Origin of the sequence: Ruegeria sp. HKCCA4008, from assembly GCF_013033125.1 — a bacterium.
In the GTDB taxonomy this organism is placed as follows: Bacteria; Pseudomonadota; Alphaproteobacteria; order Rhodobacterales; family Rhodobacteraceae; genus Ruegeria.
Genome location: NZ_WQDM01000003.1, coordinates 391,180 through 445,972 on the forward strand (window position 1 = coordinate 391,180; position 54,793 = coordinate 445,972).

Sequence of the window (54,793 nt, forward strand, 5' to 3'; positions counted from 1 at the left end):
AGCGGGCCGCCTGACGGGCCTGACGCGCAAGCTGGGCCAGTTGTCCGCCCAACTGCTCCAGCACGTCATCGACGCGGGTCAGGTTGGCTTCGGTGCCTTTCAGCTTGAGCTCGGCCTCATGGCGACGCTGATACAGGCCCGAGATCCCGGCGGCCTCTTCCAGAATGCGGCGACGGGCACGCGGCTTGGCGTTGATCAGTTCGGCAATGCGGTTCTGCCCGACCAACGCGGGCGAATGCGCACCGGTCGAAGCATCGGCAAACAACATCTGCACATCACGCGCACGAACGTCTTTGCCGTTCGCCTTGTAGGCGCTGCCCACATCGCGGGTGATGCGGCGAACGATTTCCAGTTGATCGCTGTCGTTGAACCCCGACGGCGCCAGACGTTCCGAGTTGTCCATGGTCAGGACAACTTCGGCAAAGTTGCGCGCGGGCCGCGTGGCGGCCCCGGCAAAGATCACGTCTTCCATCGCGCCACCGCGCATGGATTTGGGGCGGTTTTCGCCCATCACCCAACGCAAAGCTTCCAGAAGGTTGGACTTGCCGCAACCATTCGGGCCCACCACACCGGTCAACCCGTCCGCGATGATCAAATCGGTCGGATCAACAAAGCTTTTGAAGCCGGTCAGTTTGAGTTTGCTGAAACGCAATGGCTGCGTGTCCCATGATTCCTGTGCATTGGAAGTCTGCGCAAGGGATGGGGTCTGAGTCAACGGAGTTGCGCAGGATATGGGATATCAGCCCGAGTTATCCACAACATCTTGCCGAAATACGCAAGAACGCGCGCATCTCAATACGGCGTGCATTCAAAGACCTGATACCCGTTTTCCCCACCGACGTTTTCATAAAGACCAAAGTCGATGCATTCGTAATTGGGGGTCGAGACGGCCGTCAGCAAAAGCCGCTCACCCACATCACGGTCACACCCCAAAACCCCAACGGTCACGGCTGCGTCCCCCAGCACGTCCAGAATCGGACATCCCGAAACCTGCGCCATCGCCAAAGCGGCGCGATCCCGGACCGGGCCCAGCCGAGGGGCGTATTGCGCGTTGATCCGCACAGCCTCGGCCAGGTCGCCGCGCACACGTACATCGAAGACACTGCCATTCACAGCCACGCGCGTGGCGGGAACGTCACGGAAATGCGGAGTACCGGCGGCGCAGGCGGCCAGCAACAGAGGTGCGAGAAACCGGATCATGCCGCAGAGTTGCAGCATTTTGGTTAACAGAACCTTTCCGGACGTCAGGCCCGCAGCACCTCTCCCAGTCGGCGAATGCCTTCGCGTATTGTCGCCTCGTCAGAATTTGAAAAACTGAGACGAATGGTATTTGCCCCGCTGCCATCCGGGAAGAACGCCTGCCCCGGAACAAATGCTACTTTGACGGTGTCCAGCGCACGCGCCAGCAGGTCAGAGCCAACCATCCCCTCGGGCAACGTGACCCAGATGAACATTCCCCCCTCGGGACGTGTCCATTCCACCCCGTCAGGCATATGCTGTTCCATCGCGTTCAGCATCACATCACGGCGGTCGCGATAGACGTTTCGCACTTTCGGAATATGGGTGTCGAAACAGGCCTGCGCCACCTGATGCACGGCCATCTGGTTGATGGTCGCGGAATGAAGGTCGGCTGCCTGTTTCAGCAGCACCATCTGGGAAATGACTGGCTTGGACGCAACGACCCATCCCATGCGCAAACCCGGCGACAGCGTTTTCGAGAAACTGCCGCAATAGATCGTCCGACAGTCCTCGATTGACCCTTTGCGGGCCTGCTCCAATGACAGGATGGGGGGGATCGGATCCCCGTCATAGCGCAGAGCCTGATAGGCTCCGTCCTCTATCAACGCGCAATCCAGTTCCTCCGCCAGATCCAGCAAAGCCTCTCTGCCCTGGAAGTCCACGGTTTCTCCTGTCGGGTTCGCAAAATCCGCCGACAGATAGGCAAATTTCACTGCGCCTTCGCCCGCTGCGGCCTTGTACTCCGTGGCCCCCTGATTGCCATTGAGCCGGTCAAAGCGTGGCTCGTAGGCGTTGAATGCCGCCAGCGCGCCCAGATAAGTGGGCCACCCGACCAGGGCCGTGTCACTGGGGGACAGGAACAGCTTGCCCAGATAGTCCAGCGCCTGCTGTGACCCCGAGGTGATCAGGATGTTGTCGATGTCACAGGACACCCCGATTTCGCGCATGTGCTGCGCCAGCCATTGCCGCAATGGGACATAGCCTTCGCTCACCGAATATTGCAGCGCCTGCGCCTGCAAATCCGGCCCCAGGGCCTGCTGAAACGCCTGTGCAAACGCATCGGCTGGAAATAGGGCGGGATCAGGAATCCCACCGGCAAAGGAAATGATGCCGGGTTGGTCGAGCAGCTTCAGCAATTCGCGAATCTCTGACGCTTTCATCCGCGAGGCCCGGGTGGCAAACAAAGGGTGTAGGGACATGAGGCTCCTCCGATCTCAATTCGGCGCAGCCTAAGCTCTCCACTATTAAAGTCAATATTACTGACCTAATTATTCAATGGATGCGACCGGGGATTCTTGAACAGCACCGGCGTCCATGGTCAAATGAATTGACCAATTTCGGAAGATGAGATGCCATTTCACAAAGTTCAGACGGAAAAGCTGTCGCTCGCAGTCGTTCGCCAGATCGAGCTTTTGATCCTGCGAGGCATCCTGCGCCCCGGCGAACGCCTGCCATCCGAGCGGGAGTTGGCAGAGCGCATGGGCGTTTCGCGCCCGTCCCTGCGAGATGCAATTTCCGACCTTCAGGAACAGGGGCTTTTGACCGCGAAGGCCGGATCCGGGATCTATGTGGCCGAGGTTCTGGGCTCGGCCTTTTCCCCGGCACTGATCCGTCTGTTCGGCAGCCATGAAGAAGCCGTATTCGATTACCTGTCCTTTCGCCGTGACATGGAAGGGTTGGCGGCGGAACGGGCCGCGCGCCTGGGGTCAGACAGCGACCTGAAGGTCGTTCAGGCGATCTTTGACAAGATGCAGGCGGCCCACAACCGAAACGCTGCGAATGACGAGGCGCAGCTGGACGCCGAGTTCCACATGGCCATCATCGAAGCCAGCCACAATGTGGTGATGCTGCACATGATGCGGTCGATGTATGACCTTCTGGTGCAGGGGGTATTCTACAACCGTCAGACCATGTTCCGTCAGCGCGCCACCCGCGAGGCCATCCTGGATCAGCACCGCGCCATCAATGCGGCGCTGCAAGAGCGTGATCCTCTGGCCGCCCGAAATGCAATCGAACGCCATTTGGATTTTGTGGAACGCTGCATGGCGGACCAGCAAAAGGCCGATCGGAACGAAGCTATTGCGCAACAAAGGCTGCAACACGAAACCGGGCGGGGCTGAGCGCGGTTCGGATTTTGCAGACTTGGCAGGGCAAGGCCGGGGCTAGGCAGCGCCTGACGCGGCTGGAAGCAGATGTCGGGGGAACGGCGCGCCGCTGCCTTCTCCCAGACGGTCCTCCGCGGCCAGTGTCGTCAGCGCCGGGTCGATGAACAGCCTTGCGCCGCGATCTCTCAGACGTTTGTGCAGCATTACATGTTCGCACACCTGTTGGCCTTTTTCGTCCCTACAAGAATAGCGCAACCCTCGCAGCGCGCGGGATTTGTACAACCCGGCACCGCCGAATGCGCTGTCGACCGGGATCAGGGGCGTATCGGCAGGAATGTGAAACTGGCGGTCAAAAACAGCGGACTTCATGACAGACCTGCGCCACTTGCGACGCCCGAACAGCGGCCGGCGCGTGCTTTGAATGCGTTGCCATACGTCCTCATCACACCAACCCGAACAACGCAAAGCGTAGATATCGTCATATGCGGGTTTGGGGTTGGCGAAAACGCCCTCCCACAACGGGGCGACCCGCTGCGCTGCCGTCAGAACCGCCTGAGCATCCAGGCAGGTGTTCGGCCCATCCAGATCCAACACCAGCGTCAACTCCAGGTCCGTGTCCTGATCCTCGAGTTTTTTGAGAACTGTATTTCTGGCCGCCGTGATACGCTCGACCCGGTTTGGCAATTCTGACGCAAGACCATCCAGTCGCAGGATATCAACATACCGACTTTGACCCGCATAGTCGGACAACACCTGATCCGTACCGTCCGTGTTGTCGTTCGTGGCAATGGTGACGGTGAACCGGTGCAACTGCGCAGACAGGTTTTCGATTCTGTTGATCGTGTCGATCAGCGCCGACCCGCCATTTCGGACGACGCCGACAATATTCATCGAAACTGCGTTGCCTGACACCGCCTGTCTTTCCCTGTTGTTTTCACGCCCCCATCAGGGCGCTCCTATCAACCTGATCCCCGGCAGGTCGTAGGATTCGGAGTGTTTGAAACAACAGAAGCAGAAGCACGACAAAAACAAAAGACCCGACAGCCTAAAGCTCTCGGGTCGTCTGTATCACGTGTCTGTCGGGGTCACCCGTCAGTGCAGCTTGGCATCCACGTCTGCAATCGATGCATCGATCAGCTTGTTGGCCTGCGCTGCGGTCATTTGCTTTGCCAGAACCGAGCTGGCCGCCGAAACCGCAACCGATACGGCCTGATCACGCACTTCCTTCAGTGCAGACGCTTCGGCCGAAGCGATCTGGTCCTGAGCTGCGGCCAGACGACGCTCGATCGACTTTTCCAAGTCAGCTTTCGCCTGTTCTGCCGCCAAGGCCGCGTCTTCCTTCGCTGCCGCGACGATCGCATCGGCCTGCCCCTGAACTTCACGCTGCTTGCGCTCGTACGAGGCCAGCAAACTGCGGGCTTCTTCATGCAGAGCACGGGCTTCGTCAAGTTCGGATTTGATGCCTTCGGCACGTTTGTCCAGGGCACCGCCGATCATACCGGGGACCTTGAAGTAGAAAAGGACCGCGATGAAGACGATGAAGCCCAGAAGGACGACAAAGTCGGTATTGCCAAGCGAAAAGAACGGGCCGCTTGCAGCCAGCGCGGGGCTGGCGGCACCAACGGTCAGGATAAGGGCAAGAGTGTTCCGCATGTCACTTATCCTTTCGTCTGTGCGTCTACTGCACTGTCGATGGCTTTGGCATCTGCCTCGCCGCCCAGTGCGGTGACCAGTTCAGCCGCCGTATCCTTGGCAACCACTTGAATGCTTTCCAGCGCACCGGCACGGATTTCGGCGATTGCCTTTTCCGATTCAGCCGCCTTGGCAGCGATTTCCGCATCCGCCTTGGCAATCGCGTCATCCAGTCCAGCCTGAATTTCAGCGCGTGCTTCGGCAGCGATACGCTGCGCTTCGGCACGGGCATCGGCCAGCGCCTTGTTATAGGCCTCTTCGGCCTCGACCGCCTTGGCCTTCAGATCTTCGGCCGCAGCCAGGTCATTTGTAATGGTCCCCTGACGTTCAGCCAGGATTGCCGCGATGCGCGGCAGGGCCACGCGGGACAGGACCAGAAAGATGACGACCAGCGTAATGACCAGCCAGAAAATCTGGTTGGGGAACCAATCGAAGCAGAGCTGTGGCATCCCGATGGCAGAGCCATAGGAGTCGACGCACGAGCCGGCTACCTCTTTTGTAAGGGGTTCAGTCGCCATGATATCCTCCGTCGGAAACTTGTCTTTACAACAGGTGGGCCGCTATGGCTTGGACCCACCTGCGCGTAAGGATCAGGTTCCGCAGATTATACGGCGAACATCAGCAGCAGCGAGACCAGGAATGCGAAGATCCCCAGGGCTTCTGCGAACGCGATACCGATGAAGAGGGTTGCGGTCTGCGAAGCAGCCGCCGAAGGGTTGCGAAGGGCGCCGGCCAGGAAGTTGCCTGCTACGTTGCCCACCCCGATTGCGGCTGCGCCGGAACCGATTGCTGCCAGGCCTGCGCCGATGTGTGCGAGATCGCCTTCCATGATGTATCTCCTTACGAATTGGAAGTTTCGATGTTGGGGTATCGGACCTTAGTGCGAAGGATGCAGCGCATCTTTCAGATAAACACAGGTCAGAATGGTGAATACGTAGGCCTGAATGAAGGCCACCAGGACCTCAAGACCATACATAGCGGTGATCGCCAGAACCGACACGGGCGAGATCACGGCAATCGCGGCGAAGCCCGCGAAAACCTTGATAACCGCGTGGCCAGCCATGACGTTGCCGGCAAGACGAATGGAGTGGCTGACCGGGCGCACGAAGTACGAGATCAGCTCGATGATCGCCAGGATCGGGCGCAGCGCCAGAGGCGCGCTGGAGACCCAGAACAGACCCAGGAATGCGGCGCCGTTTTTCACGAAACCCAGCACGGTCACGGTCAGGAACACGGCCAGCGCCAGCGGGATGGTCACGGCAAAATGCGACGTGGTGGTGAACGAGGTCGGGATCAGCCCCAGGAAGTTCGCGCAGACGATGAACATGAACAGGGTCATGACATAGGGGAAGTATTTCACGCCTTCCTTGCCGCAGATGTCTTCCAGCATCTTGTAGATGAAGCCATAGGCCAGCTCGGCCACCGACTGCATACGGGTCGGAACGATGGCGCGTTTCGAGGTGGGCAGTACCAGCAGAGCGATTATGGCCAGCACTGCAAAGAACAACCACAGGGTCACGTTGGTGACCGTGAACATGCCTACTGCACCGTCGCCGAACAGCGGCTTGACAATGAACTGATCCATCGGGTGGAATACCAGGCTGCTGCCTTCTGCTGCGGTGGTCTCGGTTGCCACGTTCAGTCCCTCTCGTCCTTCTCGGCAGCCGTTGCCGCCGTTTGTTTCTCTTGAACCTCTTTCGCGCTGCGGAGCATAACCTTCACGCCCGCGACAAGGCCCAGCAATGTAAACAGCACCAGAAAGATCGGGATCGTCCCGAGCAGGCTGTCCAGCCCGTATCCGATGCCAAATCCGATCCCCAGACCGGATACCATTTCGATGACCATCCGCCAGGCAAGCTCACCACCGGACACGTCAGCATCCGCACGAGGCTTTGGCGCTTTGGCCTTTTTCGCCGCTTCGATCTTGGCCTCAAGCTGCGCCATACGCTGCTTTTGGTCATCATCGGTCACGGGCGTTTCCCTCGTACAATCTTGGGCATGGTGCTAAGGCGCGAAGCGCGCAGAGTCAACGACCTTGAATGCCCTCATTGACGCAGCCTAAAGCATTGAAAATTTTATGATTTTCAGAAGTCACAGGGCGTGTCATTAGTTTCGAAGGCCACCGTTGTGCCGCCAAAGCCCAGAATCCGCATATTCAACCAAATGGTTGACCAATCCCGGCGGCTATGGTTGAGCGGACTCATGTCCAACGATCTCGACACCGTCTTTGCAGCCCTCGCCGACCCCACCCGCCGCGCCATTCTGGCGATGCTGCTGGAGGATGACATGGCGGTGACGGATGTGGCCGAACCGTTCGAGATGTCGTTGGCGGCGATCTCCAAACACCTGGTCATACTGACCAAGGCCGGTCTGATCAGTCAGGAAAAACGCGGGCGGGTAAAATGGTGCAAGCTGGAACCCGACGCCTTGCGCGCCGCTTCGGTCTGGATGCAGGGATTCGGACAATTCGAGCCCGTCAATCTGGACGCGTTCGAACGGTTTCTGGAAACTGAACTGCCAAAGTCGGGCGAGGCCTAGCGCACCACAAAGACTGACATGCTGGCGTGTTTCGCCAGATAACCGGCGTGGCTGGAAAAAATATAGTCGGTGATCCGGGGCGCGTGGGTGCCGACAATGACCAGATCTGCGCCGATCTCCTCGGCCGCGCGGGTCAGATCGCTGTCCACCTCAGCGGCAACGTCGACCGAGTGGATTTTGCGCATCGAAACGTCTGATCCACTTTCTGCGGCCAACTGTTCGGTGAACCCCGCCAATTCCTTGTCGATCTCGGCCTCGGTTTCCGAGGATTCACCCATATGGGCCCCGGTGACGCTGACCAGAGTGATTTTGGCGCCCTGCCACTTTGCAATCTGCCCGGCAACATCGGCTGCTTTGCGAACTTCGGGCGGTAGATGCCGGTCAACCGGCAACATGATATGTTTGAACATGATCTCCTCCATTTGCCTGCCAAAGAGGTTATGGAAGGGCCCACAGGGGTGCCTTGATCTGGCTCAACAAATTCCACCGCTGGAATACATCTTGGATCTGCCGGGTTTTTCCAGCGAAGATGTGGCTTATTCCATGGCGCGGCGCACTGGCACCGAGGGCGGAACTTCCTCTTTCAACAACATCAGCAGGGCGATGATTGTCAGCGCCACACCACCCAGGATCAAACCGGTTGGCACGCCTTTGCCCAGCGCAATCTCCCACAGAATGACCCAGCTGGGAACCAGGTAGGTATAGGCCATGACCTTGGCCGACGGCAGCCGCAAGGAAGAAAACTGCACCAGCACGAAGCTGGCTGCCGTTGCAAAGAACGAAATATAGAACAGACCGATCCAGACAATAGCCGGAAGCCCGGCCCAATCGGTTGCCATCAGGTCTGACCAGCCGAACACGACCAACAACAGACACCCGGCGACCAGCGTACCGAAGGTGAATACCACGGCGGGTTCTCCTCGGTTCAGCTTGCGTATCATGGGCGTATAGATCGCATGGGCGACGCAGCCCCAGAAATAGATGATTTCGCCGCCACCGATTTCAAAGGCGCGGAACATTTGCCAATCGGCCCGGAAAATCACCCAAAGCGCCCCCACAGCGCCAATGGTCAGGGCCAGCGCCATGCGCGGCGTCGTGATTTGGCGCAACAAGACCCACCCCGCCATGGCAGAGACAACTGGTGTCAGGGTGAACACCGCTGCCGCACTGACAGGTGGGGCGGTTTGCAACCCATAGAACATCAGGACGAAATAGGTGGCGAACAAAGCCCCGAGCACCAGATAGCGCCAAGGGGCCTGCGCGGCGCTGCGCGGCAGGCCGGTTGTCGCCAGTGCGGCCAAACCAATCACGGCAGCCGCAATCGCAAAGCGAACCGCATTCAGGGCGGCTGGCGCGATTTCGTTGGCGATCATGGACCCCAGCGAAAAGCTGCCTGCCACAAGGGCTGAAAAGGCAAGCATGGCCAGATGGCCACGCATCTGCGGGCTCATGGCTGCCAGCCTTTGGCTTCTTCTTTCAGAAAGCTCAGAAAGGCCTGTACCTTGGTGGTGCGGTGCAAGTCCACGTGGGTCACCAGCCACAGATTGCCGAACCATTCCGGCAGCGGATCAATCACCTCGACCAGATTGTCGTGGCGGGCAGCCTCCCAACGGGCCATGAAGCCGATGCCGGCACCGGCCAGAACCGCCTCGCGCATGCAGAAGTTGTTGGTACAGCGGAAGGTGATGCGATCGGCGGGTACCGTCGCGCGCAGCCAGCGTGTGAACGGCGCGCGGCTGGTTTCATCATCGGAACTGACGAAGTGATGGCGTGCAAAATCTTCGATTCCGGATGGCTTGCCGAACCGTTCGATGTACGAGGCGCTGGCATAAAGACCAACTTCCTCTTGTCGGAAAGGCTGGACGACATTGTCGGGTTGATCGGGGGCCGATCCGGCGCGGATCGCCACATGCGCCTCACCGTATTCCAAACGGAACAGCCGATCGCCTGTCAGGTATCGCACGATCAGGTCCGGATGCATTTTTTGAAACGCGGTGAGCGTCGGCACCACCAACGGGGCAAGCGACCCCAGGGATGTCACGACCAATTCACCCGAGACATCGTCTCCACGTCCCTTCATCCGGCCCACAAGCTGGTTGAACTGATCTTCGGTCGCCTGTGCCACGCGCAACAGATCGTCGCCTGCTTCGGTCGGCGTATACCCACGGGCATGGCGCTGGAATAGTTTGACACCCAATCGCGCCTCGATCGCATCTATGTGGCGGATCACGGTGGCGTGGTGAACACCCAGAACCTCTGCTGCGCCGCTGACCGTCCCCATGCGTGCCACCTGATAGGCGGTTCTCACTTCATCCCAGTTATCCATGGCAATGTCGTCACTGTGCAATTTCCAACAATAACTGTTGATGTATCCGAGTTTTGTTCACCAACGCAATAATCATATTGGGCGCAGGACAAGATTCCCCTGACCGAAAGGACCAAAACAATGACCAAAACGATCCTTCACATCGACTCATCCGCCCGCCGCGTGAACTCGACCACGCGCGATCTGTCTGACCGTGTGGTCAAGCAACTGGGCGCAGACCGTATCATCCGCCGCGATCTGGCCACCCCCCTGCCCCTGCTGACAGAAGACTGGATCGCCGCCAATTTCACCCCCGCCGACCAGCGCGACGATCTACAGCGCGACCGGCTGGCCCTGTCGGACGAACTGGTCTCCGAACTGCAAGAGGCCGACACCATCGTCATCGGCCTGCCGATCTACAACTTTTCAGTGCCTGCCGCATTCAAGGCCTGGGTCGACCTCGTGGCGCGCGCGGGCCTGACCTTTTCCTACACGGAAAACGGACCCAAAGGTCTGCTGGAAGGGAAACGTGCCATTCTGGCCATCGCATCGGGCGGTGTTCCTGTCGGATCCGAAGCTGATTTCGCCACCAATTACGCGCGCCACGTTCTGGGTTTCATCGGCATTCATGACGTTGACGTCATCGCCGCGGATCAGATGGCCGTGAACCCGGATGCGGCGCTGGAAAGTGCCCACAAGGCGGTCGCGGAGCTTGCTGCCTGATCGCCTCTGGCCAACGAGCGTGGAAACGTCCAGTCTGCATGCGAGCAAACAGGCAGACTGGATGGGCCACATGAAGAAAATCGGCATTCTGGGCGGTGTGGGCTGGGCCTCGACCGTCGATTATTACCGGGCGATTGCCGAAGGGGCCGGGCGTTATCACGCGGAACGCGGCCATGGTTCGCCTTTGCCGATCCCACCAATGACCATCGAATCCGTTACGCAGGCCAGAACGCGCGCCCTGCGCGGTGTCGCCGGTGATGAGGCAAGCTGGGCGGATTTTGACGCGGTGTTCCGCGACGCCCTGCTGACTCTCGAACGCGCCGGGTGCGATTTTGGCATTATCGCGTCCAACACCCCCCATGCGCGGCTTCACGCGATACGGCAGGGTGTCTCGATGCCGATCCTCAGCATCTTTGACGCAACCGCCGAGGCGACGGCAGGTTCCGGCGCATCACGGGCTCTGGTCCTGGGAACAACCGTGACGATGCAGGCCACCAACTATGCGAACCGACTGGCCGCCGAAGGCATTACCGCGAATGAACGGTTGCCCGAACCCGAGATTTCCCAGATGCAGGCCATGATCGACAGCGATTTCTACGGTGGTGCGTCTGACGCGGCCCGCGCCCGTCTGCTGGCGTTTTGCGACAAGCACGCCTGCCCCGGAACCGCCATCCTGCTGGCCTGTACCGAGCTTCCACTGGCTTTCCCCAACCACCTGGACGATCCGGTGTTCGAAGCTGACGGGCATCTGTTCGTCAACCCGTCAGCCGCGCATGTTGCCGCCGCATTGAAAGAAGCGCTGACGTAATCAGGGCAACCACGTGACCGCGCAGCCGGTGCGATCGAAAAAGGCCATCATGTCGGCCCGCGTCAGGGCTACGGTGCGGTCGTTGACAAGGGGGTGCATGTAAATCACCTCGGCCTGCTGTGCCGCCGCATCCATGAAGAACCTGACATCATTCTGAACACCGTTGATCATCGCCAGCGGGCTGACCGCGCCGGGGCGTATGCCGAGATTCTGAAACAGCCGGTCCGCCGAGCCGAAGGACAGGTTGCCTATGCCCAACTCGGCCCCCAAAGCCTTGAGATCAATCTCGCGACTTTGTTCCAAGGTCACCAGATAATTGCGCTTTTTCTTGTCGCGCAGATACAGGTTCTTGACCCTCAGCGCGTTCTCTCCGGGTGTCATGAACTGGTCTTCGACCGCCTTTGCATCCTCGACCGTACGCAATGGCACATGGGTATGAAGGCGATAAGTCAGCCCCCAATCTTCCATCTGCGCAAGCAATGCGTCCGAACTCAGCGGCAAAGTGTCCTGATAGGTGGATGAAGCGTCCATGAAGCCCTCGCTTTTTTGGGATTGCTCATCGCGCAACAAAACTTGGAATTCAAGCGCGAGACATACAATTGCGCGGGTGATACCCGCCCGAATGAAGATCGCGCGCATCACAGGCGCAGTCTGTGTCTGGCATGCCGAACCTGGCCTTGACCCCGCCAACCACACTGCCCGAGATCAAGGACGGCGCTGCCCTGGCCCTGCGCGTTTCAGCCTGATTTCACGCAAGACGGTGATGAAACAAACTGGAACAGGGTGTTGGAACGGTGCTAGCGTACCGCCATGAAAGTGACCCGAAACACCCCGAACCAACTGATCATCGCCAATACGCCCTGGTTCATCGGTATCACGCTGGTCATTTTCATTCTGGCCTTTGTCGGCCCCGGTATTTTTCTGATGAGCACGGGCGGCGAAGGCATCTGGTTCGGCCTGATCTTCGCCCTCGGCGGAGGCGGTCTTGGGTTTGGTGCGTTTTGCGCTTTCGTAAGACGGGTTCAGATCATTCTGGATCGGCACAAAGACAGTATCCTGATCCGCCGCCAATCGGTTTTTGGGTATGAAGCGGTCGAACACAAACTGTCCAACCTGTCCCACGCAGAAATCGAAAGCACGACATCCCGTGGCAAAAACGGCACCTCGACGCTGTATCGCCCGGTCCTTGTTCTTGAGAAAGGCATGAGCGCGGGTCGCCATCCCATTGTCGAAGCGTTTTCCAGCGGCTCCGGCTCTCACCGGTTGGCCGAGGCGGTGAATGACTGGCTTCCATCTAAGACCGGCCAAAACCGTCGTGAAGTCGGGACGAATTAAGAGGCCAGGCCGCGTTCCAGCCACAAGCGTTCTTCGGCTGAGACCAGCCGGGACATGCAGGCGTCATATCGCGCCATGTCCTGCTCGGTCAGCTTGCCTTCCCACTTGTTGCTTGTGCCCGAAGAGAAGAACTGCGCAAAGTCGTGAAACCCACTGGTGAATCCGGGGGTTTGCTCCAGACGTATGGCATTGTTTTTCATCGATCCGAAACTGCCGGCCTCGGCGATGTCCTTGACCAGGTCCGGGTCAATTTCGATGTCCATGATCCGTGCAAGCCGCGCGACCTGTCCCGGAAGATCCCGGCTGAGCTCGGCATAGTGCAGAAAATGGATGTTGGGCAGGTCGCGATACATCCAAAAGGAATGGAAGTGATGAATGATCGATCTGAGGGTCAGGTCATCTGTGCCCTTGGATGACGCGGGCCGGTTCAAAAACATGTCGAAAGCTTCCGACAGATCGTTCGGGAACAGGTAATCAAGCCAGTTATGCTTCATATTCTCGACATGGCGGCGCATCGAAAAATGAACGTCAACCGGATGACGGTGAACAACCAGATATTGCGCATTTGGCGAGAATGCGATTCCATCAAGCGGGGTATGTGTTTTGATACAGCGCCGATGGCTTTGCGCGCTCAGTTCATCCGCCTGCGCGACCCGATCGCGAAAACTGCAATCAAGCCACGGTGAGACCCTGTTGTCGTACACGCCGGGGTCGGCCGTTTCGGTGATGAGCATGCGCACCAGTGTTTGCGTCCAAGTGGTGCCGCATTTGGGCGGTGTGCACACAAAGACGTCGCTGGGCCGGATCTCGAATCCGGACCATATATCGGTGTTGGTGACCTCGCCGACATAGTCGGTCGTCTTTCGCGGCAGACCATTCTTCATCGCCCCCTCCCTCAGCTTCAATCACGCAGAATTGCCCGCATTGTGACACTCACATAGCTTATCTTGACTCACACGGCCCAGAGGCGTAGATGACGCCCCAACATCCGGAAGCCTTTCGATCTTCCGGTCCCTTGAGTCGTTCAGGGATCGCCCCCCACCAGCGAGTTTCGCCCGTGGGGGCGTTTGTGCATTGACCCGTCTGCCCTTATCTAAGGGGCGCCAAATCAGAACCGGCTAAGGAGGCCGCAGGCATGTTTGAAAATCTATCCGAACGCCTCTCTGGCGTCTTCGACCGGTTGACCAAACAGGGTGCCCTGTCTGAAGAAGACGTCAAAACCGCCCTGCGTGAGGTCCGCGTTGCCCTGCTTGAGGCCGACGTCTCGCTGCCGGTTGCAAGGGAATTCGTCAAGAAAGTTCAAAGCCAGGCCACCGGTCAGGCAGTCACCAAGTCGATCACCCCCGGCCAGCAGGTCGTCAAGATCGTGCATGACGCTTTGGTTGACACCCTGCGTGGCGAGGAAGACCCCGGTGCGCTGAAGATCGACAACCCGCCCGCGCCGATCCTGATGGTCGGCTTGCAGGGTTCGGGTAAGACGACGACCACCGGCAAGCTGGCGAAACGTCTGAAAGAGAAAGAGGGCAAGAAGGTCCTGATGGCCTCGCTGGACGTCTACCGTCCGGCGGCGATGGATCAGCTTGCGGTTCTGGGCACCCAGATCGGGGTGGACACCCTGCCGATCGTTCCCGGCCAGAAACCTGTCGATATTGCCAAGCGCGCCAAACAGCAGGCGACGCTGGGTGGTTACGACGTGTACATGCTCGACACCGCGGGTCGTCTGCACATCGACGAAGTCCTGATGGATGAGGTCGAACAGGTCCGCAACGCCGTTGACCCGCGCGAGACGCTGCTGGTGGTCGACGGCCTGACCGGGCAGGTCGCCGTCGAGGTGGCTGAAGAGTTCGACGCCAAGGTCGGTATCTCGGGCGTGGTCCTGACACGGATGGACGGCGACGGGCGCGGCGGTGCGGCCCTGTCGATGCGCGCCGTGACCGGCAAGCCGATCCGCTTTGTCGGTCTGGGCGAGAAGATGGACGCGCTCGAAACATTCGAGCCGGACCGGATCGCCGGTCGAATTCTGGGCATGGGTGACATCGTTGCCCTGGTCGAAAAGGCCCAGGAAACGATGGAGATGGAACAGACCGAGCGCATGATGAAGCGCATGGTCAAGGGTCAGTTCAACATGAACGACCTGAAGATGCAGCTGGAACAGATGATCCAGATGGGCGGCATGCAGGGCATGATGGGCATGATGCCGGGCATGGGCAAGATGGCCAAGCAGATGGATCAGGCAGGACTGGACGACAGGATCCTTCGCCAGCAGATCGCCATGATCCAGTCGATGACCAAGCGCGAACGCGCCAACCCGCAGATCCTTCAGGCCGGCCGCAAGAAACGCATCGCGGCGGGGTCCGGGATGGAGGTCAGCGACCTCAACAAGCTGCTCAAGATGCACCGGCAAATGTCGGACATGATGAAGAAGATGGGCAAGATGGGCAAAGGCAAGATGTTGAAACAGGCCATGAAAGGCATGTTCGGCAAAGGCGGCCCCAGCCCCGAGGAGATGGCCGCAGGCATGGATCCCAAGGCGCTGGAACAGGCGGCCAAGGCCATGGGCGGCAAAATGCCCGGTCTGGGTGGCGGGATGGGTCTGCCACCGGGCCTGAGCGGGTTCGGAAAGAAAAAGTGACCCCCGCACGCTGTACCCAGCCCCCGTCCGGAAAGGCGGCGATGGCAGCAGCGCAATATCGCGCAGCCCTGCCGGTCATTCAGACCCGGCGGCTGGTACTGCGCGTGCCCACTCTGGAAGACCTGCCGGTGTGGACGTCGATCTGCGAGGACAGCTTTGGCGACGCCCCGCAAGCCGCGTGGACCGAGTTTTCCTATTATACCGCGGGCTGGCTTCTGCATGGTCACGGCCTGTTCACGGTCACGCACAAGGGTGATGATCGGGCAATTGGCTTCGTCGTTCTGGGCTTGGAATGGGACGATCACGAACCGGAACTTGGCTATATGTTCGGCGCTGAACACCGGATGCAGGGCTATGCCACCGAAGCTTGCGCCGCCGTGCGTGATTTCGGATTTGACCTGCTGGGATCGGGGCAGTTCGTAAGCTATGTTTCGCAATCCAACACCCGTTCGAACGCGCTTGCCCAACGACTGGGCGCAGCGCGTGATGCCGATGCAGAAAGCGCCTTTGGGCCAACCCAGCATGTCTGGCGCTACCGCGAGGTGCAGGCATGACATTCGCGATGCCGATCCCGACGCTGGAAACCGAACGCCTGATCCTGCGCGCGCCGTCCGAGGCCGATATCGATGCGGACACCGCCTTCTTTGCAAGCGATGCGGCCAAGTTCGTCGGCGGCCCTCTGCGCAGGGACGAGGTTTGGCGGGTGGTCGCCTCGCTGCTGGGGCACTGGGCCTTGCGCGGCTATGGGTATTGGAGCGTCGATGAAAAAGACACTGGCACCTATGTCGGGCGGATCGGGCTTTGGTTTCCCGAAGGCTGGCCGGAACCCGAAGTTGGCTGGACCCTGTTGAACCACGCCACCGGCAAGGGCTATGCGACCGAGGCCGCGCTGACTGCACGCGCCTACGCCTATGATATATTGGGCTGGGAAACCGCGATCTCACTGATCGACCTGGACAATCACGCCAGCAAGGCCGTGGCCAAGCGTCTGGGCGCGCAGTTCGAGTATCACTATGACCACCCCAAGTTCGGAAAATCCGAAATCTGGCGGCACCCGGCGCCCTCGGATCTGGTGAATGGCGGAATGGAGGCATACGCATGACCTCTTTCACCATTCCCACAATTGAAACCGAACGCCTGATCCTGCGCGCGCCGCATCTGGATGACCTGCCCGCGATGACCGCATTCTTCGCGACCCAGCGCAGCCATATGGTGGGCGGCCCCAGGGATGCGCGCGAATGCTGGAGCTCATTGTCGAACCGGCTGGGTCATTGGGCGTTGCGGGGTTATGGCCTGTGGCACCTGACCGAAAAGGCCGGCGGCACATTCGTCGGCTGGGCAGGCATGATCTACGTACCCGGCTGGGCCGAACCGGAACTGGGTTGGAGCCTGATGGAAGAAGCCGAAGGCAAGGGGCTGGCCTTTGAAGCCGCATCGGCTGCGCGTGACCATGCCGCCCGTCATCAGGGCCTGAACGGCGTGATTTCCTACATCGCTCATGCAAATGATCGTTCGCGCGCTTTGGCTGAACGGCTTGGTGCAACGCTGGAGCTTGAGAATGCCGAACTTCTGGGCAAGCACGCTCAGATCTGGCGCCATCCGCAGATTGACTTGACCACCGAAAGGACCGGCCAATGACCAACCCCGTGACACAGGCTGCCACGCTGTTGAAAGAGCATCGCGAAAGCATCGACAGGCTGGACGCGATCCTTGTCTACACGCTGGGCGAGCGGTTCAAGCACACGCAGGCCGTTGGCAAGCTCAAGGCCGAACACGACCTTCCCCCGTCCGATCCTTCGCGCGAAGCTGCGCAGATCGCACGGTTAGAAGACCTGGCGAATGAGGCCGACCTGGATCCCGATTTCGCCAAGGCTTTCCTGAATTTCATCATTCAGGAAGTCATCCGTCACCACAAGAAACACCAGAATTGACTGGGAAATCCCAGTAACGCCATTCAAAGGAGATACCACCATGGCAATGAAAATTCGTCTCGCCCGCGGCGGCTCGAAAAAACGTCCTTTCTATCGCATCGTTGCGGCTGACAGCCGTATGCCGCGCGATGGCCGTTTCATCGAGAAACTGGGCACCTACAACCCGCTGCTGCCGAAAGACAGCGAAGAGCGCGTGAAAATGAACATGGAGCGCATCCAGTACTGGCTGGGTCAGGGCGCACAGCCCACCGACCGTATCGCTCGTATGCTGGAAGCGGCCGGTGCCAAAGAGAAGACCGAGCGCAACAACCCCAACAAGGGAACTCCGGGCAAGAAAGCCCAGGAGCGCGCCGAAGAGAAAGCCGCCAAGGCCGCTGAAGCAGCCGAAGCAGCTGCTGCTCCGGCAGAAGAAGCCGCAGCAGAAGAATAAGCAGGCGCACGCGTGCGGGATCACCCCTTTACAGACGATTTTCGCACGCAGTTCGACCTGTTGTTGCGGCTCCGGCGGGATGTGCGCCGGTTCCGCACCGATGCGATTGACGAGGCAGTGCTAGCGCGCTGCCTCGACGCATTTCGACTGGCCCCTTCGGTGGGGCTCAGCGAACCCTGGCGCGTGATCCGCGTCGAAAGCGAAGCGGCAAGGGCCGCAGCGCTGAAGAATTTTCGCACCGCCAACGACCACGCTTTGGCGGGCTACTCGGGGGACAAGGCGCAGCTATACAGCAGGCTGAAGCTTTCCGGGATGCAGGAAGCGCCCGTGCAACTGGCCGTCTTTTGCGACGACAGCACCGAAAAAGGGCTGGGGCTGGGCGCCGGCACGATGCCCGAGATGCGGCGCTACTCTGTCGTGTCAGCGATCACTTTGTTCTGGCTTGCACTTCGGGTCGAAGGGCTGGGGCTGGGCTGGGTTTCCATTCTGGATCCCGACCAGATGAAGCGCGATCTGAATGTTCCTGAAACCTGGCGCCTGATCGGCTATTTCTGTGTCGGCCGGCCGGAACAGATGTCGGATACACCTGAACTGGAACAGGTCGGCTGGGAAACCCGGGCGCAGGGCCTGACGATCGAAACACGGTAAGGCCTCATGTTCGGATTGATACGACTTCCCATTCTGCTGTTGATCGCCTTTATTGTGGGCGTGTTCTTCGAACGCAACAACCAGCGCGAAGCCTGCAACGGGCTTGGCGAATGGAGAAACGGGATATGTTTGACGACTGGGGCAGCCAATGAGTGATCTGATCTGCGTCGGCAGCATCGCGGGGGCTTACGGTGTGCGAGGCGAGGTGAGGCTGAAAAGCTTTTGCGCCGTTCCCGAAGATATCGAGACCTATTCGCCGCTGACCGATGAAGCGGGCAACGAGCGTTATCCTGTGGTATTGACGCGCACCATCAAGAACGGATTCGCGGCCCGTCTTGGTGGCGTTGAAACCAAGGAACAGGCGGATGCCCTGAATGGTTTGCGCCTTTATGCAAGGCGCGATCAGCTGCCTTCGCTGCCCGATGATGAGTTCTACCACAACGATCTGATCGGGCTGGATGTCTATGACACCGGAGGCACCCTGCTGGGCAAGGTCAAATCGGTGCAGAACCACGGGGCCGCGGACTTGTTGGAATTGCACGGGCCGGGATTGAAAAACACTGTTTTGCTACCCTTCACGATGCAAGTTGTACCCACGGTAGATCTGGAACAAGGCCGTATCGTGGCCGACCCGCCCGAAGGCCTGATATAATGCGTCGGGTCCTGCTGCATCTGGGCCTGCACAAGACAGGCATGACCGCAGCACAGTCCTTCCTCCATGAAAACCGGAAACTGATCTGGCCACGCTTCGCGTTGGTTCTGCCCTACAAGACGCGCAACAGCGGCTTGAGCGAGAGCGCCACGCGTCACTCGCTTTACCGGCTGGATTCCACATTGGCGGGTTTTGGAAGCCACCTGCACGCGTTTCTGGACGATCTGGATTTCGGCGCACGCCGGGGGTTGATCCTGAGCGAAGAGAATTTCGCAGGCTTGCGCCCCAGCAGAAACAAGCGTGAAGGTTACGGTGCCGCACCGGAACTGGCGGAAACTCTGGTCAGCGTCGTGCGGCGTCGGTTTCTGGGTCATGAAACCGACATCACGATCTACATATCCTTGCGCGCCCGCGATCAATGGCTGCGGAGCCTGTGGGCACACGACTTGCAGAAATCACGCATGGTGCAGGACTTGGACGCCTTTTCCTCCGACCTCGCCCATTTGCCATCGCTTCAGGAAACCGCTGATGCCGTCCGGAAGCGGTTGCCATCCGTCACGGTCATAACGGAGTGGATGGAGGCGTTGCAGAACCACCGCCTTGGTGCAGGTGCGCCCTTGGCCGAATTTCTGAACCTGCCACCCGAGCTTTCGTCACAACTTGTCGGGCCTGCACATGGCACGCCAACATTTTCAGACGATGTGCTACAGGAAATCCTGGCGCTGAACCGATCCTCGCTGGACGACGCCGCCATGATCACCCAGAAGAAAGCACTGATTCAATCCGCACAGAACGAACTGGCCCGCCAGACATGACAGAGAAACCCAGCAGATCCCATGGCCGCAAGGCGATCCGTCCTTCCCTGAAACCACGCGAGCTGATGACTCCGAGCCCTGATCTGCACGGGGTCTGGAAAGCCAAGATCATCACTTTGTTCCCGTCCGCCTTCCCCGGTGTTCTTGGCGAAAGCCTGACAGGTAAGGCCTTGCAGGAAGGGCTTTGGCAACTGGAAACAGTGGATCTGCGACAGTTCGGTATAGGCAAACATCGCAACGTTGATGACACCCCGGCCGGGGGTGGCGCGGGCATGGTTCTGCGGGCCGATGTTCTGGGTGACGCGATCGAACATGCGATGGCAGGCATTCAAGGGAACTGGCCGCTGATCTACCTCAGCCCGCGCGGGCGTCGCATGGACCAGCGCATGATGCAGAATCTTGCCCGTTGTGACGGCATGACCCTTCTGTGCGGTCGTTTTGAAGGCGTGGACGAGCGCGTTTTGGAACATTATGGCGTGCAAGAGGTGTCGTTGGGTGATTTCGTCATGACCGGCGGCGAAATCGCGGCACAAGCCCTGATCGATGCCACGGTACGGCTGATTCCCGGAGTGCTTGGAAATCAGGCTTCGACCGAAGAAGAAAGTTTTGCCTCGGGTTTGCTGGAGCACCCCCAGTATACCCGCCCCGCAGATTGGAAAGGGCGCCCGATCCCCGAGATTCTGATGTCGGGCCATCATGGCCGAATCGCGGAATGGCGGCAAAAAATGGCACAAGACATCACGCGCGAACGGCGTCCTGATATCTGGGCAGAATACGGCAAAGCCAGATCAGAATCCGAAGACTAGACCCGCTCGTTGTGGCCGGGATGCCTCAGTTTCGATGTTTGTCAGAATGCCATTTGAAGTTGAACGCACCTGAACTTATTCACTTCCATGCCCCATTAGTTTTTGGGTAATAAGAAGTGAAATAGAAGGCATTATGAAAAAGTTATTGCTTGGCACGTTACTGGTTGCCTCCGCCTGTACCACCAAACCGCTTGGGATGTCGGTTCCGACGCAAGCCGGTCACAATCTGCACTCTGCGAAGGTTGCCGTTGACTCCTGCTCTCAGGAAGCTGACGAGGGCGGCAACAGCGCCGTAATCGGCGGTTATGCAACAAATATCCTGCTTTGGGGCATCATCATCGGGCCTGCGGTCACCGCGCCATTTCAGGACGAACTGCGCCAACAGGGCGAAATCGATCAGGTTGATCGCTGCCTGCGCGCACGCGGTTTCGAGCGGCGCGAACTGACCGCGGGTGAATCGTTCTGGGTGCGCAACGCCTTTGGTGATGAACGCGAACGGCGGCTGGACCACCTGGTCGGGGGCGGCACTATCGAAACCTACGGAACAGCCAAAAACTAGCGGCGCGCTTTCCAGCTGGCCCAAGTTTCTGGGGTGCCGTTGAACGTGTTGATGTCCACCCTGCCCTGAACCCCCGGCACCAGCCCGGTGCCGGTGTATTGCCAAAACCGCCAGACCGTGCGGGGATAGACCTGACGCGGATGGCCTGCGACGGATCGCAACCAGAACTCGGTTTTGGGCAAACGCCCGATATCCGTATCCGCAAAGAAATCCACCGTCGTATAGACGATGGGGCGCCGGCCATAATGCCGTTCGAGAATGTCCAGAAAGCGCTGCGCTTCGGCGCGGACGGTTCTGCCATCGGGCCGCAACGTGCAGGTCTTGGAATGCGGCGTCCACTCCATGTCAAGCACATGTGGCAGATCTGCCCCTTTCGGGACGTTCTGAATGAACCAACGCGCCTGTTCCCGGGCCGATCGGCAGAAATAATAGTAATGATAAGCCCCCCACGGCACGCCCGCCGCCTGAGCACCGCGCCTGTGGTCGTCGAATAATGGATCCGCCACATCGCCGCCTTCGGTTGCTTTCAGAAACGCAAAGCTTACGCCCGAAGCTTTGGCTGTGCGCCAGTCTATCGGTCCCTGCCAGCGCGAGACGTCAAGCCCGTGGATCGGATACAATCCGGGGTGACGGCCTTCCCACTCATGCGGATCGGCGTCCCCAAAATCAGGATAGATTACGGAGGGCGCTGTCCTGTCCACACCCGGCGTGGGTTCCACGACCTGCGGTTTCGGGCCGCCGCGCCCGCACGACATAAGCAAAGCGGCTGCAATCGTCAGCATAAGTGCAATTCGCATCATGGGGTCCTGTCTGAAATTTCTGCTCTTTCAATTTCCTTCAGAATGCCTGATCTGACCGCTGTGGCAACGGTGGGATTTCCGAAAGGCGGATTCTCACTGCTTCGCCATACGATTTGTTCTTGATCCCGGCACTCAATACCCTTAAACGACCGCAATCCGGTGCCGCATTCAGCGACTCCGGTGTTTTGGTTTGATTATCGGCTTCAAGCCCGGCTTTCTTCGGCGGGGATGTGCCAGATCAAACCGGACCAAAGGAACATTCGATCTGACCTCTGGCGGGCTGCATGCAGGACCCGGTGAAGACCAAGAGCTCTCAGGCCGTGCCCAAACTTCGTGGGCCAACCACGAGCATATAGGAGTACCTGCGATGGATCTTATCGCACAGCTTGAGGCGGAACAGATTGCCGCCCTGGGGAAAGACATCCCCGACTTCAAGGCCGGTGACACCATTCGTGTCGGCTATAAGGTGACCGAAGGGTCGCGCACCCGTGTGCAGAACTACGAAGGCGTCTGCATCGCGCGCAACAACGGCAATGGCATTGCCGGTTCGTTCACCGTTCGCAAGATTTCGTTCGGCGAAGGCGTGGAGCGTGTGTTCCCGCTGTATTCGACCAACATCGACAGCATCACCGTTGTCCGCCGTGGCCGCGTTCGTCGCGCCAAACTGTACTATCTGCGCACCCGCCGCGGTAAATCCGCGCGTATCGCAGAGGTCACGAACTACAAGCCCAAGGCTGGCGCCGAAGCGTAAGGAACGGAAAGATGAAAAAAGACATCCATCCCGATTATCACGTCATCGACGTCAAAATGACCGATGGCACCGTGGTTCAGATGAAATCCACCTGGGGCGCCGAAGGCGACCAGCTGGCTCTGGAAATCGACCCCTCCGTGCACCCTGCATGGACTGGTGGTTCGTCGCGCCTGATGGACGCCGGCGGTCGCGTGTCGAAGTTCAAAAAGAAATACGAAGGTCTGGGCTTCTAAGTCTGACTTGTTTCGATTTCGAAAGGCCGTCCTTTGGGGGCGGCCTTTTTTCTGGAAGCTTCCATGTGTCTTATGGACGCGAAACCGGACAAGATGCGTTTTTGCAAAGACCCAGTGATGTTACACTCCGTGTGAACAACCCTCAGCTTCCACGGAGACCCGGACATGCCCCAGTACAATGACATGATCGAGCTTTCAGTCGATGATATGGATCTGATTGAAACGGCGTTGCGCGACTCGATCGCTTCGTTGTCACATGCTGCTTCGGATGAACCAGAGGACAGCAGGACCGACCGGGAAGACACGTTGCGGCGTATTCACGAACTTCTGGGCAAGCTACACGATCAGAAGGTCTTTTTTCGCCCTCAGAAAGGGGTTTACCTCGGCGGTTAGGAGCTTGGTTGTCGCGGATTGCGGGTCAATTCCGCCGCACTGTGTACAGGGGGAACCGGTCCGCGCAGCAACATCAGCGCCAGCGTCATTCCGGCCAGCGCCGCAATCGCGGCAACCAACATGGCATTGTCAAAGGCGTTGTCCTGCACATCCCGCAGGGCCTTCGCCAATGTATCTCCCGCAGACGGATCCATCCCCGAGATCAATTGCTGTATCTGGTTCGGCGTTCCATGTGCCAGCGCATGGGCCAGATCCTCGCGCTGGATTGACCCGGCAGGCAGCGCGTCGATCACCTCGGACAGACCTCGGCGTTTGGTGATCGCTTCGGCCAGACCGCCCACCACGGCACCAAGAGTTGCTCCGAAATAGAGACAGGCGTTGATGACCCCCGAACCCTGCCCCACATGCTGCTCGGGCAGCAGGCGCAGGCCCAGACGTGGCAACAGCGAAAAGCAGATGCCCAACCCGACACCGACGATCAGCAGCTTCCACCAGATTTCGGAAAACTGCGTTGTGTTCGTTGTTGTCATCAGCAGCAGGAACCCGCAGGCCATCGCCCCCAGGCCAATGGCGATCGGCCATTGAAAGCTGTAGGGGGCAAGAAAGCGGGGTGCGGTGACCGAGATCACAAACATGCTGAGGCTGAGCGGCATGATCGCCAGACCCGCATCGATGGACGAATACCCAAAGGCATCGGGCGATTGGACGAATGTATTGAAATAGACGAAGAAGCAGAACAGCGTGAAGCCAGTAAAGAACATCCCCGCCGCGGCCATCAGATAACGCGGATGGCGAAAGTACCGAAGCTCGATCAAAGGGTCGTCGCTGCGGCGGGATACGATGACAAGGGCAATTGTCGACACGGCCGCCACGACCAGCGGCACCAGTGTCAAAGGCGAAGTCCACCCGCCGTTTTCCCCGTTGCTGAGCGCAAAGGACAATGGCCCGAGGAAAAACAGAATGGCAACGGCCCCCGCATAATCGAACTTTGCCCCGGCAAGACGGGTATCGGGAACGTATTTCCGTTTGCTGACATGCAGCCCGATGGCGAAGGCCACCGCCAGCAGAATCAGGTCGGCTGCAAAGACGGCGCGCCAGCTGACATAATGGCCGAAAGCGCCACCGACGATGGGCCCAACACCGATCGCCAGACCGACAATCGCCCCCCAGATGCCGGTAACGCTGGCGCGCTGCTCTTCGGGCGTGGCCGCCGTCAACAATGACAGGGACGTGCCGAACAAAGCAGCCGCGCCCGCGCCTTGCGCGCCGCGCCCGATGAGCAGCATCGCCCCGTCCTGCGCCAACAGGGCAAAGGCAGACCCGATTGCAAAGACGATCATGCCAAAAAAGAACACACCCATCTTGCCGGTAATGTCACCCAGCCGGCTGACGATGCAGACAAGCGTGGCGCTGGTCACGGAATACGTGGCCATCACCCATTGCAAACCTGACGGGGTCAAATCGAACTCGGCCCTGAGATTGGGCAATATGGTGGTCACAGCAGTTGTGTTGAACCCCACGACCATCATGCAGATGGCCGTCATGGCCAGCACCACACGGGCGCGGGACTGCGGAGATACATTGGCCGAGCTCTCATCGCCCATAAAACACCCACTGACCAAGAATTTTGAATACAAACATCATCAGTTTAACGATTTCTGGTCCTGCGCATAGGGTTGCGTCAAATCCAGTAAGACAGCGCAACGGGCAGCACCAGTACAGTGCTGAGCGTCGAAACAAGAATGAACCCCGCCACATCCGGCCCGTATTCCGGAACATGCTGGTCGATAAACAGATAGGTCGCCACGGAAGAAGGCATCAGGCAACACAGGATCAGCGCACCCCGCTCGGTTCCCGTGAACCCAAACAACCAGATCAGAACACTGGCAATTGCAACCGCCATCGCCAGATGCAGGGCCGTCAGCAGAACCGCGCGACCCAGGCTTTTCACACGCAGCGTCGCGAGCGTATGCCCCAGGGTCAGCAGCATGAGCGGGATCGACAATCCACCCAAGATGTCAAAGGACTTTGCGACCGGTTGCGGCAGGCTTTGCCCCGTTGCCATCAGGATCAGGGCGAGGCCCACGGCGTAGATAATCGGGGACGTCGCCAGTTTCCTGGGCGAGAATTCTCCGGCCGGGATCCACATGCCGACGGTAAAGATGCTGATCAGCACAACCACCACGAACGCCATGGTATAGGCCATACCTGCATCGCCCAGCGCCAGCAAAGTGATTGGCAGGCCGATGTTGCCGACATTGCCGTGCATCAACGGCGTCAGAAATGCCCTCACCGGCAAGCGAAGAACCTTTAGCACGACATACCCCAACACCCCGAAACCGGCCACCGCAAGGGCAGCGGCCGTCATCATGTCAAGAAACGTGCCCACGGCCAGTTTGGTGTTCGACAGATGAGAAATGATCAATGTCGGATAGCCGACTTTTGAGACGATCCCACCAATGACCTTGTTGTCGAAAGGCGCCTGAATCACGGCAAGAACATAGCCAATTCCAGCGCAGATCAGGACGGGCAGAACCACGTTCAAAACGTTCAGGAACAGGTGCTCCAAGCAAAAATCTCCTTGCCGAAACCGTTTGTCGACAGTGAATCAGTGCCATTGCAATGGCAAGCGCTCTGCGTAACTCGTGCGCAGCGTTAGGTTTTCCCGAATAGAGTCTGATATTGCCCGAAAGCGCCGCTTGAGGTTCTTTCCTTCGCCGCCGACACAACATATAGTGGCTGACAACAACGTGTAGTGAAGCACGGCGGGACTTGGGAATACAAGCATGGCACATATCATTGTGGTCGGGAACGAAAAGGGTGGCGCAGGCAAATCGACCGTGTCGATGCATGTGGCGACCGCGCTGGCCCGATTGGGACACAAGGTCAGCACGTTGGATCTGGACCTGCGTCAGCGCAGTCTGGGACGATACTTCGAGAACCGCAACAATTTCCTCAAAAGCTCGGACCTGACCCTGCCCAGCCCGCGCCATCACGACCTGCCCGAGATCGATGCCGCAACGTTGAAACCGGGCGAGAACATCTATGACCATCGCCTGTCTGCTGCCGTATCCCAGCTGGAAAGCGACAGCGACTTTATTCTGATCGACTGCCCGGGGTCTCACACCCGTCTGAGTCAGGTGGCGCATTCGCTGGCCGACACGCTGATCACCCCGTTGAACGACAGTTTCATTGACTTTGACCTTTTGGCGCGGATCGACTCGAAGGGCGAAAAAATCCTTGGCCCGTCCGTCTATTCCGAAATGGTCTGGAACGCTCGTCAACTGCGGGCACAGGCGGGGCTGAAGCCGATCGACTGGGTCGTTGTCCGCAACCGGGTCGGTACGCAGCGCATGGTCAACAAGGAAAAGATGCAGCGCGCGATCGAAATGCTGTCCCAGCGCATCGGCTTCCGCGTCGCCTCGGGCTTTTCCGAGCGGGTTATCTTCCGCGAGCTGTTCCCACGCGGACTGACCCTGCTGGACCTGAAGGATATCGGCGTCAAACAGCTAAACATCTCGAACATCGCCGCCCGGCAGGAACTGCGTGACATGATGAAAGAGCTGAACCTGCCGGGTGTGGAGATTGATTTCTGAGCAGCTGTCCCGGCGTCCGCTGTGCTGACTTTTTTAGGCAGTAGGAATGTTTTTTGGTTCTGGACTTGCATTCAGAAACAGCTGCAAAGACTTCCCGCATGGAAGCTTGAGATCAAAGAAAGAAGAGCCTGCAACGTTTCGGATCGTTTTGGCTGTGCCGCCCGTTTCAAGCACCGAGACCACCTTTAGTCGGATGTCCCGGTCGATGCAGCCATTGGACATATAGCCGACCATCCTCCCGCTTGAAGAGACAACGGCGAGCGAACCTACTTCGCGCGCCGTTCAGCCCTTGATACTGATCGATGTGATCAGAACAAACAGCTTACCAACGTTTAGCTGGTCAACTGCATAGCCAAGGACATCAACCCGGTGTTCAGGATGTGTGGATCAAGAAACGGGTTCTTCCGACATGACGTCTGCAAAGGACTTGAAGAATTTGGCGGCGAGTTTCTTTGCTGTACTCTGGATAAGACGGCTCCCAAGTTGCGCCGGCTTGCCGCCGATCACGGCCTTGGCTTCGTAGCGCAGAATGGTCTGAGACCCATTTTCAGTCAGTGTGACGTCGGCTCCGCCTTTTGCATGTCCAGCCGGGCCACCATTGCCTTGGCCATCCAGCGAAAACGTCTCTGGCGCCCCATCGGTTTTGAGCACCACATCTCCGCTGAATTTGGCTTTCACGGGGCCAACTTTGAGTACAACTTTGGCTTCAAGTTCGGTGTCGGATTTCTTGATCAGTTCTTCGCACCCGGGAATACAACGTTTAAGTATCTCGGGGTCGTTCAACGCTGCGTAAACCACATCCCTAGGGGCATCGATGATAATTTCGTCGGCCAGTTCCATGGCGGTTCCTTTCTTTGTTCAGCAACAGGGGTATTTAATCGTGGCAAGCACCTCAGCCTGCTCTGTAGATGGCTTGAAACCACGAGTTAAGATTTTGAAAAGTTTACGCATTTGGGTTCCTTTCTACGGAATTCCTGCGCACGGTGATCAGTTCCGCCAGGATGGAAAGCGCGATTTCTTCAGGTGTGACAGCACCAATGTCCAAACCAGCTGGGGCTGAAACCATCGCGAGTGTGACCTCGGGCACACCAGCTTCGGAGAGCTTTTCAGACAGGGCAGCGAATTTCTTCTTACTTCCCACAAAGGCGACATAGTTTGCGTCACAAGCAAGCGCGTCGCGCAAGGCATCAAGATCACCCTGCCCTTGCGTCGCCACGACGATCGCACTCATCTTTCCAAGTGCATTCTCCTCATCCACGGCACGTGAGATAGACCAGTGAAAATGTGGTGCGATTTGTGCCAAAGCCTCTGCGACCGGCGAGTTTCCGAGTATTGTCAACTCTGGCATCGGAAGACAGGGCTCAATAAAGATGTCGATGGTGCCACGAGAGGGACAACCGTTGCGCGCATAGAATACGCCCTCCACCATAGCTCCGGCACTGACGCCGATATCGTTCAAAAAGTCTTCCGGCGCGACCGACACAAGCTTGGGTGCGCCGGTTTCGAGGGCTTCCAAGGTTGCTCGCCTCACAGCGCCACGGGTGCAGCCGCCACCAAGAAACCCGTGCAATATGGTGCCGTCCGCACCAATGATTGCCTTTGCGCCGGGTTTTGCCGCGGTGGTTCCGGCAGTGCGCACGATTGTTGCAAAGGCAAAAGGTTGTTCCTTGGCGCGCAGGGATTGGGCTGTTTCTGCCAGGTCAGATGAAAACAACTCAGCGGGGGTCATAGCGATACCAACTCCTTCTCCAGCGCAGCGAGGTCCGCCAGCGTGTTGGCGGCGGAAAAGAGGTCCAAATGAGGCAAGGCTGCCGTCATGCCCGCTGCGACGGGTGCATAGTCGCGCCAGCCTTTGAGCGGGTTCAGCCAAAGAATGCGGCAGCCGCGTTTGCGCAGCTTGGTCAGCGCCGCGTCAATGTGGTCAGGGGAAGAGGTGTCATAGCCATCCGAGAGGATCATCACGACTGAACGCCCATCGACAAAACGGCGCGCGTAGGTAGATGCAAATCGATCTAGGCTTTCCCCGATTTTGGAACCTCCGCCGAACCCATCCGCCATCAAGGACATCCGTCCGATGGTGCGCATCGTGTCCTTATCGCGCAAAGCTTCGGTTATCCGCACGAGGCGTGTGTGAAACAGGTATGCGTCGGCGGTTGGATCACCGCGCATCAGGCCGGCCAAAAAGGCCAGGAATACTTGCGCATAGACGGTCATAGAGCCGGAAACATCGCATAGCGCTACGATTTTACGGCTACGATCAGGGCGTTTGCGCTTGATGAGTCGGATGGGTTCGCCCCCTGTCGCCAGGCTGCGCCGGATTGTTTTGCGGAAATGCAGTCGATCGCCCTTGCGGGCAGCGATGCGGCGGCGGGAGCGGCGGTCGCGCAGCGCTTGTCCGAGGCGGCGGGCAACTTCTTCGGCCTCGGCAATCTCTTCTGCCCGTACCAGATCACGTAGATCGCGCCGGGACAGGTTGCGCATTTCGGTGGCGATCAGCTTACCGTCGCCATCACTTTCGGCATCACCGTCACCTCCGTCTGGCGCTGTCGCATCGCCAGCGCCGCCAACGTCTTCTCCTTTGGCATCTCGTGACGAATGTACGCTGTCGTCGCCCTTGGGGTGGGTCGACATTTTCGGCATGACCTTTGTTCGCACGCGACCGGCATCCATCCAGAAACTGTCAAACAACAAATCAAACCTCTGCGCGTCGTCCTTGCATCCCGTGCAGACGGCCTTGAGTGCGCAACGCGCCTCTTCAGGGTTGGCTGCCTCAACACAGGTCAAGGCCGTCAGAGCTGCTTCGGTTTCCTGCACGCCAAGGCGCAGGCCATTCTCCCGCAAATGGGCCAGGAACCCTGCCATGCGCGCCGTGGCGCCGGGATCGCGGCCAGCAAAGCGGGTCACGCGGGTCATGCGGCCTTCCCCGCGATGCGTTGCGCCACTTCGCGGGTTATATGTGCGCGATCGCTCTGTGTTTTTAGAAGTGTCGTGAGTGTGGCTTGGAGGGCTGCCGGGTTTTCCGTGAGATCAGCAATCCCTAACCCCATGAGCGCGGCGGCAAAATCCAGTGTCTCCGCGATTCCGGGCACCTTCTCAAGCTCTTCCTTGCGCAGCGTCTGGACGAACCCGATCACCTGATCGGCCAGCAGCGCTTCAATCCCAGCACACCGGGCTTTTAGGATCGCGAGTTCCGTTGTCCGGTCGGGATAATCGACATAACTGAAAAGGCAGCGACGCCTCAGCGCGTCCGACAAGTCGCGGGTGCCATTCGAGGTCAGTATAACTGTTGGCACGGCGGTGGCTTTGATGGTGCCAAGCTCCGGAACGGTGATTTGGTAATCAGCGAGGATCTCGAGCAGGAAAGCTTCGAACTCTTCGTCTGCGCGGTCGATTTCATCGATCAATAAAACCGGAGAAACGTCTTGCGTGATCGCCGACAGCAAGGGGCGCTCCAACAAATACTCACGCGAGAATATCCGATCCTCGACCGCCTTGCCGGTCTCGCCTGCTTCAGAGGACGCACGGATCGCCAGTAGTTGTCGTTGGTAATTCCACTCGTAGATCGCCTGAGAGGCGTCCAGACCTTCATAGCATTGCAGGCGGATCAACTGCGTGTTCTGGGCCGCAGCCAGTACTCGGGCAACTTCGGTTTTTCCTACGCCCGCCGCGCCTTCCAGCAGTAGAGGGCGGCGCAATGACAAAGCCAAATGCAGCGAAACCGCCAGATCGTCTGAGGCGACGTAGTTCTGTTCTACAAGTGCAGATTGGAGATCGGTCCAGGTCATCGGAGCCTCAAGTGGTTTATGAGGCGCGCGCAGCCATCCCTGCCGCGCGCGCCGGAAGCTTAGCCGTGAAGGCCCAGTTCGTTTGCTGTCTTCCAGATCCGCCAGTGATCGTGCGGCATATGGGTGTGACGCAGGCCAAAGGCACGGAAGGCATCATTCACCGCGTTGGAGAAACAGGGCACGCCGCCCACATGGGGGCTTTCGCCGACTCCTTTGGCGCCAATTGGGTGGTGCGGGCTGGGGGTAACGGTGTGATCGGTCTCGTAATTCGGCACTTCCCATGCGGTCGGCAGGAAGAAATCCATCAATGTGCCGGTCTTGACGTTGCCCATCTCGTCATAGGCGATCTCTTGCCCCAGAGCGACGGCCAGCGCCTCGGTCAGACCACCATGCACCTGGCCCTCGATGATCATCGGATTAATGCGGGTGCCGCAGTCATCCAGCGCATAGAAGCGGCGAATGTCGGTCACGCCGGTGTCCACATCAATGTCCATCACGCAGACGTAGGCGCCAAAGGGATAGGTCATGTTCGGAGGGTCATAGTAGCTGACCGCCTCCAGTCCCGGCTCGATGCCCGGAATGGCCTGATTGTAGGCGGCAAAGGCGATTTCCTTCATCGTCTTGAACTTTTCAGGCGCGCCCTTGACCACGAAACGATCCACGTCGAATTCGACATCATCGTCGTGCACTTCCAGCAGGTAGGCCGCGATCATCTGTGCCTTGGCGCGGATCTTGCGCCCTGCCATCGCGGTCGCGGCACCGGCTACCGGCGTCGAGCGCGAGCCGTATGTTCCAAGACCGTAGGGCGCGGTATCCGTATCACCCTCTTCGATGGTAATACTATCCGCCGGCAGACCGATCTCGGTTGCGAGTATCTGTGCAAAGGTCGTGGCATGGCCCTGGCCTTGCGAGATGGTGCCAAGGCGTGCGATCGCTGAGCCGGTCGGGTGAATGCGGATTTCACAGCTGTCGAACATGCCAAGACCAAGGATATCACAATTTTTGACGGGTCCAGCACCGACAATTTCGGTGAAATGCGTCAGGCCGATGCCCATCAGCTTTCGGGTTTTGCCTGCCTTGAAGTCCTCGACCCGTTGAGCTTGTTCCGCACGCAGCCCTTCGTAATCGACGGCCTTTAGCGCCTTATCCCAAGCAGTGTGATAGTCGCCGGAATCATACTCCCACCCAAGCGCGGACTGATAGGGAAACTGCTCTTTCTTGATGAAGTTGATCCGGCGCAGCTCGGCCGCGTCCATGTTCAACTCTATCGCCAGAACCTCGATCATACGTTCGATGAAGTAAGCGGCTTCGGTTACACGGAAGGAGCAGCGATAACTGACCCCGCCCGGTGCTTTGTTGGTGTAAACGCCGTCCACTGCCAAATACGCAGTCGGAATATCGTAAGACCCGGTACAGATGTTCATAAACCCAGCCGGGAACTTGGTCGGGTCGGCACAGGCGTCAAAGCCGCCGTGATCTGCGGTCGTGTGGCACCAGAGACCGGTGATTTTACCCTCTTTGGTGGCGCTGATCTTACCTTTCATCCAGTAGTCACGGGCAAAAGCGGTGGTCATCAGGTTTTCCATACGGTCCTCGACCCATTTCACCGGAACGCCGGTGACAATCGAGGCCACGACCGAGCACACATAGCCGGGGTAAGCCCCAACCTTGTTGCCAAAGCCGCCACCGATATCAGGCGAGATCACGCGGATATTGTGCTCTTCAATGCCCGAGATCAGGCTGACCACTGTGCGGATAGCGTGAGGCGCCTGGAACGTGCCGTGCAGCGTGAGCTTGCCGTTGACCTTGTCCATCGAAGCCACGCAGCCACAAGTTTCGAGCGGACATGGGTGCGTGCGATGGTAATACACCATCTCTTCTGCGACCACGTCAGCCTCCCCCATTACCTGCTCGGTCGCATCCTTCTCGCCAACCTCCCAGGTAAAGATGTGGTTAGGGTGTTTGCGTGGGCCGTGGGCCCCATCTGGAATTGCTCCACCTTCGCCCATCAGGTCTTCGCGAAGAACCACGTCGGATTCCAATGCAGCGTGGGGATCGGTCAAAACGGGGAGTTCTTCATACTCCACTTCGACCAGCTCCACTGCATCGGCTGCGATATAACGGTCCTTTGCCACCACAAATGCCACTTCCTGACCTTGGAAGAGCACCTTGCCGTCAGCCAGAACCATCTGTTTGTCGCCCGCCAGCGTCGGCATCCAGTGCAGACCAAGAGGGGCGAGGTCTTCGGCGGTCAGTACGGCAATCACACCGTCCAGCGCCAATGCGGCCTCGGCATTGATCGACACGATCTTGGCGTGGGCATAAGGCGAACGCACGAAATCACCGTGCAGCATGCCGGGCAGTTTGATGTCGTCGACATAATTGCCTTTGCCTTGGGTAAACCTGGCATCTTCAACGCGCTTGCGTTTGCAACCCATTCCTCCCAGTGCGTCGGCGCGTTCTTCGCGGGTCAGTTCCTTGTTCATTGTGCCGCCTCCTTCGCAGAGTTCATCTCGGCCGCGGCGGCGAGGATAGATTTGACGATGTTCTGATATCCGGTACAGCGGCAGAGGTTGCCCGCCATGCCAAAGCGCACCTCTTCTTCAGTTGGATTCGGGTTTTCTTCCAAAAGCTTTGATGCGCGGGTGATCATACCCGGTGTGCAGAAGCCGCATTGAAGACCATGGTGTTCTTTGAAAGCTTCCTGCAGCACGTGCAGGCTGTCCGGGTTGCCAAGCCCTTCGATCGTGGTGATTTCGGCACCGTCAGCCTGTGCTACGAACACTGTACAGGACTTCACCGATTTGCCGTTCATGGTCACGGTGCAAGCGCCGCAATGCGAGGTCTCGCAACCAATGTGCGGACCGGTCTTGCGCAGTCGTTCGCGCAGGGTGTGGATCAGCAGTTCGCGCGGTTCAGCCAGGAACTCTTGCTCCTCGCCATTCACTGTAAGAGTGAAGTGTTTCTTGTTTGACATGATCTCTCTCCTCAGGCTCTGGCCCAGGCGTTTTCGATCGCACGGCGCAGGATAATCGCCGCTGCGTGACGTTTGAATTCAATGGGACCGCGGTTGTCCTGTGTGGGGTCAATGTCGCCCAACATCGCGTCAACCGACGCTTTGATTGCCGCATGATCCACGGACGTGCCGACAAGCGCAGCGCCAGCTTTTTCAGAATGAACCGGTGTATCGCTCAGATTGGTCATCGCGATGGAAGCCGAGGTGCAAGTCCCATTTTCTTTAGTTAAAAGGACCGCAGCAGCCGCGGTAGCGTAGTCGCCGATTTTGCGCTTTTGCTTTTCATAGGCGTAACCGCCCTTTGGTGCATCGAACTCCACCGCTGTCAGGATCTCTTCATCCTCACGGTCAGTCATATAAGCCGCTTCGTAGAAATCACGGGCCGCGACTTTGCGTTCGCCATCCGGCCCGACCAAAGTGAAAGTCGCGTCCAGACACTGCATCAAGCCCGGCATGTCATTACCCGGGTCGCCGTTTGCAACGTTGCCGCCAACCGTGCCCATGTAACGCACTTGCGGGTCTGCGATCTGCAAAGAAGCCTCGCGCATGATCGGAGCAGCCAACGCCAATTGAGCGTTGTCGATGATGTCATGTTGCGTCGTCATCGCGCCGATGCGGATGCTATCCCCCTCAATGGAGATGCCGCTCAATCCCTCCACATCCTGCAAGTCGATCAGATGTGGCACTTCGGCCATGCGGAGCTTCATCATGGGTATCAGACTGTGCCCCCCTGCGAGGACCCGTGCGTCATCTCCGTGCTCCACAAGTACGGACAGGGCGCCCGCCAAATCCTTAGGTCTATAATATTCAAAGGCAGCTGGAATCATTGCCTCTCCTCCCTGCAGCAACTGTTCTGGCTGTTAAAGAAGCTCGCGCGACGTCGGGTTGTTGACCCGGGAAAACACTTTGTTTTCGCTAATTTTGCACGAAATGCGCTTCAGGACGCACGAGTTGCGCTGCCTGAATTACCACGCGTTACCCAAAGGCGGTCAGTGCTGCTTTCAGGTTTGATCGGCTGACCGGCACCGGGGGAAGATCGGCCTCACCAAAGGTGCATTGTCCCTTGTCTTTGGTCCGTTCAAACCGCGCGACTTTTTTGGGGTTCACGATATAGCTGCGATGCACGCGCAAAAAGCCAGTTGGCTCCAGCCGTTTGACCGCTTCAGTGATCGGCCAGACGCAAAAGTACTTTTCTGTGCGGGTGTAGACCTGCGTATAGTGACCATCCGCCCTGACAAATGCAACGTCAGGCGCGGCAATAAAGACTTTGCCTCCGTCTCTTTCACAGGGGATGCGAATAGGTGGGGTCTGATCTGGTGAAGGCTCGTCTTGGGCCACGCCTGTCATCGGGATATCTGTGGCTTGCATAGGCACAAGATAAGTTGTGCCGACCCACAAAAATGCGCCGAAGATAACAAAGCTCGACAGGATCACCCCAACGGCCATGACTTCGTTGCTGATGACGGGCCCAAACTCTCGGATATCTTTCAAGGCTACAAAATTGGTTCCGGCCATGGCCAGGAAATGCACTGAAAAAACAGCTACGCCAAAACACAGCGTGCCGATCGCGATGGTCCTGTTGGAACGCTCATTATAGGCAATGCCGATCGCCAGAATGCACAGGACAATAGCCAATACCGATGACCCGAGCACCCCTTGAAGGGTATAAACGGGTTTGCAAAGCTGCATGCCAGCCATTCCCACATAGTGCATCGCCAAGATGCCCGCGCCTACGATTGCTCCGGCAGCAATGATGATCCCCCTGGAGCGTTCAGTGAAATGCAAAAGAACAAGCGCCAAAGCGACCATAAGGATCGCAATAAGCGCAGATGCGAGCGTGATTGCGGCATCATAGTAAAACAGGATGGGCAGCCTTAGGCCAAGCATAGCCACGAAGTGCATTGACCAGATCCCACCACCCAAAGCAACGGCACCCAACGAGATGGCCAACCTGCGTTGTGAAAGCGACTTTTCGGACAAATCCCTCGTCAAAGACAATCCCGTGGCCCCAGCAACTAGCGCCACAACGAACGATGTAACCACCAACCAAGGGTTATGTCCGAAGTCCAGAAATTCCATGGGCCGGACAATGCCGCAGCGGATTTCTTAATTCAATCTTTGCCTTTACCTGGCAAAGGTTCATCCGGCGGAAACAAATTCCTGCACGGCCATTGCAAACAAGGACCAGAGTCTACCTCAGCGTTTATCGCTCATTGGGCAGGACTGCTGTGAGATGAGTCATCGACAGCTTTGGGCTCTAACCAGCTTAATGTTCATATTCACACTATAGTCGAACATCCGGTCCAAACCGCCGCTCAAACCCGGCGGGTTAAAGGCGTTCCATCAAGCCTTTCAGTTTCGGAACCGCTGGAAGGAATAGCCGCAAATTCAATCGGATTCTGATGGCCCGCCGGGACTGTATACCGTAAACAACTCTTTCGGCTCATTCACGCCGCGCAGCATGTAGCGGCCGACCGAGACAAGCTCCTGCGCGCAGGGCTGTGCAGCGCGGGCGACATCGTCCGAGATAAGGATCCTTTGACCCAAAGACCGGTGCATTCCCGCAATGCGGGCGGCCTGGTTGACAGCCGGGCCGATCACAGTGAAGTCCAGCCGGGTCTCGGACCCGATATTGCCATAGAGAATCTCGCCCGAATGTAGGGCCAGCGTATAGTTGGCCACCGGCAGACCTTGCGCGCGGCGCCTTGCGTTCAGTTCATCCATGCGGGACTGCAACAAGGGCACAGCATCAAGCGCGGCACGGGCGTCTTCGTCGATCTCTCCGACATCGAACATTGCCATCAGGCCGTCACCCATGAATTTCAGGATGTTGCCGCCCTTGTCATGCACCACACCCACGGCGACGGCCAGATAGTCGTTCAGCATGTCGATGATCTCATGGCCAGGCAGGTCTTCGGACAGCGTGGTGAAGCCTTCGAGGTCGAAATTCCAGATCACAGCATCGATTTGCTGCAAAGACCCACGCCGAATTTCACCCGACAGAACCCGGCGACCGGCATCCCGCCCCAGATAAACCCGCATCAGATCCTTGGCCAGATCCTGGTTCTTGGCGGATTTGAGCGCCAGCCCCAGATGCGGCAGTACAGTTTGTATTTTGTTCAGATCGCTGTCTTCGAATCCGTTCGGTGCGTCGCTGGTCCAGGACATCAGAACACCATCGCTGACCTTTTTCGTGCCGTCGGGGCGTAGTTGACTGGCCCCTTCATATGACAGGCCGGTGGCATAATAATCGGTCGCTCCGATTTCACGCAGATCATTCAACAAGGGAAAGCGGCTGGGTTCATTATGGTCGACCAGTTTGACCCGGATTTCATCCAGATCATCGTTCAGCAGCGCATAGAGTGGGCTTTGCTGCCAAACTTCGCTGGGCGTTTCCGTGTATTCAAACTTCTCGGATTCACCGCCCGCGCCGTTGTACCAGCTGTAACCGGTACCTCCGTAAACCGGATGCAAGGTCGACTGCGCCGCATGAAAGCGCATCAACGGAATACCCATTTCCACCAATCGGGCACAAAACCCTTCCAACAGCTCTTCTTGCCCGGCGCCCTCTAGCCCCTTGTTGACCAGCCAATCAATCAGGGAATGTGAGAAAACTGAAGCGGAATCTGGCAAAGTCATTTTGTTGTCCGTATCAAGTATGATCCCCATTTGGGGGCAGGCAGCGTCAATTGCCATAGGTCAGTCCAAACCAGCCAACCTTTGCAGCATTTGTCGCAACAACGCGGCCTCTTCCGGTTTGAACAGGCCTGACAGTTTCGCATCGTAATTGGCAGCAACGCCGCGCAGGTCACGATACACAGCTTGACCTGCTGGTGTTAGTGTCAACCATTCCGCCCGCCGATCCGCTTCGTCCCGTGTGCGTTTCAGGTATCGACGCTGTTCCAGCTTGGCGACAGCGCGGCTGATTTTGGTTTTGTGCATTCTGGCGCGCTCGCCGATTTCCTTGGCGGTCATCTCGCCAAACAAACCCAGATGGAACAATACCCGCCATTCGGTTCTGAGCATCCCATAACGGCCCTTGTAAACTGCCTGAAACTCAAGCGAAGCCCGTTCGGCCGCCTGATTCAGCAGGAAGGGCAGAAAATTTTGCAGATAAAAGTCATCATTTTTTTCGGATTCATCGTGTGTCATGCTTGTTAGTTACAAAATCAACTATTAACCGACAAGCAGCAAACGGAGGAAAACGCAATGAATCGTCCGACTGATCCGCATACGCTGACACAGGCTGCGACGCCTGTCGGAACTCATGCAGGCTATATGCCAGGCTTTGGGAACGACTTTGAAACCGAGGCCCTGCCCGAGGCCCTGCCGCAAGGCATGAACAGCCCGCAACGGTGCAACTATGGTCTTTACGGAGAGCAGCTGAGTGGCACGGCCTTTACCGCCAACCCACCCGAGCGCACCTGGTGCTATCGTATTCGCCCATCGGTAAAGCATTCACACCGTTATGAAAAAATCGATCTGCCCTACTGGAAATCGGCCCCCTGCATTGATCCGGATGTGATCAGCCTTGGCCAGTACCGCTGGGATCCCATCCCGCATTCCGACGAAGGTCTGAACTGGATGGCGGGTATGCGGACCATGACGACCGCAGGTGACGTGAACACGCAGGTCGGCATGGCAAGCCACATCTATCTGGTCACGGAATCCATGGTGGATGACTATTTCTTCTCGGCTGATTCCGAATTGCTGGTTGTGCCACAGGAAGGGCGCCTGCGATTTGCGACAGAACTGGGAATCATCGACTTGGAACCCAAGGAAATCGCGATCATTCCACGCGGTTTGCTGTACCGGGTCGAGGTTCTGGAAGGCCCTGCGCGCGGCTTTGTCTGCGAGAATTACGGTCAGAAGTTTGAACTGCCGGGGCGCGGACCAATCGGTGCCAACTGTATGGCCAACCCGCGCGACTTCAAGGCACCGGTGGCCGCTTATGAGGATCGTGAAACCCCTTCTACCGTGACAATCAAATGGTGCGGGCAATTCCACACAACCAAGATCGGCCACAGTCCTCTGGATGTCGTGGCATGGCACGGCAACTATGCGCCCTACAAATACGACCTGCGCAACTATTGCCCCGTCGGCGCGATCCTGTTTGACCACCCCGACCCGTCGATCTTTACCGTTCTGACGGCTCCGTCCGGCCAGCCCGGCACGGCCAATATCGACTTTGTCTTGTTCCGCGAACGCTGGATGGTGATGGAAGACACGTTCCGCCCGCCGTGGTACCACAAGAACATCATGTCCGAGCTGATGGGCAACATCTACGGCCAGTACGACGCGAAACCTCAGGGCTTTGTTCCCGGCGGCACAAGCCTGCACAACATGATGATCCCGCATGGCCCCGACAGGGAAGCCTTCGATAAGGCGTCGTACTCCAACCTGGGGCCGGACAAGCTGGACCAGACAATGTCGTTCATGTTCGAAACCCGCTTCCCGCAGCACCTGACCCCGTTTGCCGCCACCGAAGCGCCGTTGCAGGATGATTACATCGACTGCTGGACATCGCTTGAGAAGAAGTTCGACGGAACGCCGGGCAAGAAATGAGCTTGGATATCTGGATCACCTATGTGGCAACGGTCCTGCTGCTGATGAGCACACCGGGACCCAGCCAGTTGCTGATGTTGTCAAACTCAGCAACTAACGGGCTTCGGCGCGGGCTGTTCACCGCTGCCGGAGATCTGACGGCGAACTTTCTGCAAATGCTGGCGGCGGGGCTGGGCCTAGCCGCCCTGATCGCCACATCTGCAACCGCACTGACGGTCATCAAGTGGTTTGGTGTCACCTATCTGGTTTATCTAGGGGTTAAACAGATCCTAAAGGCCCGTATGTCTGAAGCGCAAACCGCGCCCAGGGCCAGCCGCAAATCGCTTTGGATGCAGGGGTTCATTACTTCTGCCGCAAATCCTAAGGCCGTGGTCTTTTTTGCAGCACTGTTTCCGCTGTTCATTGACGCAGCCCTGCCCTTCTGGCCGCAATTCGCCATTCTGTCGTCTACCTATCTGGTCATGGACGGGATGTTCCTGACCGCATATGGCGGCAGCGCAAGCTGGCTGGCTCGCCGTTTGCAAGGCCCGGCAAAGCTGTGGCTTGACCGCATTGGCGGCAGCTTCATGATCCTCGCTGCTATCTTGTTGGGGCTGAAATCCCTTCGCCCTTCTGCTTAACCAACAAAACAGGGACATCGTATGCCTCTAATGACATCCTGGGTGGCGTCGGCCAATGACGCGACACATCCGTTCCCACTGAATAACCTGCCGTATGGTGTCTTCTCGACCGAAGGTGATGATCCCCGCTGTGGTGTGGCTATCGGTGACATGATCCTCGACGTCACCGCCGCCGAAGCCGAGGGGTTGATCTCCCTGACCGATGAGCCTCTGTTCGACATGCCGTTCTGGAACCCTCTGATGGAGGAAGGTCCGGCCGTCTGGACCGCGCTGCGCGAACGGCTGATCAGCCTTCTGGCCGAAGGTTCAGACGAGCAAGTCAAGGTGGAACCTCTGCTTGTCAAACAAGAAGACGCGGAAATGCATCTGCCCTTCGCCGTCAGCGAATACACCGACTTTTATGCGGGTCGAAACCATGCCTTCAACGTGGGCACCATGTTCCGGGGGCCGGAAAACGCCTTGCCGCCGAACTGGCTGCATATTCCGATTGGCTACAATGGCCGCGCGTCTTCGGTCGTGGTATCGGGCACGGATGTTCGCCGCCCCTGGGGTCAGCTGAAAGCCCCCGATCAGGACTTGCCCGCCTTCCTGCCCAGCCGTCGCTTTGACATCGAGCTTGAGATGGGCGCAATTGTCGGAACACCCTCGGATGGTCCGATCACCGTGCAGGAAGCGGATGACAATATTTTCGGCTACGTGCTTCTGAATGACTGGTCCGCACGGGACATCCAGGCATGGGAATACCAGCCGCTGGGCCCGTTTCAGGCAAAGGCCACGGCAACCTCGATCAGCCCATGGATCGTGACCAAGGCGGCCCTCGAGCCATTCCGCTGTGACACGCCGCGCCGCGAATTCGAACTGCTGGATCACCTCAAGGATTGCGGCCCGATGCTCTATGACATCGATCTGGCGATCACCATGGCACCTGCCGGGCAACCCGCCACGACGATTGCCCGGACCAACTACAACCAGATGTACTATTCCGCTGCGCAGCAATTGGCGCATCACACCACATCAGGATGCCCGATGAACACGGGCGACATGCTGGGGTCGGGCACGATCTCGGGGCCGACGAAGGACAGCCGCGGTTCGCTTCTGGAACTCAGCTGGGGCGGCAAGGAACCGATCACACTGGATACCGGCGAATCCCGCAGCTTCATCGAGGACGGCGATACCCTGACCCTTAAAGGGGCTGCCAAGGGCGATGGCTACACGATCGGTTTCGGCGACTGTGTGGGCAAGCTGCTGCCCGCGCTCGAGAACCCTTACGAAAGATGACGCACTGATCTTCATCTTTTCCCAAATACTCCCGCCGGAGGCATCCAACCTCTGCCTTCCGCGCAACCGCAAAAGGACAAAACCAAGATGGCCAAAGCATTCGCGTCCCAGGGGGACATGTCGGAAAAAAAGATCAGCTTCACTGAAGTCGGAGAAGGGCTCTATGCCTTTACCGCCGAAGGCGACCCGAACTCGGGTGTGATCATCGGTGACGACAGCGTGATGATCGTCGAGGCGCAGGCGACTCCGCGTCTGGCAAACAAGGTGATCGAATGCGTGCGTTCCGTCACCGACAAACCGATCACGCATGTGGCCCTGACCCACTACCACGCAGTACGTGTTCTGGGCGCAAGCGCGTTCGGCGCGCAGCAGATCCTGATGTCGGACATGGCCCGCGCCATGGTCGTCGAGCGGGGTCAGGAAGACTGGGACAGCGAATTCCAGCGCTTCCCGCGCCTGTTCGAAGGGCATGAAAGCATCCCCGGCCTGACCTGGCCCACCACCACCTTCAGCGATACGATGACGGTGTATCTGGGCAACCGCCGGATCGACCTGATGCATCTGGGCCGCGCGCATACGGCAGGCGACATCGTCATCCATGTGCCGGATCAGAACGTGATGTTCACCGGCGATATCGTCGAATATCACTCGGCCTGCTATTGCGGCGATGGTCATTTCAGCGACTGGGGTGACACGCTGGACGAGATCAAGTGGTTCGATGTCGACGCCATTGCACCGGGGCGCGGCGATGCGCTGGTCGGCAAGGATATGGTGAATGCGGCCATCGAGAACACCCGCGATTTTGTCGAAAGCACATACCGGCCGGCGGCGAAGGTCGCGGCGCGCGGCGGGTCCCTGAAAGAGGCCTGGGACGCAGTCCGCGCTGAATGTGACCCCAAATTTGCCGATTACGCGATCTACGAGCACTGCCTGCCGTTCAACGTGGCCCGCGCCTATGACGAAGCGCGCGGCATTGACACGCCCCGCATCTGGACCGCCCAGCGCGACCTCGAGATGTGGGAAGCTCTGCAAGGCTGACGAAAAACGGTCGAGTTTGATCCAGATCGTTTTGTGCGGCGGGATTCGATGAAACCATAATCCAAGACCTCCGGCGCCCGTCGCCGGGGGACAGGACATGCAGCACAACGGTGCATCTGTTTTGGGGGGGGAGCCCATGAACAAGATCTTTGAAACGCCGCTTTACGGATATGAACGCAGCCCGGATCAGGACAGCCCGACGCCCGTCAGGCACAAGGTCATCGTGATCGGTGCGGGGCCGGTTGGTCTGGCCGCTGCCATCGATCTGGCCCAGCAAGGGGTCGAAGTTGTGGTTCTCGACGAGAATGACAAAGTCAGCTTCGGCAGCCGCGCCATCTGTTTTTCTCAGCGCACGCTGGAAATTGCGGACCGGCTGGGTTGCGGCCAGCGATTAGTCGACAAAGGCGTGCTTTGGGACCGGGGCAAGGTCTTTTTCGACGACCGTCAGGTCTATGATTTCAACCTTCAGCCGGACGAAGGCTATGCCAACCCGGCCTTCATCAACTTGCAGCAATACCATTTTGAAAACTACTTTGTGGAACGCGTGCGCGAGTTGCAGGCAAAAGGCGCACCGATTGAAATTCGCGGGCGCAACAAGGTTGACGCAATCGGTACGCACGAAGATCACGTTCGGCTGGAGGTCGAAACCCCCGAAGGCCCCTATACACTCGAGGCCGAATGGCTGATCGCCTGCGATGGCGCCGCGTCGCCCACCCGGCGCATGCTGGGCATCGATTTCGAAGGGCGTGTTTTCGAAGACAATTTCCTGATCGCGGACGTGATCATGGATGCCGATTTCCCCTCGGAACGCTGGTTCTGGTTTGACCCTCCGTTCAATCGCGGGCAATCCGCGCTTTTGCACAAACAACCCGACAATGTCTGGCGTATTGACCTGCAACTGGGTTGGGACATCGACAAGGAACGCGAAAAGCGCCCCGAGAATGTGATCCCGCGCCTCAAGGCGATGCTGGGCGATGACGTCGAGTTTCAGCTGGAGTGGGTCTCGATCTATACGTTCCAGTGCCGCCGCATGGAGAGCTTCCGCAAAGGGCGTGTCCTGTTCGCAGGCGACAGCGCGCACCAGGTCAGCCCCTTTGGCGCGCGCGGCGCCAATTCCGGCCTGCAAGACACTGACAACCTGTGCTGGAAACTGAAATTGGTGCTGGATGGGAAAGCCCCCGAAAGCCTGCTGGACAGCTACAACGCGGAACGCGTGCACGGGGCTGATGAGAACATCCAGAAATCCAGCCGGTCCACCGATTTCATCACGCCGAAATCCGAAATGTCGCGGGTTCTGCGAGATGCGGTTCTGGACCTGAGCGAGAAGTACGAATTTGCGCGTCCGTTGGTGAATTCAGGACGCCTGAGTCAACCTTGCACCTATGACGGCTCGACCCTGATTTCTGCCGACGCGCTGGATGGCCCAGCCGAGACGCGCCCCGGCTCGGCCTGCCCGGATGCGCCGCTGGGTGATGCGTTCCTGTTGCCCAAACTGGCAGGCAAATTCACCCTTTTGACGATTGATGCGGATGCCCCGGAAGTGCTGGAAGAAGACGGGGTCGAGGTCACGCGGTTGGCGCTGTCGGTCAAGGATGACCAGACCCTGGCGCTGAAACGTCGCTATCTGGGCGACGCAACCAGCGCGGTTTATCTGATCCGTCCTGATCAGCACGTGGCGGCGCGCCGGGACAGTTATGAAGAAAACAGTTTCCGCCATGCAATCCGCAGAGCCTGTAGCAAGGAGTGAGCGCGATGTCTGACCTGATCCTATCCCCGAATATCGACGATGCTGACGACTTCTATGCCGAGCTGCTGGCCGCGCATGAAGGGCTTGAAAAAGCCGACAGTGACGCGCTGAACGCCCGACTGGTTCTGGTGCTGGCCAATCACATCGGCGACAAGGCGGTGTTGTCTGACGCTATTCGCGCCGCCACCCTGGCCGACAAGTGACGGATTCGAATGTGAGCAAAACCGTCCTTTATGACTATTGGCGGTCCTCGGCCAGCTATCGGGTGCGGATCGCCCTGAATCTGGCCGGGATCGACTATCGCGCGGTTGTCGTCGACCTGGTGGGCGGCGAACACAAGGGCGATGCACATATCGCGCGAAATCCACAAGGGTTGGTTCCGGTGCTGGATATTGACGGGCAGCGGCTGACGCAGTCTCTGGCCATTCTCGACTATCTGGACAAGACACGTGAATTGAACCTTCTGCCCGACGATGCAGCAGGGCGCGCGCGCGTGCAGGCGCTGGCCTATGCGATTGCGGTGGACATTCACCCTGTTTGCAACCTTTCAGTTGCCCGCCATGCGACCACCCTCAGCAAAGACCCGACCGACATGCCCGGAGAGTGGATGCGGCACTTCATCCGGCCGGGGTTGCAGGCCTTCGAGACCATGTTGGGTGAGTTTGAACAAACCCCCTATTGTGTCGGTTCACAGCCCGGCCTCGCCGACATCTGCCTGATCCCGCAGATCTACAATGCGCGCAGGTGGAAGGTCGACCTGTCGGACATGCCGCGTCTGCTGGGTGTCGAAAAGGCCTGTGCCGATCACCCCGCATTTGTCGCGGCGCATCCTGACAGGCACGCACCCCAATAAGCTTGCACAGGTCCTGTGTGCCGGTGTGCCTAGGCGTTCGTCGCAATCGGACTTAGCTTTGCTTCATCAAAGCAAAAGAGGTTCTGATGCCCGAGATCACCGGATACCACGCCCATGTCTATTTCGACGCCGACACGCAGCATACGGCGCAACAGGTCTGCGAAGAGGCCGCCCGTCTGTTCCCCGTCCGGATGGGACGCATGCATAGCCGCAATGTCGGCCCCCACCCGCGCTGGAGCTGCCAATTGAGCTTTGCGGCTGATGCCTTCGATCAGGTCACTCCGTGGTTGATGCTGAACCGGCGGGGCCTTACGGTTTTCACCCACCCGGAAACCGGCGACCATCTGGCCGATCACCGCGATCGCGCGATTTGGATGGGTGAAATGCTGGATCTGGACCTGTCGATCTTCGACACGCTTCAGCCCAGCGCCCGCGCCTGATCCCGCAGAACGAATTTCTGCACCTTGCCGGTTGAAGTCTTCGGCAGGGTGCCAAACACCACGGTCTTGGGCGCTTTGAAATGGGCCATGTTGTCTCGGCAAAAGGCAATCAGCTCTGCCTCGGTCGCGGTTGTACCGGGCTTCAGCTCGACAAAGGCGCAGGGGGTTTCGCCCCATTTCTCGTCTGGCCGGGCCACAACCGCCGCTTCCATGACTGCCGGGTGTTTGTAGAGAATGCCCTCGACCTCGACGGAGGAGATATTCTCGCCGCCTGATATGATGATGTCCTTGGACCGATCTTTGAGCGCGATATAGCCATCCGGATGCATGACGCCCAAATCGCCGGATGCGAACCAGCCGCCCTTGAAGGCCCCATCGGTGGCATCAGGGTTCTTGAGATACCCTTTCATCACCACGTTGCCCTGCATAAAGATCTCGCCCATGGTTTCGCCATCCGCAGGCACGGGCTCCATCGTTTCGGGATCGGCCACCATCAAGCCAGACAGCGCCGTATACCGCACGCCCTGCCGTACTTTCAGGGCAGCACGGTCTTCGGGTCCCTTGTCGTTCCATTCATCCTTCCACGCACAAACGACCGAGGGCCCGTAAGTTTCGGTCAGGCCGTAAACGTGCGTGACCTCGACCCCCATCGCCTCCATCGCTTCGATCACGGCGGCCGGCGGCGGAGCGCCCGCGGTCATCACCTTGATCTGATGGTCAAAGTCTTTCAGTTCATCCGGCGCGTGGGCCAACATGTTCAAAACGATGGGAGCACCGCAGAAATGGGTGACCTTCTCATCGCGGAATGCCGCATAGATCGGCTCGGCACGCACCGCGCGCAGACAGACGGACACGCCCGCATTGGCGGCCATGGCCCAGGGGAAGCACCAGCCGTTGCAGTGAAACATCGGCAAGGTCCACAGATAGATCGAATGCTTGGGCATATCCCAGTCCAGCAAATCCGATTGCGCATTCAGGGTGGCGCCGCGGTGGTGATAAACCACGCCCTTGGGATTGCCCGTTGTGCCGGACGTATAGTTCAGCGTGATCGCGTCCCATTCATCCTCGGGCAGTGACCAGTCAAATTCCGGGTCGCCCTCTGATATCAGGGCGTCATAGGTCAGGCTGCCAAGCCTTTCACCGCCCTCAAAGCTGGGATCCTCGATGTCGATTACCAGAATGTCATGATCAACCTGCTCCAGCGCCTCTTTCACGACGCCGGAAAACTCGGGGTCAACCAACAAGACCTTGGCTTCGGCGTGGTTCAGGATGAAAGCGACTATCGGAGCATCCAGACGCGTGTTGATGGCGTTCAAAACGGCACCCGCCATGGGCACTCCAAAATGCGCTTCGTACATTTCTGGGATGTTTGCGGCGATAATTGATACGGTATCCCCCTTTCCGATACCCCGCGCATTCAGGGCCCCCGCCAGCCGGCGGCACCGGGCATAGGTTTCAGCCCAGGTATACCGCCGATCACCATAAACGACCGACGGGTAATCGGGATAAACCTGCGCCGTGCGCTCAATGAACGAGAGGGGCGACAAGGGTGTGTAATTCGCCCGGCATTTGTCCAAATGACGCTCATAGATATTGGTCGCTGCCAACTGCTGATCCTCCCTGCACTCGATTTGCGCGACTTGAGCACAAACTTGGTGCTCTGACAAATCCGTAGTATTACGGTACCCTTATTGACTGGCAATACGGGATGGTGCGATCTGGCCCTACTTAGATCCGGCCATTCGCGGTGATCTGAAGCATCTTAAACATATGCCGGGGCACGCCATTTCCGCACCCTGTGCACCGCACCTCACTGAAAGGACTTGTCATGGACGGCACGTTCAACGAAAACGATCTTTCCCGCGTGGTCGAAGCCGACCGCGCCCATATCTGGCATCATCTGATCCAGCACAAACCCTTTGAAACCAATGACCCCCGCATCATTGTCGAAGGCAAGGGCATGCGCGTCTGGGACCAGAAAGGCAAAGAGCATCTGGATGCGGTTTCCGGCGGCGTCTGGACTGTCAACGTCGGCTATGGCCGCGAATCGATCTGCAAAGCCGTTTACGACCAGCTGATGAAGCTGTGCTATTTCGCCAATTCGGCCGGCTCGATCCCCGGCGCGATCTTTGCCGAGCAACTGATCGACAAGATGCCCGGCATGAGCCGCGTATACTACACCAACTCGGGCTCTGAAGCGAACGAGAAGGCGTTCAAGATGGTGCGCCAGATCGCGCACAAGAAGTACGGCGGCAAGAAGACCAAGATCCTGTATCGTGACCGCGATTATCACGGCTCGACTCTGGCGACGATGTCGGCAGGCGGTCAGGACGAGCGCACCGCACAATACGGCCCCTTTGCGCCTGATTTCGTGCGCGTGCCCCACTGCATGGAATACCGCAAGCACGAACTGGACGGCGCCCCCGAAGAGAACTTTGGCGAATGGGCCGCAGATCAGATCGAACAGGTCATCCTGCGCGAAGGCCCCGACACCGTCGGCGCACTGTGCCTCGAGCCGGTGACCGCAGGTGGCGGCGTGATCGAAGCGCCCGAAGGATACTGGCAGCGCGTGCAGGAGATCTGCAAGAAATACGACGTGCTGCTGCATATCGACGAAGTTGTCTGCGGCGTGGGCCGCACCGGCACATGGTTCGGTTATCAGCAATACGGCATCAAGCCGGATTTCGTGACCATGGCCAAGGGCGTCGCCTCGGGCTATGCCGCGATTGCCTGCATGGTCACCACCGAGGAAGTCTTTGACATGTTCAAGGACGACGCGTCGGACCCGATGAGCTATTTCCGCGACATCTCGACCTTTGGTGGCTGCACTGCCGGTCCGGCTGCTGCGATCGAAAACATGCGCATCATCGAGGATGAAAACCTGCTGGGCAATTGCGCCGCCATGGGTGACCGCATGATGGGCAACCTTCAGGCGCTGATGGAAAAACACAAGGTCATTGGCGACGTGCGCGGCAAGGGCCTGTTCCTGGGTGCCGAGCTGGTCGCAGATCGTGGTTCGAAAGAACCCGTGGACGAGAAACTGGCGCAGGCGGTTGTGGCCGACTGTATGAACCAGGGTGTGATCATCGGTGTCACGAACCGCTCGATCCCAAGCCGCAACAACACGCTGTGCTTCTCGCCCGCCCTGATCGCCACGGCCGATGACATCGACCAGATCACCGACGCGGTCGATGGCGCGCTGGGGCGTGTGTTCGGGTAAGTTCCCTTAACGGAACCTATGAAAACCGGTGCTGAATGCGCCGGTTTTTTTGCGTTCGCGTGGCATCTACGCGGGCTTTCCTGCCATTCGTCTAATTTCTCAGACTTCTGAGAATTCGTTGATAGAACGCGCCGTGTGCATCGTCAGCGGTAGGTTCGGTGATCAATTCCCAATCCAAATCCAGTGTTCCAGCCGGAACTAGTTGCCGCGCGATCTCGGCTGGTGTGGTTTCATCGCTGGTTCCGTTCTCCCAATCATGAAAAGCCGATGAGTATCGAACGACCGCCCCGCTGGTGGGCAAATCGAGCGAACCTCCCTCGGCAAAAAACGTCAACCCGTCACCCATTTCTTCCCCTATGAGCTTGAGCCTAGGTCCCAATCGATGTTTGAGGATGGCGACAAAAACTATCGCAGCCGAAAACGTGAATTTATCGACAAGCACAACAACCTGCCTGCTTGCGTTTTCACAGATGGCGTCGATCAAGGGCATCGTTTTGAGAAAGTCGCCACCGGTGTTTCCACGAATGTCAATCAAGAGCGTTTTTTCCGAGCAAACGCTTACTTGTTCTGCTGCACTTGAGATGGCTTTCGGCAGCGCACCTTCTCCTGAATCGAGAAAACTGGGCAACAGTATCGAAAGCCCAAGTCCCCGCCAGCCCTTAGTCTCCACAAGTCTCTCGGGTGTCCAAGCCGGATCGGCCCGGCCATGCTCGTTTCTCGGGTAGAGCGTTGATGCAGGAACCGTATGACCGTTTTCCACTTTGAATCCGGATATCTGACCGTTCTCGTCTTGCACGCGATACTCGGTCGTTTCGTCTTTTGAGGAAAAACCGAGACGAGCCAAAGCATAGGGCCACACGAGTATAATCGATCCGATTACCCGTTTCCTTTGGCGCGTTCCTGCCAGAAATGTTTCTGAGGCGGCTTCGATTTGACTTAACGGTGTGCCGTTGACTGCAACCAGCTTTCCTCTGGGCGCCGTTGTTTCTGGTGCCGTACCAACTAACTGGATGGCAGTTCCGATGCTCACGAATCTCAGCGGGAGCACCGAGATGGCATCATTCGGAATCAGCCGTGTGTGCCCGTTGTCGGGAAGTGCCAGTAGGCGCATTGTTGAAAACAGAAAGGCCTCTTTTAGACCTTCTGAAGCGTATCTTCGGGCATCACTAATGCAACTGTCTATCGCCGTCTGTTCGATCCGCCGAAAGCTGGGATCGCGTGGCAAGGCAGTTTCTAAAACTTGCTCAAAGTCTTGTACCAGCGACATAGTTTAAGGTGCGCACGACTGCTGGACGATGTCCAGAGTGTGCTTAACACCGACGTCCAATCTATGGAAAGCAAAAAAGCCGCCCCAAATGGGACGGCCTTTCTTTCACTGTCTCTCGAAAGAGGATCAGGCGGTCAGAGCTGCCTGAGCTTTGGCGACGATCGCGCCGAACGCTTCCGGTTCGTGCACGGCCAGGTCGGCCAGAACTTTGCGGTCCACTTCAATGCCGGCCAGGTTCAAGCCGTTGATGAAGCGGGAATATGTCAGGGCCTCGTCATGCGAACGCACAGCAGCGTTGATCCGCTGGATCCACAGGGCGCGGAAGTTGCGCTTGCGGTTCTTGCGGTCGCGGGTTGCATACTGGTTGGCCTTGTCGACGGCCTGACGGGCAACCTTGAAGGTGCTCTTGCGGCGGCCATAGTAACCTTTGGCGGCCTTGATGACCTTCTTGTGACGGGCGTGAGTTACGGTTCCACCTTTAACGCGGGACATCTCTTAATCTCCTCTTAGCGGTCGTAGGGCATGTAGCCCTTGACGATCTTGGCGTCGGGGGCGGACAGGGTGGTGTTGCCACGGGCGTCGCGGATGAATTTCTTGGTCCGCTTGATCATGCCGTGCCGTTTGCCGGCCTGGCCAGCAAGGACCTTACCGGTCGCAGTCACCTTGAAGCGCTTTTTGGCGCTCGACTTGGTCTTCATCTTAGGCATTTCCGTCTCCTTTTTCGGGTTCGGTTCCAGACGCGACTCGGCATGCCATCTCGGCCGGTCACGCGATCAGAAGCGCCGTTTACGCAAGTTCGGTCATACTGGCAAGGGGGTTTGGATCAGATTCTGCGCTTTTTGCCGGCTGATCGGGCGCTGGGGCGACAAAGGCCGCCCCAGTGATTGGGTTTAGTGTTCGAATTTCCGGATTTCACCGGTTTTCAGGCGCTCGGAATACGAGGCCAGCTCCTGACGCACCACTTTCATCAGGAAGTAGAGCGCAAAGACGTTGACCACCGCCATCGCAAAGATCGCCGCATCCGAGAAGTCGATGACCGGGCCAAGGTTGGCTGCGGCACCGATGACGACGAAGATGCAGAAGATGATCTTGAACACCAGCTCTTTGGTGTGGCCCTCACCGAACAGGTAAGTCCAGGCCTTGAGGCCATAGTAGGACCAGCTGATCATGGTTGAGAAGGCAAACAGGATCACCGCAACCGCCAGGATATACGGGAAGAAACTGAACGCGCTGCCGAAGGCGGCAGAGGTCAGGCTGACACCCGAGTTGCCGTCAACAGTGGCAATCGCCGTGCCGGCCTCATTCAGCATGTAGTTGCCGGTTTCCGGATCGATGATCAATTGCTGGGTGATGATGATGACCAAAGCGGTCATCGTGCAGATCACCACGGTGTCGATGAACGGTTCCAGCAAGGAAACGAAGCCTTCAGTGATCGGTTCCTTGGTCCGAACAGCCGAGTGCGCAATCGCTGCCGAGCCAACACCCGCTTCGTTCGAAAACGCCGCACGTTTGAAGCCTTGGATCAGCGCCCCGACCATGCCGCCTGCAACACCCAGACCGGTGAAGGCGCCGGCGAAGATCTGACCAAAGGCCCAGCCGATCATATCCGCATTCATCAAGATGATGACCAAAGCGGTCAGAACATAGAGAATGCCCATGAATGGCACCACCTTCTCGGTCACCCGTGCGATAGACTTCAGGCCGCCGACGATGACCATGAAAACAACCGCTGCGAAGACCAGCCCGGTAATCCAGCCCGGATAGTCACCTACGATTCCCGCGATCTGCTGATGCGCCTGATTGGCCTGGAACATGTTGCCCCCACCCAGCGCGCCAAGGATACAAAAGATCGAGAACAAAACCGCCAGGATCTTGCCACCCGGCAAGCCCAGTTCGTTGAACCCTTTGGACATATAGTACATCGGGCCACCCGAAACGGTGCCGTCTTCGTACTCGTTGCGGTACTTCACGCCCAGCGTACATTCGGTGAATTTCGACGCCATCCCCAGAAGACCCGCCAGGATCATCCAGAAGGTTGCGCCCGGTCCGCCGATGCCGACGGCAACAGCAACACCCGCGATATTCCCCAGACCGACCGTACCGGAAAGCGCCGTGGCCAGAGCCTGAAAATGGCTGACCTCGCCCGCATCATTGGGGTCGGAATAGTCACCTTTGACAAGACTGATTGCGTGGCCAAAAAACCGCATCTGCACAAAAGCAAAATACAGCGTGAAGACCGTCGCAGCGATCACCAGCCACATCACGATCCATGGGAAACTGGTCCCGGGGAATGGCGCGAAGATGAAGCTGACGAATGGACCGGTCAGATCAGCGAAAGTCTGGTTGATTTTTTCATCAAGCCCCGGAGCTTCTTGCGCAAAGGCAGGGCTGGCGACAATGGCGGCCGCCATCGAGGCGCCGAGTTGTTTGAGCATTCTCATTTGTTCCCTCCCTTCAGTTCACAACCGTGACCGGAACATCGGCATGCATCACAAGGTTCTGGGTCGAGCTGCCGAAGATACGTTTCTTGATCCCGTCCGCCGAAGACCGGCCGACAACGATCTGCGAGCCGCCCATTTCCATCGTAATGGCGTTCAAGGTCTCGGCCACGTCGCCGTGGCGAACAACACCCTGCGCTTCAAAACCAGCCTCTCTGAGGGCCTCAACGGCAGGTGTCACGATCCGCGACGTTGCCAGATCAACCTCTTCTTCCCGCCTTTTGTGACGCTGTGCGTTTTCTTCCGGTGTCTGAAAGGTGTAAGGGGACCATTCGATCACATAAGCGACCACCAGTTCACACGACCCGATCAACTTTGCCAAATCCTTGGCAAAGGCAATCACGCGCTCACCGGTCTCTGTCCCGTCGAGTCCTATGACAATCTTTGTTGTCATGTCGTTCCTCCATTATTTTTCATTTGGCCGAGGCCCGTGCCCCCGGCAGGGCAGCCGGAACTTGGAACTTTCAATAAGACCGCCCTATTGGTAAGTATCAGGAATTTTCACTAGGAATTGGGGATTTTTTTGGTCTATATTCAGTGGAAATTGTCGTTCTGCACTAAAATAACAGGAAGTTTTACTGATTAGTAGAGAATTGGACAATATCGATCAACGCATCCTGCACGAGCTTGAGGCCAATGGCCGGCTCTCAATAGTTGAGCTTGCGGCGCGCGTAAACCTTACAAACACGCCCTGTTCCGAGCGTGTGAAACGGCTGGAAAAGAACGGCTATATCAAGGGCTACAGCGCCATCGTCGACAAAGAGAGAATGGGGCTGGCCCTTCTGACCGTCGTACAGGTGTCGTTGACCGCAACGGCCGAGCAATCCCTGGAAAAATTCAACGAGGCCGTACGCGATGTGCCGGAAATCGAAAGTTGCCTGATGGTGGCAGGGTCGTTCGATTATCTTCTGACTGTCCGCACCCGCGATATCGCGCATTTCCGGATGATACTGGGTGAGAAAATCAACAAGCTGCCCGGGATTCACCAAACCAGCTCGTTCACGGTCATGGAGGCCGTGAAAGAGCCGGTTGGCCAACGGGTGTCCGGGCCTTGATACCCGTTCCGGTTATTCGGGATCCGTGCTGTAGATCAGTCGCTCGTCACATGGTGCCACGCGCAGAATGTTGGTGGTACCCGGTACGTTGAACGGCACCCCGGCGGTGACAACGATCTGGTCGGTTTCGGTTGCAAAGCCCCCTGCCCTTGCGGCGCGCGCTGCGTTTACAACCGCGCTTTTGAACCGTTCAAGCTCGGGCGTCATGACGCAGTTGCAACCCCAGCTCAGGCAGAGTCTGCGCGCCGTTCCCATCAGCGACGTCATCGCGATAATCGGAACACCGGGACGTTCGCGCGCGGTCAATGCGGCTGTCGTGCCACTTTGCGTAAAGCAGCAGATCGCCTTGATATCGGTTTTCTCGGCTATTTCACGCGCGGCGGCAACAATCCCGTCCGCAACGGTGGTTCCCTTGGCGGTACGCGAGGCCGCGATGATCTGCGTATATGTCGGGTCGGCTTCGACTTCGATTGCAACCTTGTTCATCGTCTGCACCGCTTCGATCGGATAGGCACCGGCTGCCGATTCCGCGCTGAGCATGATGGCATCAGTGCCTTCGTAGATCGCCGTCGCAACGTCCGACACTTCGGCACGGGTCGGCATCGGGCTTTCGATCATGCTTTCCAGCATCTGTGTGGCGACGATGACGGGCTTGGCTGCCCCACGGCATTTACGGACCAGTCGTTTCTGGATCGGAGGCACGGCAGAAACAGGCAGTTCCACGCCCAGGTCGCCGCGTGCAACCATGATCCCGTCCGACGCATCAAGAATGTCGTCAAACGCCTCAACTGCCGCAGGTTTTTCAATCTTGGACAGGATCGCTGCGCGGCCATCCGCAAGCGCGCGAGCCTCGAAAACGTCCTTGGCGCGCTGCACGAAGCTCAGCGCCAACCAGTCAACACCCAGTTGGCAGACAAACTCCAGATCCTCTCGGTCCTTGGCCGACAAAGCCGCCAGCGGCAGCACCACATCAGGAACGTTGACACCCTTGCGGTTCGAGATCGTGCCACCCACCTCGACCGTGCAATTTGCAAAATCCTGCCCGCAGTCCTGAACGATCAGTCGGATCTTGCCGTCATTCACCAGCAGGCGCGCGCCCGGCTCAAGCGCCGCGAAAATCTCGGGATGCGGCAGGCAGACCCGGTTGATGTCGCCCGCAGCAGGGTCGAGGTCGAGCCGGAAGGACGCACCTTCTTCCAGCTCCTCTGCCTCATTGGCAAAGACACCAACGCGAAGCTTGGGCCCCTGAAGGTCGGCCAGAATGGCAATCGGGCTGTCCAGGTCCTTTTCCACCTGCCGAATAATCTTGTGCCGTTCGCGGATCTCATCATGGCTGCCATGGCTCATGTTCAGACGAAAGACATCCGCGCCAGCCTCGTGCAGGGCACGAATCGTGTCATAGTCATTTGACGCTGGCCCC

The 54,793-nt window shown here is 58.3% G+C and carries 65 protein-coding genes and 1 pseudogene (2 of these 66 running past the window's edge); 31 read left to right on the plus strand and 35 right to left on the minus strand.

Going from position 1 to position 54,793, the window contains the following annotated elements; translation table 11 throughout:
- From GOW60_RS10055 to GOW60_RS10065, 3 genes are all read right to left on the minus strand, one after another.
- Positions 1–652, minus strand: the 5' end (the start) of a protein-coding gene (locus tag GOW60_RS10055; RefSeq protein WP_171229150.1) for a chromosome segregation SMC family protein. Its footprint begins 2,804 nt before the window's first position; only the first 652 of its 3,456 coding nucleotides appear in the window; its start codon is at positions 650–652; its stop codon lies beyond the left edge, outside the window.
- A 140-nt stretch (positions 653–792) separates the two neighbouring features.
- A complete protein-coding gene (locus GOW60_RS10060; protein WP_171169206.1) occupies positions 793–1,200 on the minus strand; it encodes a hypothetical protein in 408 nt (135 codons plus the stop codon).
- Positions 1,201–1,244: 44 nt separating this feature from the next.
- Positions 1,245–2,438 carry a PLP-dependent aminotransferase family protein gene (locus GOW60_RS10065; protein ID WP_171229151.1) on the minus strand — a complete coding sequence of 398 codons (1,194 nt, stop codon included), beginning with the start codon at positions 2,436–2,438 and terminating at the stop codon, positions 1,245–1,247.
- Between the two features lie 150 nt (positions 2,439–2,588).
- Between GOW60_RS10065 and GOW60_RS10070 the strand changes: the two genes are divergently transcribed.
- Positions 2,589–3,359 (plus strand): FadR/GntR family transcriptional regulator, encoded by a 771-nt coding sequence (locus GOW60_RS10070; protein WP_152457051.1) that lies wholly within the window; start codon positions 2,589–2,591, stop codon positions 3,357–3,359.
- Between the two features lie 42 nt (positions 3,360–3,401).
- On the opposite strand, the gene GOW60_RS10075 is transcribed toward GOW60_RS10070, so the two are convergent.
- From GOW60_RS10075 to GOW60_RS10100, 6 genes are all read right to left on the minus strand, one after another.
- Positions 3,402–4,235, minus strand: a complete 834-nt coding sequence (locus GOW60_RS10075) for a hypothetical protein (RefSeq protein ID WP_171229152.1) — start codon at positions 4,233–4,235, stop codon at positions 3,402–3,404.
- A gap of 201 nt (positions 4,236–4,436) precedes the next feature.
- Entirely contained in the window at positions 4,437–4,997 is a 561-nt protein-coding gene (locus GOW60_RS10080; RefSeq protein ID WP_152457049.1) for a F0F1 ATP synthase subunit B, read from the minus strand.
- 5 nt (positions 4,998–5,002) lie between these two features.
- Positions 5,003–5,554: a F0F1 ATP synthase subunit B' gene (locus GOW60_RS10085; RefSeq protein ID WP_171169212.1), complete on the minus strand. Its 552-nt coding sequence runs from the start codon at positions 5,552–5,554 to the stop codon at positions 5,003–5,005.
- Positions 5,555–5,640: 86 nt separating this feature from the next.
- The gene (locus GOW60_RS10090) at positions 5,641–5,865 is read right to left on the minus strand and encodes a F0F1 ATP synthase subunit C (RefSeq protein WP_005981269.1); all 225 of its coding nucleotides are present in this window, start codon (positions 5,863–5,865) and stop codon (positions 5,641–5,643) included.
- A gap of 48 nt (positions 5,866–5,913) precedes the next feature.
- On the minus strand, positions 5,914–6,672 hold the full coding sequence (locus tag GOW60_RS10095; protein ID WP_152457047.1) for a F0F1 ATP synthase subunit A: 759 nt from the start codon (positions 6,670–6,672) through the stop codon (positions 5,914–5,916).
- A gap of 2 nt (positions 6,673–6,674) precedes the next feature.
- Positions 6,675–7,007: an AtpZ/AtpI family protein gene (locus GOW60_RS10100; RefSeq protein ID WP_152457046.1), complete on the minus strand. Its 333-nt coding sequence runs from the start codon at positions 7,005–7,007 to the stop codon at positions 6,675–6,677.
- Positions 7,008–7,238: 231 nt separating this feature from the next.
- Here GOW60_RS10100 and GOW60_RS10105 point away from each other — a divergent pair, with 231 nt between their 5' ends.
- Complete coding sequence (locus tag GOW60_RS10105) at positions 7,239–7,574, plus strand: helix-turn-helix transcriptional regulator (protein WP_152457045.1); 336 nt, start codon at positions 7,239–7,241, stop codon at positions 7,572–7,574.
- On the opposite strand, the gene GOW60_RS10110 is transcribed toward GOW60_RS10105, so the two are convergent.
- The 3 genes from GOW60_RS10110 to GOW60_RS10120 all read right to left on the minus strand — a co-directional run bounded on the left by GOW60_RS10110 (position 7,571) and on the right by GOW60_RS10120 (position 9,900).
- Positions 7,571–7,984 carry a universal stress protein gene (locus tag GOW60_RS10110; protein WP_152457044.1) on the minus strand — a complete coding sequence of 138 codons (414 nt, stop codon included), beginning with the start codon at positions 7,982–7,984 and terminating at the stop codon, positions 7,571–7,573. The genes GOW60_RS10105 and GOW60_RS10110 overlap by 4 nt on opposite strands.
- Positions 7,985–8,110: 126 nt before the next feature.
- On the minus strand, positions 8,111–9,025 hold the full coding sequence (locus tag GOW60_RS10115) for a DMT family transporter (protein WP_152457043.1): 915 nt from the start codon (positions 9,023–9,025) through the stop codon (positions 8,111–8,113).
- Complete coding sequence (locus GOW60_RS10120; protein WP_152457042.1) at positions 9,022–9,900, minus strand: LysR family transcriptional regulator; 879 nt, start codon at positions 9,898–9,900, stop codon at positions 9,022–9,024. Before GOW60_RS10120 ends, GOW60_RS10115 begins: the two co-directional genes overlap by 4 nt.
- A 120-nt stretch (positions 9,901–10,020) precedes the next feature.
- Between GOW60_RS10120 and GOW60_RS10125 the strand changes: the two genes are divergently transcribed.
- Together GOW60_RS10125 and GOW60_RS10130 are read left to right on the plus strand one after the other, a co-directional pair.
- Positions 10,021–10,602 carry an FMN-dependent NADH-azoreductase gene (locus tag GOW60_RS10125; RefSeq protein ID WP_171229153.1) on the plus strand — a complete coding sequence of 194 codons (582 nt, stop codon included), beginning with the start codon at positions 10,021–10,023 and terminating at the stop codon, positions 10,600–10,602.
- A 70-nt stretch (positions 10,603–10,672) separates the two neighbouring features.
- On the plus strand, positions 10,673–11,410 hold the full coding sequence (locus GOW60_RS10130) for an aspartate/glutamate racemase family protein (protein WP_171229154.1): 738 nt from the start codon (positions 10,673–10,675) through the stop codon (positions 11,408–11,410).
- On the opposite strand, the gene GOW60_RS10135 is transcribed toward GOW60_RS10130, so the two are convergent.
- Positions 11,411–11,941, minus strand: coding sequence for a prolyl-tRNA synthetase associated domain-containing protein (locus tag GOW60_RS10135; RefSeq protein WP_171229155.1), 531 nt, complete (start codon positions 11,939–11,941; stop codon positions 11,411–11,413).
- A gap of 279 nt (positions 11,942–12,220) precedes the next feature.
- Here GOW60_RS10135 and GOW60_RS10140 point away from each other — a divergent pair, with 279 nt between their 5' ends.
- Positions 12,221–12,745 (plus strand): hypothetical protein, encoded by a 525-nt coding sequence (locus tag GOW60_RS10140; protein ID WP_171229156.1) that lies wholly within the window; start codon positions 12,221–12,223, stop codon positions 12,743–12,745.
- Here the strand turns inward: GOW60_RS10140 and GOW60_RS10145 are convergent.
- Positions 12,742–13,629 (minus strand): sulfotransferase domain-containing protein, encoded by an 888-nt coding sequence (locus GOW60_RS10145; RefSeq protein ID WP_171229157.1) that lies wholly within the window; start codon positions 13,627–13,629, stop codon positions 12,742–12,744. The two genes, GOW60_RS10140 and GOW60_RS10145, sit on opposite strands and share 4 nt — an antisense overlap.
- Positions 13,630–13,880: 251 nt before the next feature.
- Here GOW60_RS10145 and ffh point away from each other — a divergent pair, with 251 nt between their 5' ends.
- The 12 genes from ffh (at position 13,881) to GOW60_RS10205 (ending at position 21,218) form a co-directional block, all read left to right on the plus strand.
- Positions 13,881–15,377 carry a signal recognition particle protein gene (gene ffh / locus GOW60_RS10150; RefSeq protein ID WP_171229158.1) on the plus strand — a complete coding sequence of 499 codons (1,497 nt, stop codon included), beginning with the start codon at positions 13,881–13,883 and terminating at the stop codon, positions 15,375–15,377.
- Positions 15,374–15,931, plus strand: coding sequence for a GNAT family N-acetyltransferase (locus GOW60_RS10155; RefSeq protein WP_217355525.1), 558 nt, complete (start codon positions 15,374–15,376; stop codon positions 15,929–15,931). The genes ffh and GOW60_RS10155 overlap by 4 nt, the downstream gene beginning before the upstream one ends.
- A complete protein-coding gene (locus GOW60_RS10160) occupies positions 15,928–16,479 on the plus strand; it encodes a GNAT family N-acetyltransferase (RefSeq protein WP_152457034.1) in 552 nt (183 codons plus the stop codon). Before GOW60_RS10155 ends, GOW60_RS10160 begins: the two co-directional genes overlap by 4 nt.
- Complete coding sequence (locus GOW60_RS10165; protein ID WP_171229160.1) at positions 16,476–17,015, plus strand: GNAT family N-acetyltransferase; 540 nt, start codon at positions 16,476–16,478, stop codon at positions 17,013–17,015. The genes GOW60_RS10160 and GOW60_RS10165 overlap by 4 nt, the downstream gene beginning before the upstream one ends.
- Positions 17,012–17,308, plus strand: a complete 297-nt coding sequence (locus tag GOW60_RS10170; protein WP_152457032.1) for a chorismate mutase — start codon at positions 17,012–17,014, stop codon at positions 17,306–17,308. Before GOW60_RS10165 ends, GOW60_RS10170 begins: the two co-directional genes overlap by 4 nt.
- Before the next feature lie 40 nt (positions 17,309–17,348).
- Positions 17,349–17,738 carry a 30S ribosomal protein S16 gene (rpsP, locus tag GOW60_RS10175; protein ID WP_171229161.1) on the plus strand — a complete coding sequence of 130 codons (390 nt, stop codon included), beginning with the start codon at positions 17,349–17,351 and terminating at the stop codon, positions 17,736–17,738.
- A 12-nt stretch (positions 17,739–17,750) separates the two neighbouring features.
- Positions 17,751–18,386, plus strand: a complete 636-nt coding sequence (bluB, locus tag GOW60_RS10180; RefSeq protein WP_152457031.1) for a 5,6-dimethylbenzimidazole synthase — start codon at positions 17,751–17,753, stop codon at positions 18,384–18,386.
- A gap of 6 nt (positions 18,387–18,392) precedes the next feature.
- Entirely contained in the window at positions 18,393–18,542 is a 150-nt protein-coding gene (locus GOW60_RS10185) for a hypothetical protein (protein ID WP_162896811.1), read from the plus strand.
- Positions 18,535–19,038, plus strand: a complete 504-nt coding sequence (gene rimM / locus GOW60_RS10190; RefSeq protein ID WP_171229162.1) for a ribosome maturation factor RimM — start codon at positions 18,535–18,537, stop codon at positions 19,036–19,038. The genes GOW60_RS10185 and rimM overlap by 8 nt, the downstream gene beginning before the upstream one ends.
- The gene (locus GOW60_RS10195) at positions 19,038–19,853 is read left to right on the plus strand and encodes a hypothetical protein (protein ID WP_171229163.1); all 816 of its coding nucleotides are present in this window, start codon (positions 19,038–19,040) and stop codon (positions 19,851–19,853) included. The genes rimM and GOW60_RS10195 overlap by 1 nt, the downstream gene beginning before the upstream one ends.
- A complete protein-coding gene (trmD, locus tag GOW60_RS10200; RefSeq protein ID WP_171229164.1) occupies positions 19,850–20,659 on the plus strand; it encodes a tRNA (guanosine(37)-N1)-methyltransferase TrmD in 810 nt (269 codons plus the stop codon). The genes GOW60_RS10195 and trmD overlap by 4 nt, the downstream gene beginning before the upstream one ends.
- Before the next feature lie 133 nt (positions 20,660–20,792).
- Positions 20,793–21,218 carry a hypothetical protein gene (locus GOW60_RS10205; RefSeq protein WP_171229165.1) on the plus strand — a complete coding sequence of 142 codons (426 nt, stop codon included), beginning with the start codon at positions 20,793–20,795 and terminating at the stop codon, positions 21,216–21,218.
- Here the strand turns inward: GOW60_RS10205 and GOW60_RS10210 are convergent.
- On the minus strand, positions 21,215–22,015 hold the full coding sequence (locus tag GOW60_RS10210; protein ID WP_171229166.1) for a GH25 family lysozyme: 801 nt from the start codon (positions 22,013–22,015) through the stop codon (positions 21,215–21,217). The genes GOW60_RS10205 and GOW60_RS10210 overlap by 4 nt on opposite strands.
- Before the next feature lie 370 nt (positions 22,016–22,385).
- On the opposite strand from GOW60_RS10210, the gene rplS reads away from it, so the two are divergent.
- The 3 genes from rplS (at position 22,386) to GOW60_RS10225 (ending at position 23,395) form a co-directional block, all read left to right on the plus strand.
- Entirely contained in the window at positions 22,386–22,769 is a 384-nt protein-coding gene (rplS, locus tag GOW60_RS10215) for a 50S ribosomal protein L19 (protein ID WP_152457026.1), read from the plus strand.
- A gap of 11 nt (positions 22,770–22,780) precedes the next feature.
- Positions 22,781–23,002 carry a 50S ribosomal protein L31 gene (gene rpmE, locus GOW60_RS10220; RefSeq protein WP_050605278.1) on the plus strand — a complete coding sequence of 74 codons (222 nt, stop codon included), beginning with the start codon at positions 22,781–22,783 and terminating at the stop codon, positions 23,000–23,002.
- A 165-nt stretch (positions 23,003–23,167) separates the two neighbouring features.
- Entirely contained in the window at positions 23,168–23,395 is a 228-nt protein-coding gene (locus tag GOW60_RS10225) for a hypothetical protein (protein WP_152457025.1), read from the plus strand.
- Here GOW60_RS10225 and GOW60_RS10230 read toward each other — a convergent pair.
- Positions 23,392–24,999, minus strand: a complete 1,608-nt coding sequence (locus GOW60_RS10230; protein ID WP_171229167.1) for an MFS transporter — start codon at positions 24,997–24,999, stop codon at positions 23,392–23,394. The genes GOW60_RS10225 and GOW60_RS10230 overlap by 4 nt on opposite strands.
- Before the next feature lie 77 nt (positions 25,000–25,076).
- Positions 25,077–25,964 (minus strand): AEC family transporter, encoded by an 888-nt coding sequence (locus tag GOW60_RS10235; RefSeq protein ID WP_171229168.1) that lies wholly within the window; start codon positions 25,962–25,964, stop codon positions 25,077–25,079.
- Between the two features lie 217 nt (positions 25,965–26,181).
- On the opposite strand from GOW60_RS10235, the gene GOW60_RS10240 reads away from it, so the two are divergent.
- Positions 26,182–26,991, plus strand: coding sequence for a division plane positioning ATPase MipZ (locus GOW60_RS10240; protein WP_152457022.1), 810 nt, complete (start codon positions 26,182–26,184; stop codon positions 26,989–26,991).
- Between the two features lie 33 nt (positions 26,992–27,024).
- Here the strand turns inward: GOW60_RS10240 and GOW60_RS21410 are convergent.
- The 11 genes and pseudogenes from GOW60_RS21410 to GOW60_RS10295 form a co-directional block, all read right to left on the minus strand.
- Positions 27,025–27,261 (minus strand): annotated as a pseudogene (locus tag GOW60_RS21410) (XdhC family protein); the annotation flags it as partial.
- A 117-nt stretch (positions 27,262–27,378) separates the two neighbouring features.
- Positions 27,379–27,831 carry a CoxG family protein gene (locus GOW60_RS10250; protein WP_171229169.1) on the minus strand — a complete coding sequence of 151 codons (453 nt, stop codon included), beginning with the start codon at positions 27,829–27,831 and terminating at the stop codon, positions 27,379–27,381.
- 103 nt (positions 27,832–27,934) lie between these two features.
- On the minus strand, positions 27,935–28,720 hold the full coding sequence (locus GOW60_RS10255) for an XdhC family protein (RefSeq protein ID WP_171229170.1): 786 nt from the start codon (positions 28,718–28,720) through the stop codon (positions 27,935–27,937).
- Entirely contained in the window at positions 28,717–29,904 is a 1,188-nt protein-coding gene (locus GOW60_RS10260; RefSeq protein ID WP_171229171.1) for a VWA domain-containing protein, read from the minus strand. Before GOW60_RS10260 ends, GOW60_RS10255 begins: the two co-directional genes overlap by 4 nt.
- The gene (locus GOW60_RS10265) at positions 29,901–30,776 is read right to left on the minus strand and encodes a MoxR family ATPase (protein ID WP_171229172.1); all 876 of its coding nucleotides are present in this window, start codon (positions 30,774–30,776) and stop codon (positions 29,901–29,903) included. Before GOW60_RS10265 ends, GOW60_RS10260 begins: the two co-directional genes overlap by 4 nt.
- A 59-nt stretch (positions 30,777–30,835) precedes the next feature.
- Complete coding sequence (locus GOW60_RS10270) at positions 30,836–33,262, minus strand: aerobic carbon-monoxide dehydrogenase large subunit (RefSeq protein ID WP_171229173.1); 2,427 nt, start codon at positions 33,260–33,262, stop codon at positions 30,836–30,838.
- Positions 33,259–33,753, minus strand: a complete 495-nt coding sequence (locus tag GOW60_RS10275; protein WP_171229174.1) for a (2Fe-2S)-binding protein — start codon at positions 33,751–33,753, stop codon at positions 33,259–33,261. The genes GOW60_RS10270 and GOW60_RS10275 overlap by 4 nt, the downstream gene beginning before the upstream one ends.
- Positions 33,754–33,764: 11 nt before the next feature.
- A complete protein-coding gene (locus tag GOW60_RS10280) occupies positions 33,765–34,619 on the minus strand; it encodes a xanthine dehydrogenase family protein subunit M (protein WP_171229175.1) in 855 nt (284 codons plus the stop codon).
- A gap of 148 nt (positions 34,620–34,767) precedes the next feature.
- Positions 34,768–35,871 (minus strand): MHYT domain-containing protein, encoded by a 1,104-nt coding sequence (locus GOW60_RS10285; protein WP_171229176.1) that lies wholly within the window; start codon positions 35,869–35,871, stop codon positions 34,768–34,770.
- A gap of 309 nt (positions 35,872–36,180) precedes the next feature.
- Positions 36,181–37,431, minus strand: coding sequence for an adenylate/guanylate cyclase domain-containing protein (locus GOW60_RS10290; RefSeq protein ID WP_171229177.1), 1,251 nt, complete (start codon positions 37,429–37,431; stop codon positions 36,181–36,183).
- Positions 37,432–37,491: 60 nt separating this feature from the next.
- The gene (locus GOW60_RS10295) at positions 37,492–37,944 is read right to left on the minus strand and encodes a MarR family winged helix-turn-helix transcriptional regulator (RefSeq protein ID WP_171120356.1); all 453 of its coding nucleotides are present in this window, start codon (positions 37,942–37,944) and stop codon (positions 37,492–37,494) included.
- A gap of 57 nt (positions 37,945–38,001) precedes the next feature.
- Between GOW60_RS10295 and hmgA the strand changes: the two genes are divergently transcribed.
- From hmgA to GOW60_RS10335, 8 genes are all read left to right on the plus strand, one after another.
- The gene (hmgA, locus tag GOW60_RS10300; RefSeq protein ID WP_171229178.1) at positions 38,002–39,357 is read left to right on the plus strand and encodes a homogentisate 1,2-dioxygenase; all 1,356 of its coding nucleotides are present in this window, start codon (positions 38,002–38,004) and stop codon (positions 39,355–39,357) included.
- Positions 39,354–39,977, plus strand: coding sequence for a LysE family translocator (locus GOW60_RS10305; protein ID WP_171229179.1), 624 nt, complete (start codon positions 39,354–39,356; stop codon positions 39,975–39,977). The genes hmgA and GOW60_RS10305 overlap by 4 nt, the downstream gene beginning before the upstream one ends.
- Positions 39,978–39,998: 21 nt before the next feature.
- A complete protein-coding gene (gene fahA, locus GOW60_RS10310; protein WP_171229180.1) occupies positions 39,999–41,255 on the plus strand; it encodes a fumarylacetoacetase in 1,257 nt (418 codons plus the stop codon).
- A gap of 87 nt (positions 41,256–41,342) precedes the next feature.
- Positions 41,343–42,293 (plus strand): MBL fold metallo-hydrolase, encoded by a 951-nt coding sequence (locus GOW60_RS10315; protein ID WP_039541551.1) that lies wholly within the window; start codon positions 41,343–41,345, stop codon positions 42,291–42,293.
- Positions 42,294–42,429: 136 nt separating this feature from the next.
- Positions 42,430–44,040 carry an FAD-dependent oxidoreductase gene (locus tag GOW60_RS10320; protein ID WP_171229181.1) on the plus strand — a complete coding sequence of 537 codons (1,611 nt, stop codon included), beginning with the start codon at positions 42,430–42,432 and terminating at the stop codon, positions 44,038–44,040.
- A 5-nt stretch (positions 44,041–44,045) separates the two neighbouring features.
- A complete protein-coding gene (locus GOW60_RS10325) occupies positions 44,046–44,243 on the plus strand; it encodes a DUF2783 domain-containing protein (RefSeq protein ID WP_171120365.1) in 198 nt (65 codons plus the stop codon).
- An 11-nt stretch (positions 44,244–44,254) separates the two neighbouring features.
- Entirely contained in the window at positions 44,255–44,893 is a 639-nt protein-coding gene (gene maiA / locus GOW60_RS10330; RefSeq protein ID WP_171120367.1) for a maleylacetoacetate isomerase, read from the plus strand.
- Positions 44,894–44,979: 86 nt separating this feature from the next.
- A complete protein-coding gene (locus GOW60_RS10335) occupies positions 44,980–45,333 on the plus strand; it encodes a DOPA 4,5-dioxygenase family protein (protein WP_152457005.1) in 354 nt (117 codons plus the stop codon).
- Here GOW60_RS10335 and GOW60_RS10340 read toward each other — a convergent pair.
- Positions 45,312–46,940, minus strand: coding sequence for an acyl-CoA synthetase (locus tag GOW60_RS10340; protein ID WP_171229182.1), 1,629 nt, complete (start codon positions 46,938–46,940; stop codon positions 45,312–45,314). The genes GOW60_RS10335 and GOW60_RS10340 overlap by 22 nt on opposite strands.
- Positions 46,941–47,161: 221 nt before the next feature.
- Here GOW60_RS10340 and GOW60_RS10345 point away from each other — a divergent pair, with 221 nt between their 5' ends.
- Complete coding sequence (locus GOW60_RS10345) at positions 47,162–48,553, plus strand: aspartate aminotransferase family protein (RefSeq protein WP_171229222.1); 1,392 nt, start codon at positions 47,162–47,164, stop codon at positions 48,551–48,553.
- A 91-nt stretch (positions 48,554–48,644) separates the two neighbouring features.
- Here the strand turns inward: GOW60_RS10345 and GOW60_RS10350 are convergent, their stop codons facing one another.
- The 5 genes from GOW60_RS10350 to GOW60_RS10370 form a co-directional block, all read right to left on the minus strand.
- Positions 48,645–49,820: a peptidase S41 gene (locus GOW60_RS10350; RefSeq protein ID WP_171229183.1), complete on the minus strand. Its 1,176-nt coding sequence runs from the start codon at positions 49,818–49,820 to the stop codon at positions 48,645–48,647.
- Positions 49,821–49,946: 126 nt separating this feature from the next.
- Entirely contained in the window at positions 49,947–50,312 is a 366-nt protein-coding gene (gene rplT, locus GOW60_RS10355; RefSeq protein WP_152457001.1) for a 50S ribosomal protein L20, read from the minus strand.
- A 14-nt stretch (positions 50,313–50,326) separates the two neighbouring features.
- Positions 50,327–50,527, minus strand: coding sequence for a 50S ribosomal protein L35 (rpmI, locus tag GOW60_RS10360; protein WP_010443552.1), 201 nt, complete (start codon positions 50,525–50,527; stop codon positions 50,327–50,329).
- A gap of 183 nt (positions 50,528–50,710) precedes the next feature.
- On the minus strand, positions 50,711–52,261 hold the full coding sequence (locus GOW60_RS10365) for a sodium:alanine symporter family protein (RefSeq protein ID WP_171229184.1): 1,551 nt from the start codon (positions 52,259–52,261) through the stop codon (positions 50,711–50,713).
- A gap of 13 nt (positions 52,262–52,274) precedes the next feature.
- Positions 52,275–52,712, minus strand: coding sequence for a universal stress protein (locus tag GOW60_RS10370; protein ID WP_171229185.1), 438 nt, complete (start codon positions 52,710–52,712; stop codon positions 52,275–52,277).
- 199 nt (positions 52,713–52,911) lie between these two features.
- Here GOW60_RS10370 and GOW60_RS10375 point away from each other — a divergent pair, with 199 nt between their 5' ends.
- Positions 52,912–53,373, plus strand: coding sequence for an Lrp/AsnC family transcriptional regulator (locus tag GOW60_RS10375; protein ID WP_174830357.1), 462 nt, complete (start codon positions 52,912–52,914; stop codon positions 53,371–53,373).
- Positions 53,374–53,385: 12 nt separating this feature from the next.
- Here the strand turns inward: GOW60_RS10375 and pyk are convergent, their stop codons facing one another.
- Positions 53,386–54,793: the 3' portion of a pyruvate kinase gene (pyk, locus tag GOW60_RS10380; RefSeq protein WP_152456997.1), read on the minus strand. Its footprint extends 38 nt past the window's final position; only the last 1,408 of its 1,446 coding nucleotides appear in the window; its start codon lies beyond the right edge, outside the window; the stop codon is at positions 53,386–53,388.

Coding starts and splice junctions, on each gene's coding strand:
- GOW60_RS10210 (WP_171229166.1), bottom strand. CDS start 22,015: ATGCGAATTGCACTTATGCTGACGATTGCAGCCGCTTTGCTTATGTCG.
- GOW60_RS10345 (WP_171229222.1), top strand. CDS start 47,162: ATGGACGGCACGTTCAACGAAAACGATCTTTCCCGCGTGGTCGAAGCC.
- GOW60_RS10370 (WP_171229185.1), bottom strand. CDS start 52,712: ATGACAACAAAGATTGTCATAGGACTCGACGGGACAGAGACCGGTGAG.
- GOW60_RS10160 (WP_152457034.1), top strand. CDS start 15,928: ATGACATTCGCGATGCCGATCCCGACGCTGGAAACCGAACGCCTGATC.
- GOW60_RS10260 (WP_171229171.1), bottom strand. CDS start 29,904: ATGACCCGCGTGACCCGCTTTGCTGGCCGCGATCCCGGCGCCACGGCG.
- GOW60_RS10305 (WP_171229179.1), top strand. CDS start 39,354: ATGAGCTTGGATATCTGGATCACCTATGTGGCAACGGTCCTGCTGCTG.
- GOW60_RS10060 (WP_171169206.1), bottom strand. CDS start 1,200: ATGATCCGGTTTCTCGCACCTCTGTTGCTGGCCGCCTGCGCCGCCGGT.
- GOW60_RS10140 (WP_171229156.1), top strand. CDS start 12,221: ATGAAAGTGACCCGAAACACCCCGAACCAACTGATCATCGCCAATACG.
- GOW60_RS10170 (WP_152457032.1), top strand. CDS start 17,012: ATGACCAACCCCGTGACACAGGCTGCCACGCTGTTGAAAGAGCATCGC.
- GOW60_RS10225 (WP_152457025.1), top strand. CDS start 23,168: ATGCCCCAGTACAATGACATGATCGAGCTTTCAGTCGATGATATGGAT.
- GOW60_RS10105 (WP_152457045.1), top strand. CDS start 7,239: ATGTCCAACGATCTCGACACCGTCTTTGCAGCCCTCGCCGACCCCACC.
- GOW60_RS10205 (WP_171229165.1), top strand. CDS start 20,793: ATGAAAAAGTTATTGCTTGGCACGTTACTGGTTGCCTCCGCCTGTACC.
- GOW60_RS10070 (WP_152457051.1), top strand. CDS start 2,589: ATGCCATTTCACAAAGTTCAGACGGAAAAGCTGTCGCTCGCAGTCGTT.
- rplS (WP_152457026.1), top strand. CDS start 22,386: ATGGATCTTATCGCACAGCTTGAGGCGGAACAGATTGCCGCCCTGGGG.
- GOW60_RS10325 (WP_171120365.1), top strand. CDS start 44,046: ATGTCTGACCTGATCCTATCCCCGAATATCGACGATGCTGACGACTTC.
- GOW60_RS10230 (WP_171229167.1), bottom strand. CDS start 24,999: ATGGGCGATGAGAGCTCGGCCAATGTATCTCCGCAGTCCCGCGCCCGT.
- GOW60_RS10240 (WP_152457022.1), top strand. CDS start 26,182: ATGGCACATATCATTGTGGTCGGGAACGAAAAGGGTGGCGCAGGCAAA.
- GOW60_RS10135 (WP_171229155.1), bottom strand. CDS start 11,941: ATGGACGCTTCATCCACCTATCAGGACACTTTGCCGCTGAGTTCGGAC.
- GOW60_RS10145 (WP_171229157.1), bottom strand. CDS start 13,629: ATGAAGAATGGTCTGCCGCGAAAGACGACCGACTATGTCGGCGAGGTC.
- GOW60_RS10110 (WP_152457044.1), bottom strand. CDS start 7,984: ATGTTCAAACATATCATGTTGCCGGTTGACCGGCATCTACCGCCCGAA.
- GOW60_RS10080 (WP_152457049.1), bottom strand. CDS start 4,997: ATGCGGAACACTCTTGCCCTTATCCTGACCGTTGGTGCCGCCAGCCCC.
- GOW60_RS10120 (WP_152457042.1), bottom strand. CDS start 9,900: ATGGATAACTGGGATGAAGTGAGAACCGCCTATCAGGTGGCACGCATG.
- GOW60_RS10115 (WP_152457043.1), bottom strand. CDS start 9,025: ATGAGCCCGCAGATGCGTGGCCATCTGGCCATGCTTGCCTTTTCAGCC.
- GOW60_RS10275 (WP_171229174.1), bottom strand. CDS start 33,753: ATGTCAAACAAGAAACACTTCACTCTTACAGTGAATGGCGAGGAGCAA.
- GOW60_RS10185 (WP_162896811.1), top strand. CDS start 18,393: ATGTTCGGATTGATACGACTTCCCATTCTGCTGTTGATCGCCTTTATT.
- rpsP (WP_171229161.1), top strand. CDS start 17,349: ATGGCAATGAAAATTCGTCTCGCCCGCGGCGGCTCGAAAAAACGTCCT.
- rpmE (WP_050605278.1), top strand. CDS start 22,781: ATGAAAAAAGACATCCATCCCGATTATCACGTCATCGACGTCAAAATG.
- GOW60_RS10125 (WP_171229153.1), top strand. CDS start 10,021: ATGACCAAAACGATCCTTCACATCGACTCATCCGCCCGCCGCGTGAAC.
- rplT (WP_152457001.1), bottom strand. CDS start 50,312: ATGTCCCGCGTTAAAGGTGGAACCGTAACTCACGCCCGTCACAAGAAG.
- trmD (WP_171229164.1), top strand. CDS start 19,850: ATGACAGAGAAACCCAGCAGATCCCATGGCCGCAAGGCGATCCGTCCT.
- fahA (WP_171229180.1), top strand. CDS start 39,999: ATGCCTCTAATGACATCCTGGGTGGCGTCGGCCAATGACGCGACACAT.
- GOW60_RS10075 (WP_171229152.1), bottom strand. CDS start 4,235: ATGAATATTGTCGGCGTCGTCCGAAATGGCGGGTCGGCGCTGATCGAC.
- GOW60_RS10365 (WP_171229184.1), bottom strand. CDS start 52,261: ATGAGAATGCTCAAACAACTCGGCGCCTCGATGGCGGCCGCCATTGTC.
- GOW60_RS10285 (WP_171229176.1), bottom strand. CDS start 35,871: ATGGAATTTCTGGACTTCGGACATAACCCTTGGTTGGTGGTTACATCG.
- GOW60_RS10280 (WP_171229175.1), bottom strand. CDS start 34,619: ATGATTCCAGCTGCCTTTGAATATTATAGACCTAAGGATTTGGCGGGC.
- GOW60_RS10290 (WP_171229177.1), bottom strand. CDS start 37,431: ATGACTTTGCCAGATTCCGCTTCAGTTTTCTCACATTCCCTGATTGAT.
- GOW60_RS10250 (WP_171229169.1), bottom strand. CDS start 27,831: ATGGAACTGGCCGACGAAATTATCATCGATGCCCCTAGGGATGTGGTT.
- hmgA (WP_171229178.1), top strand. CDS start 38,002: ATGAATCGTCCGACTGATCCGCATACGCTGACACAGGCTGCGACGCCT.
- rpmI (WP_010443552.1), bottom strand. CDS start 50,527: ATGCCTAAGATGAAGACCAAGTCGAGCGCCAAAAAGCGCTTCAAGGTG.
- GOW60_RS10085 (WP_171169212.1), bottom strand. CDS start 5,554: ATGGCGACTGAACCCCTTACAAAAGAGGTAGCCGGCTCGTGCGTCGAC.
- GOW60_RS10350 (WP_171229183.1), bottom strand. CDS start 49,820: ATGTCGCTGGTACAAGACTTTGAGCAAGTTTTAGAAACTGCCTTGCCA.
- GOW60_RS10335 (WP_152457005.1), top strand. CDS start 44,980: ATGCCCGAGATCACCGGATACCACGCCCATGTCTATTTCGACGCCGAC.
- GOW60_RS10270 (WP_171229173.1), bottom strand. CDS start 33,262: ATGAACAAGGAACTGACCCGCGAAGAACGCGCCGACGCACTGGGAGGA.
- GOW60_RS10195 (WP_171229163.1), top strand. CDS start 19,038: ATGCGTCGGGTCCTGCTGCATCTGGGCCTGCACAAGACAGGCATGACC.
- GOW60_RS10320 (WP_171229181.1), top strand. CDS start 42,430: ATGAACAAGATCTTTGAAACGCCGCTTTACGGATATGAACGCAGCCCG.
- ffh (WP_171229158.1), top strand. CDS start 13,881: ATGTTTGAAAATCTATCCGAACGCCTCTCTGGCGTCTTCGACCGGTTG.
- GOW60_RS10255 (WP_171229170.1), bottom strand. CDS start 28,720: ATGACCCCCGCTGAGTTGTTTTCATCTGACCTGGCAGAAACAGCCCAA.
- GOW60_RS10090 (WP_005981269.1), bottom strand. CDS start 5,865: ATGGAAGGCGATCTCGCACACATCGGCGCAGGCCTGGCAGCAATCGGT.
- GOW60_RS10165 (WP_171229160.1), top strand. CDS start 16,476: ATGACCTCTTTCACCATTCCCACAATTGAAACCGAACGCCTGATCCTG.
- GOW60_RS10130 (WP_171229154.1), top strand. CDS start 10,673: ATGAAGAAAATCGGCATTCTGGGCGGTGTGGGCTGGGCCTCGACCGTC.
- GOW60_RS10065 (WP_171229151.1), bottom strand. CDS start 2,438: ATGTCCCTACACCCTTTGTTTGCCACCCGGGCCTCGCGGATGAAAGCG.
- GOW60_RS10295 (WP_171120356.1), bottom strand. CDS start 37,944: ATGACACACGATGAATCCGAAAAAAATGATGACTTTTATCTGCAAAAT.
- GOW60_RS10265 (WP_171229172.1), bottom strand. CDS start 30,776: ATGACCTGGACCGATCTCCAATCTGCACTTGTAGAACAGAACTACGTC.
- rimM (WP_171229162.1), top strand. CDS start 18,535: ATGAGTGATCTGATCTGCGTCGGCAGCATCGCGGGGGCTTACGGTGTG.
- GOW60_RS10315 (WP_039541551.1), top strand. CDS start 41,343: ATGGCCAAAGCATTCGCGTCCCAGGGGGACATGTCGGAAAAAAAGATC.